General features: G+C 39.9%; 55 protein-coding genes. 15 read left to right on the forward strand and 40 right to left on the reverse strand.

The genetic code is table 11. The features are described 5' to 3' along the window. Positions 1-412: 412 nt before the first annotated feature. The 7 genes from DVW06_RS10570 to DVW06_RS10600 form a co-directional block, all read right to left on the reverse strand. Entirely contained in the window at positions 413-598 is a 186-nt protein-coding gene (locus DVW06_RS10570; protein ID WP_003127300.1) for a hypothetical protein, read from the reverse strand. Positions 599-690: 92 nt separating this feature from the next. Continuing rightward, entirely contained in the window at positions 691-2,787 is a 2,097-nt protein-coding gene (locus tag DVW06_RS10575; protein WP_238696179.1) for a glucosaminidase domain-containing protein, read from the reverse strand. A gap of 335 nt (positions 2,788-3,122) precedes the next feature. Beyond that, complete coding sequence (locus DVW06_RS10580; RefSeq protein WP_003127298.1) at positions 3,123-3,635, reverse strand: GNAT family N-acetyltransferase; 513 nt, start codon at positions 3,633-3,635, stop codon at positions 3,123-3,125. Between the two features lie 34 nt (positions 3,636-3,669). Beyond that, positions 3,670-4,605 carry a dihydroorotate oxidase gene (locus tag DVW06_RS10585; protein ID WP_029486858.1) on the reverse strand — a complete coding sequence of 312 codons (936 nt, stop codon included), beginning with the start codon at positions 4,603-4,605 and terminating at the stop codon, positions 3,670-3,672. Between the two features lie 188 nt (positions 4,606-4,793). Further along, the gene (locus DVW06_RS10590; RefSeq protein WP_003127295.1) at positions 4,794-5,144 is read right to left on the reverse strand and encodes a hypothetical protein; all 351 of its coding nucleotides are present in this window, start codon (positions 5,142-5,144) and stop codon (positions 4,794-4,796) included. Between the two features lie 354 nt (positions 5,145-5,498). Continuing rightward, on the reverse strand, positions 5,499-5,828 hold the full coding sequence (locus tag DVW06_RS10595; RefSeq protein ID WP_005472593.1) for a metal-sulfur cluster assembly factor: 330 nt from the start codon (positions 5,826-5,828) through the stop codon (positions 5,499-5,501). A gap of 82 nt (positions 5,829-5,910) precedes the next feature. Beyond that, positions 5,911-6,846, reverse strand: coding sequence for a YitT family protein (locus DVW06_RS10600; RefSeq protein WP_003127293.1), 936 nt, complete (start codon positions 6,844-6,846; stop codon positions 5,911-5,913). Positions 6,847-6,996: 150 nt separating this feature from the next. On the opposite strand from DVW06_RS10600, the gene DVW06_RS10605 reads away from it, so the two are divergent. Beyond that, positions 6,997-7,488 carry a YajQ family cyclic di-GMP-binding protein gene (locus tag DVW06_RS10605; RefSeq protein WP_003127292.1) on the forward strand — a complete coding sequence of 164 codons (492 nt, stop codon included), beginning with the start codon at positions 6,997-6,999 and terminating at the stop codon, positions 7,486-7,488. Positions 7,489-7,524: 36 nt separating this feature from the next. Here DVW06_RS10605 and DVW06_RS10610 read toward each other — a convergent pair whose 3' ends face one another. Next, the gene (locus DVW06_RS10610; RefSeq protein ID WP_137264626.1) at positions 7,525-9,912 is read right to left on the reverse strand and encodes an ATP-dependent DNA helicase; all 2,388 of its coding nucleotides are present in this window, start codon (positions 9,910-9,912) and stop codon (positions 7,525-7,527) included. Between the two features lie 283 nt (positions 9,913-10,195). Beyond that, complete coding sequence (locus tag DVW06_RS10615; RefSeq protein WP_003127290.1) at positions 10,196-10,732, reverse strand: hypothetical protein; 537 nt, start codon at positions 10,730-10,732, stop codon at positions 10,196-10,198. Between the two features lie 322 nt (positions 10,733-11,054). Here DVW06_RS10615 and DVW06_RS10620 point away from each other — a divergent pair, with 322 nt between their 5' ends. The 3 genes from DVW06_RS10620 to DVW06_RS10630 all read left to right on the forward strand — a co-directional run bounded on the left by DVW06_RS10620 (position 11,055) and on the right by DVW06_RS10630 (position 13,406). Then, positions 11,055-11,672 (forward strand): MBL fold metallo-hydrolase, encoded by a 618-nt coding sequence (locus DVW06_RS10620; RefSeq protein ID WP_003127289.1) that lies wholly within the window; start codon positions 11,055-11,057, stop codon positions 11,670-11,672. Positions 11,673-11,692: 20 nt separating this feature from the next. Continuing rightward, positions 11,693-12,397: a histidine phosphatase family protein gene (locus DVW06_RS10625; protein WP_005472589.1), complete on the forward strand. Its 705-nt coding sequence runs from the start codon at positions 11,693-11,695 to the stop codon at positions 12,395-12,397. A 175-nt stretch (positions 12,398-12,572) separates the two neighbouring features. Then, a complete protein-coding gene (locus tag DVW06_RS10630) occupies positions 12,573-13,406 on the forward strand; it encodes an undecaprenyl-diphosphate phosphatase (RefSeq protein WP_005472587.1) in 834 nt (277 codons plus the stop codon). A gap of 48 nt (positions 13,407-13,454) precedes the next feature. Here DVW06_RS10630 and DVW06_RS10635 read toward each other — a convergent pair whose 3' ends face one another. Both DVW06_RS10635 and DVW06_RS10640 read right to left on the reverse strand, forming a co-directional pair. Next, positions 13,455-14,078 (reverse strand): DUF47 domain-containing protein, encoded by a 624-nt coding sequence (locus DVW06_RS10635; RefSeq protein WP_003127286.1) that lies wholly within the window; start codon positions 14,076-14,078, stop codon positions 13,455-13,457. Positions 14,079-14,090: 12 nt separating this feature from the next. After that, on the reverse strand, positions 14,091-15,125 hold the full coding sequence (locus tag DVW06_RS10640; protein WP_003127284.1) for an inorganic phosphate transporter: 1,035 nt from the start codon (positions 15,123-15,125) through the stop codon (positions 14,091-14,093). A 255-nt stretch (positions 15,126-15,380) separates the two neighbouring features. On the opposite strand from DVW06_RS10640, the gene rpsT reads away from it, so the two are divergent. Continuing rightward, the gene (rpsT, locus tag DVW06_RS10645) at positions 15,381-15,635 is read left to right on the forward strand and encodes a 30S ribosomal protein S20 (protein ID WP_003127283.1); all 255 of its coding nucleotides are present in this window, start codon (positions 15,381-15,383) and stop codon (positions 15,633-15,635) included. Between the two features lie 44 nt (positions 15,636-15,679). Here rpsT and holA read toward each other — a convergent pair whose 3' ends face one another. From holA to DVW06_RS10660, 3 genes are read right to left on the reverse strand one after another with little or no spacing between them, the layout of a single operon-like run. After that, a complete protein-coding gene (gene holA / locus DVW06_RS10650) occupies positions 15,680-16,705 on the reverse strand; it encodes a DNA polymerase III subunit delta (RefSeq protein WP_003127282.1) in 1,026 nt (341 codons plus the stop codon). A 31-nt stretch (positions 16,706-16,736) separates the two neighbouring features. Next, positions 16,737-18,977: a DNA internalization-related competence protein ComEC/Rec2 gene (locus DVW06_RS10655; protein ID WP_137264627.1), complete on the reverse strand. Its 2,241-nt coding sequence runs from the start codon at positions 18,975-18,977 to the stop codon at positions 16,737-16,739. After that, complete coding sequence (locus DVW06_RS10660) at positions 18,949-19,503, reverse strand: ComE operon protein 2 (RefSeq protein ID WP_005472581.1); 555 nt, start codon at positions 19,501-19,503, stop codon at positions 18,949-18,951. Before DVW06_RS10660 ends, DVW06_RS10655 begins: the two co-directional genes overlap by 29 nt. A 692-nt stretch (positions 19,504-20,195) precedes the next feature. Here DVW06_RS10660 and gadC point away from each other — a divergent pair. Together gadC and DVW06_RS10670 are read left to right on the forward strand one after the other, a co-directional pair. After that, positions 20,196-21,710 carry a glutamate:gamma-aminobutyrate antiporter gene (gene gadC / locus DVW06_RS10665; RefSeq protein ID WP_005472579.1) on the forward strand — a complete coding sequence of 505 codons (1,515 nt, stop codon included), beginning with the start codon at positions 20,196-20,198 and terminating at the stop codon, positions 21,708-21,710. Positions 21,711-21,741: 31 nt separating this feature from the next. After that, positions 21,742-23,142, forward strand: a complete 1,401-nt coding sequence (locus tag DVW06_RS10670; protein WP_003127278.1) for a glutamate decarboxylase — start codon at positions 21,742-21,744, stop codon at positions 23,140-23,142. Positions 23,143-23,324: 182 nt separating this feature from the next. On the opposite strand, the gene DVW06_RS10675 is transcribed toward DVW06_RS10670, so the two are convergent. The 8 genes from DVW06_RS10675 to DVW06_RS10710 form a co-directional block, all read right to left on the reverse strand. Further along, positions 23,325-24,800 carry a hypothetical protein gene (locus DVW06_RS10675; RefSeq protein ID WP_003127277.1) on the reverse strand — a complete coding sequence of 492 codons (1,476 nt, stop codon included), beginning with the start codon at positions 24,798-24,800 and terminating at the stop codon, positions 23,325-23,327. Positions 24,801-25,344: 544 nt separating this feature from the next. Beyond that, positions 25,345-25,941: a helix-hairpin-helix domain-containing protein gene (locus tag DVW06_RS10680; RefSeq protein WP_003127275.1), complete on the reverse strand. Its 597-nt coding sequence runs from the start codon at positions 25,939-25,941 to the stop codon at positions 25,345-25,347. A 45-nt stretch (positions 25,942-25,986) separates the two neighbouring features. Next, positions 25,987-26,604 carry an HAD-IA family hydrolase gene (locus DVW06_RS10685; protein ID WP_003127274.1) on the reverse strand — a complete coding sequence of 206 codons (618 nt, stop codon included), beginning with the start codon at positions 26,602-26,604 and terminating at the stop codon, positions 25,987-25,989. 234 nt (positions 26,605-26,838) lie between these two features. Further along, positions 26,839-28,401 carry a TPM domain-containing protein gene (locus DVW06_RS10690; protein ID WP_137264628.1) on the reverse strand — a complete coding sequence of 521 codons (1,563 nt, stop codon included), beginning with the start codon at positions 28,399-28,401 and terminating at the stop codon, positions 26,839-26,841. A gap of 260 nt (positions 28,402-28,661) precedes the next feature. Next, positions 28,662-30,011, reverse strand: coding sequence for a PFL family protein (locus tag DVW06_RS10695; protein ID WP_003127270.1), 1,350 nt, complete (start codon positions 30,009-30,011; stop codon positions 28,662-28,664). 10 nt (positions 30,012-30,021) lie between these two features. Beyond that, complete coding sequence (locus DVW06_RS10700) at positions 30,022-30,288, reverse strand: ACT domain-containing protein (protein ID WP_003127269.1); 267 nt, start codon at positions 30,286-30,288, stop codon at positions 30,022-30,024. Between the two features lie 103 nt (positions 30,289-30,391). Next, the gene (locus DVW06_RS10705; RefSeq protein WP_021150912.1) at positions 30,392-31,057 is read right to left on the reverse strand and encodes a 2,3-bisphosphoglycerate-dependent phosphoglycerate mutase; all 666 of its coding nucleotides are present in this window, start codon (positions 31,055-31,057) and stop codon (positions 30,392-30,394) included. 224 nt (positions 31,058-31,281) lie between these two features. Further along, a complete protein-coding gene (locus DVW06_RS10710; RefSeq protein ID WP_021150913.1) occupies positions 31,282-31,926 on the reverse strand; it encodes a 3D domain-containing protein in 645 nt (214 codons plus the stop codon). A gap of 498 nt (positions 31,927-32,424) precedes the next feature. Between DVW06_RS10710 and DVW06_RS10715 the strand changes: the two genes are divergently transcribed. The 3 genes from DVW06_RS10715 to DVW06_RS10725 are packed head-to-tail and all read left to right on the forward strand — an operon-like array spanning position 32,425 to position 35,787. Then, on the forward strand, positions 32,425-33,903 hold the full coding sequence (locus DVW06_RS10715) for an ABC transporter substrate-binding protein/permease (protein WP_005472565.1): 1,479 nt from the start codon (positions 32,425-32,427) through the stop codon (positions 33,901-33,903). Beyond that, positions 33,896-34,618 (forward strand): amino acid ABC transporter ATP-binding protein, encoded by a 723-nt coding sequence (locus tag DVW06_RS10720; protein ID WP_003127265.1) that lies wholly within the window; start codon positions 33,896-33,898, stop codon positions 34,616-34,618. Before DVW06_RS10715 ends, DVW06_RS10720 begins: the two co-directional genes overlap by 8 nt. A 17-nt stretch (positions 34,619-34,635) precedes the next feature. Next, positions 34,636-35,787 carry a pyridoxal phosphate-dependent aminotransferase gene (locus DVW06_RS10725; RefSeq protein ID WP_137264629.1) on the forward strand — a complete coding sequence of 384 codons (1,152 nt, stop codon included), beginning with the start codon at positions 34,636-34,638 and terminating at the stop codon, positions 35,785-35,787. A 108-nt stretch (positions 35,788-35,895) separates the two neighbouring features. Here DVW06_RS10725 and DVW06_RS10730 read toward each other — a convergent pair whose 3' ends face one another. Both DVW06_RS10730 and DVW06_RS10735 read right to left on the reverse strand, forming a co-directional pair. Then, on the reverse strand, positions 35,896-36,606 hold the full coding sequence (locus DVW06_RS10730) for a DUF4811 domain-containing protein (protein ID WP_021150917.1): 711 nt from the start codon (positions 36,604-36,606) through the stop codon (positions 35,896-35,898). Then, entirely contained in the window at positions 36,603-38,081 is a 1,479-nt protein-coding gene (locus DVW06_RS10735) for an MDR family MFS transporter (protein WP_003127262.1), read from the reverse strand. Before DVW06_RS10735 ends, DVW06_RS10730 begins: the two co-directional genes overlap by 4 nt. 136 nt (positions 38,082-38,217) lie before the next feature. On the opposite strand from DVW06_RS10735, the gene DVW06_RS10740 reads away from it, so the two are divergent. The 4 genes from DVW06_RS10740 (at position 38,218) to spxB (ending at position 42,163) form a co-directional block, all read left to right on the forward strand. Beyond that, positions 38,218-38,685, forward strand: a complete 468-nt coding sequence (locus DVW06_RS10740; protein WP_003127260.1) for a MerR family transcriptional regulator — start codon at positions 38,218-38,220, stop codon at positions 38,683-38,685. 200 nt (positions 38,686-38,885) lie between these two features. Continuing rightward, entirely contained in the window at positions 38,886-39,113 is a 228-nt protein-coding gene (locus DVW06_RS10745; RefSeq protein ID WP_229073607.1) for an aldo/keto reductase, read from the forward strand. 374 nt (positions 39,114-39,487) lie between these two features. After that, the gene (locus DVW06_RS10750) at positions 39,488-40,180 is read left to right on the forward strand and encodes an N-acetylmannosamine-6-phosphate 2-epimerase (RefSeq protein WP_003127257.1); all 693 of its coding nucleotides are present in this window, start codon (positions 39,488-39,490) and stop codon (positions 40,178-40,180) included. Between the two features lie 255 nt (positions 40,181-40,435). Continuing rightward, entirely contained in the window at positions 40,436-42,163 is a 1,728-nt protein-coding gene (spxB, locus tag DVW06_RS10755; protein WP_034704788.1) for a pyruvate oxidase, read from the forward strand. 150 nt (positions 42,164-42,313) lie between these two features. Here spxB and DVW06_RS10760 read toward each other — a convergent pair whose 3' ends face one another. The 7 genes from DVW06_RS10760 to DVW06_RS10785 form a co-directional block, all read right to left on the reverse strand. Continuing rightward, positions 42,314-42,571, reverse strand: coding sequence for a TfoX/Sxy family protein (locus DVW06_RS10760; protein ID WP_003127255.1), 258 nt, complete (start codon positions 42,569-42,571; stop codon positions 42,314-42,316). 202 nt (positions 42,572-42,773) lie between these two features. Further along, positions 42,774-43,604 carry a class I SAM-dependent methyltransferase gene (locus DVW06_RS10765; RefSeq protein WP_005472554.1) on the reverse strand — a complete coding sequence of 277 codons (831 nt, stop codon included), beginning with the start codon at positions 43,602-43,604 and terminating at the stop codon, positions 42,774-42,776. Positions 43,605-43,989: 385 nt separating this feature from the next. Beyond that, positions 43,990-45,459, reverse strand: coding sequence for a ribosomal protection-like ABC-F family protein (abc-f, locus tag DVW06_RS10770; RefSeq protein ID WP_123866976.1), 1,470 nt, complete (start codon positions 45,457-45,459; stop codon positions 43,990-43,992). Between the two features lie 351 nt (positions 45,460-45,810). After that, complete coding sequence (locus tag DVW06_RS10775; protein WP_003127252.1) at positions 45,811-46,404, reverse strand: uracil-DNA glycosylase family protein; 594 nt, start codon at positions 46,402-46,404, stop codon at positions 45,811-45,813. A gap of 171 nt (positions 46,405-46,575) precedes the next feature. Further along, positions 46,576-46,704 carry a hypothetical protein gene (locus tag DVW06_RS17685; protein ID WP_005472549.1) on the reverse strand — a complete coding sequence of 43 codons (129 nt, stop codon included), beginning with the start codon at positions 46,702-46,704 and terminating at the stop codon, positions 46,576-46,578. A gap of 213 nt (positions 46,705-46,917) precedes the next feature. Then, on the reverse strand, positions 46,918-47,337 hold the full coding sequence (locus DVW06_RS10780; protein ID WP_029486889.1) for a DUF4430 domain-containing protein: 420 nt from the start codon (positions 47,335-47,337) through the stop codon (positions 46,918-46,920). A gap of 121 nt (positions 47,338-47,458) precedes the next feature. Beyond that, positions 47,459-49,942, reverse strand: coding sequence for a vitamin B12-dependent ribonucleotide reductase (locus DVW06_RS10785; RefSeq protein WP_005472545.1), 2,484 nt, complete (start codon positions 49,940-49,942; stop codon positions 47,459-47,461). Between the two features lie 139 nt (positions 49,943-50,081). Between DVW06_RS10785 and DVW06_RS10790 the strand changes: the two genes are divergently transcribed. Continuing rightward, the gene (locus DVW06_RS10790; RefSeq protein ID WP_003127248.1) at positions 50,082-50,612 is read left to right on the forward strand and encodes a hypothetical protein; all 531 of its coding nucleotides are present in this window, start codon (positions 50,082-50,084) and stop codon (positions 50,610-50,612) included. A 248-nt stretch (positions 50,613-50,860) separates the two neighbouring features. On the opposite strand, the gene DVW06_RS10795 is transcribed toward DVW06_RS10790, so the two are convergent. From DVW06_RS10795 to DVW06_RS10835, 9 genes are all read right to left on the reverse strand, one after another. Further along, complete coding sequence (locus DVW06_RS10795) at positions 50,861-51,193, reverse strand: GNAT family N-acetyltransferase (RefSeq protein ID WP_003127246.1); 333 nt, start codon at positions 51,191-51,193, stop codon at positions 50,861-50,863. Between the two features lie 165 nt (positions 51,194-51,358). Then, complete coding sequence (locus DVW06_RS10800) at positions 51,359-51,859, reverse strand: GNAT family N-acetyltransferase (RefSeq protein ID WP_137264630.1); 501 nt, start codon at positions 51,857-51,859, stop codon at positions 51,359-51,361. Between the two features lie 115 nt (positions 51,860-51,974). After that, the gene (locus DVW06_RS10805) at positions 51,975-52,397 is read right to left on the reverse strand and encodes an SRPBCC family protein (protein WP_003127244.1); all 423 of its coding nucleotides are present in this window, start codon (positions 52,395-52,397) and stop codon (positions 51,975-51,977) included. Positions 52,398-52,532: 135 nt separating this feature from the next. After that, positions 52,533-53,525, reverse strand: coding sequence for a serine hydrolase domain-containing protein (locus DVW06_RS10810; protein ID WP_137264631.1), 993 nt, complete (start codon positions 53,523-53,525; stop codon positions 52,533-52,535). Between the two features lie 242 nt (positions 53,526-53,767). Further along, positions 53,768-54,307: a DUF1697 domain-containing protein gene (locus tag DVW06_RS10815; RefSeq protein WP_003127242.1), complete on the reverse strand. Its 540-nt coding sequence runs from the start codon at positions 54,305-54,307 to the stop codon at positions 53,768-53,770. A gap of 142 nt (positions 54,308-54,449) precedes the next feature. Further along, positions 54,450-54,938, reverse strand: a complete 489-nt coding sequence (locus DVW06_RS10820) for a GNAT family N-acetyltransferase (RefSeq protein WP_003127241.1) — start codon at positions 54,936-54,938, stop codon at positions 54,450-54,452. 36 nt (positions 54,939-54,974) lie between these two features. Beyond that, positions 54,975-55,799 carry a prenyltransferase gene (locus DVW06_RS10825; RefSeq protein WP_003127239.1) on the reverse strand — a complete coding sequence of 275 codons (825 nt, stop codon included), beginning with the start codon at positions 55,797-55,799 and terminating at the stop codon, positions 54,975-54,977. A 408-nt stretch (positions 55,800-56,207) separates the two neighbouring features. Continuing rightward, a complete protein-coding gene (locus DVW06_RS10830) occupies positions 56,208-56,747 on the reverse strand; it encodes a flavodoxin domain-containing protein (protein WP_003127237.1) in 540 nt (179 codons plus the stop codon). After that, complete coding sequence (locus DVW06_RS10835; protein ID WP_238696180.1) at positions 56,734-57,201, reverse strand: MarR family winged helix-turn-helix transcriptional regulator; 468 nt, start codon at positions 57,199-57,201, stop codon at positions 56,734-56,736. Before DVW06_RS10835 ends, DVW06_RS10830 begins: the two co-directional genes overlap by 14 nt. Positions 57,202-57,671 lie beyond the last annotated feature (470 nt).

Consider the following 57,671-nt stretch of genomic DNA (forward strand, 5'->3'; position numbering starts at 1 on the left):
AAAGGTCTACTGCGCTGCGTTAGCAACTTTTAAATCATATCAGATCAACAAGTGAATGTCAACTCTTTTTTTAAAAGTTTTTTTCGAAAGTGTTTATTCAACAACTTCCTGTGCGTCATCAGCGACTCCATTAGAATAACAAATGAATTGTTATTTGTCAACAACTTTTTTCAATCTTTTTTGTTGCTGCATCAGCATCAAATTGATTTCTTAAATTTGCGACTTCGTTATAATATCATCTGTTTCCGTTTTGGTCAAGCCCTTTTTTCAAAAAGTTTTTTTGAAAGGTTTTGACTGTCGGCGTGTTTTGCCAACGTTCACTACTTTATCATTAAGCGTATGAAAGAGCAAGTGTTTTTCTGAAATACTTTCAATTATTTTTGAAAAAGAAAAACTGCCTAAAATAGGCAGTTTAATCAATGTCCCGAGTCCGAAAACGAATCTGATCGTTTTCATCACGTCTCAAGACTGTTTCTTCTTTCAAATAACTAAAGGATCTCTCCTTGAGCTCAGGATTTTCCAACATTTCTTCATATCCTGTGAATATGTCTTGGATATACTTTTTATAGGCTTTTTTCTTTTTGATACGTTTTTTCATTCGGCACCGTCCTTTACGTGCTCTATCTTAGCAATTGTGGCAGAAGTTGACAACCGAATTTTTACGATTCGCTAGAGTTTTTGGTCGAAATTTTATTTTGGGGCAATATAACTGACACTTTGCGAATAAGCAAGCTCATTGGGAATGATTCGATAAGAAATCGTTTTGCCATCAATAACGTTGCCCTCTGATATTAAAATGCCATCTTTGCCAACCGCTTCCACAAAGGCGACATGTCCATATTGTGTGCTAGAGCCAGCAGTGCCTGGGCTAAAACTGATCAGATAGCCTGCTTTTGGAGTAGCCGCCGTTTTATAGCCTAAACGTTTTGCGGTTGCTCCCCATTCTCCACCATTCCCCATATATTCATCCACACTGCCGCCCAATTGCTTGACCCGATTGTAAGCATACCAAGTACATTGTCCGACTGGATAAGAACCTGAGGTATTATAATTTACACCGTTATAATCAGGAAACACCAACAGCTGCCGATACTCTTTGGGAATCGCTTCTTTTGATTGTAGGACAACGCCGCTGTCAGCTTTGGCTTCATCATATTTCGTTAATTCATAGACAGCAATCAATGAATTCAGTTTATTGTTGTAGCTCGTATCCGTTGCATAACGCCCCTTTAAATATTCAGTCGCTTGCAGGTAGTTTTTTGCTTCAGAACGCCAAACCTTTTTGTAAAAATCAGCATTCCCACTAATTCCTGTCCGCAGTAAATGAACGTAATCCTTTAACGACTCCTTGTATCCTGTATAGGCACGAAAAGCAGCTTGGATCGTATAAAATTCTCCGGTCCCATTATCCTCAGCTGTCATCATAGAAACGGAACGACTACCGGAAGTTCCTTTGATTCCAAACAAATTATAATACGGAGGAGAAGCAAGGCCACTCTGACCAGATCCGCTTTCCAAAATTGCCTGTGCAATCATAACCGACGCATACACACCATAAGTTAAGCCTAGTTCCCGAGCATCTTCTGCAATTGCCGCAACAAATGCTTCTGTTTGCGGATTCTTGCGAAAATCATAGCTAGCCGCATACTTAGCGATTAGTGATTGTCCATGAGGTGTTACTTTTTGCGAGTCAGAAAAATGAACTACTACATCTGGTTTGTTTACCTGATCTTCTTGGATCAATTGTTTTGTTTCCGCAGTACTATTCTGTTTATCAGTAATAGTATAAATGCGTACGCCATTGTTTTCTGTCGCCGCTTTTTCTTCCTTGACTATTTGTTCCGCTTGGGGTTGATCTGCCATGATCAGTTTATCCTGTCCAAGGTAAATTGCTGCTTTGACTAATTGCTGACCGTCTTTCCAAAACAAAAGATCTCCAGGTACGGCTTTTTCAAGTGATGTTTGCTTTCCTACCCGGCTAAGCTGATCATAAGTTTCGATCCCTTTTATATCAAAAACGCCATGATAAACAGCAATAGGCAACGAAAGATTATTAAATCCAGTACCCTGCGCATCTTTTTCATATGGTTTGCCTAGTTGATTCAACGCTTCTGAAATCAGCGCTGCGGATCGTTCATTTGCTAACTGATTCAACAACGGCAAGATATAGCCATTCAAATTAGAATCAGTTGGGGTGGTAACCAATTTATCTGATAAATCAACTGTCTGGGAAGAATCTGCTATAGGCTGATTGGATGGCGGCAATTGGCTGACTGAAGAACCTGTGTTGGATGTCTTTGGTTCCGAAGAACTTTGGGTGGAATTTGCTGTCGTATCATTTGGCTTTGATGAATGACTGGTTCCTGATGGCCTTTCGGTAGTAGAAGACATACTAGGCGTTGTAGAATCCTTAGTTGAATCCGTTGTCGACGCACTGCTACTTGAGGAAGATGTCTCACTTTCAGACGTACTTGTACTTTCACTTGTTTCCTCAGTCGTTTCACTAGAAGACGATGATTCAGTAGAATGACTTTCATCAATGGATTCTTCTGTTTCCATACTTTGACTGCTTGATGCCGTTTCGAAAGAATCGGCCGTTCGGTCTTCAGATGGTTCTGAGGATTCATTTGATTCGTCTGAGATTGATGAGCCTGAATCGACTATTGCTGATTCTGCGTTATTCTCTAAGACAGTCAATGCTTCAACCGCAGGCACCCCTTGTCCAAGGGTGATCAATAGAGCCGCTAGCATTGCCAACGCCTTACGCATACTTTTTCTTTTTTTCATTGGATTCTCCTCCATTGTTTACTCAAATCAACTTTACCATATGCAAAATATTAAAATAAAGTGATAACTCTCTATTTTTATACATTTAATTAATTTCGTCTATTCGGAATAAAAATAAACAAAAAGATAGCAAGCCCTGCATAATAAAGCTACGCAAAACTTGCTATCTTTCTTTCCGTCATGATCAATCTTTCAAAAAACATCTTATTTATGAGCTAAACAAGCTGCCCAAATTCGACCTGAACCCGCTAAGGAAATTAAGGAATTAGTATGGCTCAGCCATTCCGCTTGTGGTCTGGCAATTACAGCAGATATTACTATATTCACCCAATCAATTAGATTAATTTCTGATAGGCCAGTCGTTCACCGTGTGGAATAGGGAAAACAACTTGCCCACGATATTGATAACCACAGGTTTCGATCACTTTCTGCATTCCAATATTTGCTTGATAGGTATCAATCCGTAAATCATGGATCCCTTTTGCTAACGCTTCTTCCTCTAGCGCTTTTAGTAAATGTGCACTCAATTGTTTGCCTCTAAAATGGTCACTGACTACGACACGATGGATTGATGCATAAGGCCCATCCCCTGACCAACTACCTTCGATTATCGCAGTATAAAGGGGATCGACCCCTTTGACTAAAGCGGCAGAAGCAGCAATTTGATCGTCATATAACAAGAGATAACTTTCTTGTTGATTGATATCTTCTTTGATTTTTTCACGAGTGGGACCATAGCCATTTTGCCATTGAGGTGAGCCTTGTTTTTTTAAGGATTGTATGCCCATCTCAAAGAGAGCCATCATTTCCGGCAAATCAGAGAGCGTCGCTTTTCTAAACTGGATCATGCCATTCCTCCTTCAGTAGCAATTTGCTAATCGGCTACAATGAGCGAAGTTTACCGCGGAATTCATCGATCGATGTGTAGCCTTTGGCAGTCATAATTTCTGTCAATTCTTTTTTCAGACGGGCAAAAATCGCTGGTCCCTCTTTTTGTAATTCCGTTCCGATTTGTAACATCGTCGCTCCGCATAACAAATGCTCAAATGCATCTTGTCCAGAACGAATGCCGCCAGTTCCGATTACATTGATTTCTGGTTTTAGTCGGGTTGCGAAAGCCCGAACATTGGCGAGTGCTGTTGGTTTGACATACTCGCCACCGATACCGCCAAAGCCTTCTTTAGGCTTGATCACTACTGCTTCTGTTTCTGGGTCTATATATAGACCATTACCAATACTATTGATAGAATTGATGTATGTTAAAGGGAATTTATTCAAAATTTCAGCCATTTGATCAAAGTGCGCCAGGTCAAAATAAGGCGGTAATTTCACGCCTAAAGGCTTCGTGAAGAAACTAAAAACTTGCTCTAAAATTTGTTCTGTCAATGGAAAATCATAAGCAACTTGTGGCTTTCCTGGGACATTCGGGCAAGAAAGATTCAACTCTGTGATACCACGAAAGTTGCTAGCTTCAATCTTTCTTAGAAGTTCAATATTTTCTTCAACACTCATGCCTGCAACAGAAAAGAAGAAAGGTGCTTCAGGAGCGATTGCTTCTTGTTTCTCTAAAGCAAAATTCAAATAATAGTCTAAGCCTTTATTTGGTAATCCCATTGAATTGATACTTCCTAAAGCGAGATCCACATATCTCGGTTCGGGATTTCCTTCTCGCGGTGCTAAAGTGGCACTTTTTGTAACAAAAGAACCGGCTTCTGATGCTGCAAGTTCCTCCAAATCCGTAGTGGTCATACAGTGAACGCCGGAAGCATTCATAAAGGGATTGTCGTAGGTGAATTCACCAAATTTAGTCGTTAACATTGTTCGTCTCCTTTCTTCATTGAAAATAGTTTACCTTTCTAGTTTGCAAAATGCAATTGCCGTTTTAGGTTTCGTCATTATTTTATTTGTAGCAATTCTCTATTCGCTGAGATCCTTGAAAAAAAGACAATCAGTCTTCATCAAATTACCGCTCAAAATTCTTTTACAATTTAGGTACGTACCCTCTTTTAGAGCCGCTCGATCAATTCTCTTTGCATTTTTCCTAGTGTGACTATTTTCTTTAGTATGCGAAAACGCCATTTTTTATTTTGGACTGTAAAACGCCAAACAACGTCTAACCCATTGAACCCTTGACTTAATTGCTCATTGACTAGATCTTTTCTGGTGTAAGCCATGTGATCAATGACTTTTGTTTGAAAAAAGTTCAAAAATAAAATGATTACTTGGCGATCATTCACAAGTAAAATCGTTTTGCTGCTTATACTTTCTATACTTTGTGATTCGGCAAAACCAATACTCATATCTCCTTCATTATAGGGAGCCGCTAGGCGAGAGAGTTTTTTCTTTGTTAATAGCATAGGCCGGATTCCTTTTCTTTAGTTATCGATCATTATTTTATCATTTTTTACAAAAATGGTCTCTGAAACGACAAGCAGTCGTCGCACGAAAATCGTTCATTTCGCTAAATTCAGACTCACTTTTCTTTTACTATAAAGCTTCCTGTTTAACAGAGGTATGGGGTCGCGTTTCCTTATTGAAAATGCAACAGATACTAATAAAAAATTGTTTAACTAAAAAACTCCTTTACTAACTTATCTTAAAAGTTAATAAAAGAGTTCCAAAATTTCTACGGATTATTTAGAGAATGAAATGTACTTATACATCCATACTATTTCAAACGACTTACGAAACTAACAGCCGCTGCATTGGAATCAGCGAATCCCCAACGCGATCCGTGCATAACGGCTCATTTTATCGGTCGTCCAAGCGGGATACCAGACTAATTTTACTTCTGGATTTTTGACTTCTGGAATGTCGCTTAATGCTTCATGAATTTGTTCGGTCAAAACGTCGGCTAATGGGCAACCCATAGTGGTCAATGTCATTTTAATAACTGTATCGCCTGTTTCCCCGTCAAATTCGATTTCATATATTAAACCAAGATTGACAATGTCAATCCCTAATTCTGGGTCAATAACTGTTTCTAACGCTGCTAAGACACGTTCTTTGATTGCTTCGCTTTCTGCTTCAGTATAAGGCATAGTCGAAACCTCCTTTGATGATCTGTTCAAATCATAACTTGTTTTAATCCCTTTGTAAATGACACTTTCGCTTTCGTTTTCCTTAGGGACGATTCTTTTTGTTAACTTTCAATTCTGGAAAGACTCCGGTTGTTTTGAATGTACGCTGTTCATCGTCTGTTGCAAAACGTCCTGTGATCGATTGAGTCGGAACAAAGTTGATAAATGCATTCTCATCCGCTTCTAAAACAGCTTGTTCCAAATCATAGATTTCATAACGAGTAACTACCATCATAATCATATTTCCAGGAACACCAGAATACCCTCCTACAGATGGCAACAATGTCATACCGCGAAACACATGTTTTGAAATATTCTTGCCGACAGATTCCGCTTTGGTGGTGATGATCAATGCCGTAACTTTTTGATGGCTTGTATGAAGCATATCCACCACATAACTCATAGCAAAAATGGAAATGATCGTGTACAAGGCGCTCTCCCATGAGAAAATAAACCCTGACAGCATAACAATAATGCCATTAAGCATAAACATATATTTGCCGACAGTCTTACCTGTCGTTTTTGATAAAATCAATGAGAGGATGTCCATTCCTCCCGTTGTGAAACCCATTTTTAACGAATAAGCGACTCCAACACCAAGTAATACGCCGCCAATCAACGAATTCACGAGGATATTGTTTGTGATTTCTCCTTGAGGCAAAATCATCGTTATTAAAGAGACCACTACAACGTTAATAAAACTCATCCAAGTGGAAGCTTTGCCTAGTTTGATAAAGCCTAAAATAAAGATTGGCACATTCAAAAGCAAAATAAAGAGACCGGTACTAAGATGCAAGCCGAATTGTTCCCACCCGACTGCTACGATCAACTGGGCAACACCATTCATCCCTGCAGAAAGTACTTTTGCAGGAATCAAAAAGAAATTCAACGCGATCGCTGCGGTCAATCCTGACAACAAAATAACCCCGATTTTTTTCAGTCTTTCCGACTGCTGATGTTTCGTCCATAATTTACTCACAATGCCATTTCTCCTTCACAAAAAATCTCCTTCCAAAGAATAGCAGTTTGTGTCTAAAATTGAAACTATTATTTGCAAAAATTTAGTTTCTCTCCCCTCTTTTTTCTGACTCATGGTAAAATCAAAGAAAAATAGAAAGGATGATCTTTTGTGGCAAAAGAAGCAAGTTTCGATGTTGTATCTGAAATCAATACAGAAGAAGTAAAAAATGCCATCCAACTAGCAGAAAAAGAATTAAAGAATCGATTTGACTTTAAAGGTTCGACAGTTGAAATTAAAATGGATGGCAATAAATTAACAATCGTGGGAGACGATGAATTCAAACTTGAACAAATCAAAGATGTGTTAAGCAGCAAACTCATCAAACGAAGTGTTCCGACAAAAAATATCCAATTCTCACAGACTGAACATGCACTTGGCGCCAAAGCCCGTCAGACTGCAGAATTGATCAACGGCATTGATAAAGAACAGGCGAAAAAAATTACGACCGCCATCAAAAATGCAAAATTGAAAGTTAAAACGCAGATTCAAGACAATCAGATTCGTGTCACTGGTAAAAGCCGTGACGATTTACAAGAAGTCATCCAGCTGCTGCGCAAGCTTGAATTACCGATCGATTTACAATTCACAAATTATCGTTGACTTCTCTCTGTACCGATCGCAAACCGCATGTACGGTCTACGATCGGTGCTGAGAGTCTTTTTGTTTTTGCCAGAAATGGTCCATTGCTTTGCTAATCTGCTCTGGTCGAAAGCAGGTTTGGGCGTGTTGCCAGTGTAATGGAAACAGTTGCTGGTAAGCCGTTGTATGAAAACGCTGATCCAGCAACAGGATCACGCCTTGATCCCTAGAATCACGAATGACACGTCCCGCTGCTTGCAGAACTTTGTTCATTCCAGGCAGCCGATAGGCATAGGCAAAACCAGCATGTTTTTTTTCTTCATAATAGTCCCGAATCAGTTCTTGTTCGTGATTGATTTGCGGCAATCCGACACCAACAATCGCCGTTCCGATCAGACGAGTTCCCTTCAAGTCGATGCCTTCCGAAAAAATTCCGCCCAATACGCAAAATCCTATCAACGAAGTTTTTTCTTCAGCGTCCGCCGTGTCGTATTTGAATTCCGCTAAAAAATTTTCTCGTTCCGTTTCATTCATAGCTGTATCCTGTACGAGCATCTTAATAGTCGGATACGCGTGATGAAATGCTTCTGCTACTTCGTCCAAATACTGGTAAGAAGGAAAGAAAACCATATAATTGCCTGACTTTGCGTGAACCATTCGATAAAGGGCATCTACGATCGCTGGCAGACTGGCTGTCCGTTGCCGGTAAGTCGTCTGGATGTAATTTGCGATCAGGATTTTTTGATTTGCAGGATCAAATGGACTTGGCAGTCTATAGCGTAATGCTTTTTCTCCGCCTCCCAGCACTTCCTGGTAATAATCAAGAGGCGTGAAACTGGCTGAAAACAACAAGCTGGCTTTTCCTTTGTCTAACACTTGCTGTAGAAAATGAGCCGGTTCAATGCAAAATTGACGAAGAGTCAGCTCATATCGAGTGACCTCTACTGTTGTTTCATAATGATCGTCATAGAATTCAGCAATTTTCAAAAAGTGATTCACTTCAAAATAACTTTGTAGCACCGCTTCCTGAGCCGTATGTTCAGGGTTAGCTGGCAGCCATTCTTTCATAAGCTCAGCTAGCTTTGCTAATTGCTTGTTCATCGTTTCATGGGGTTCTTTTTGATGATGGTACTCCCAATGATCCGTCTCAGCGATTTTTTCAATCGCAGAGAATTCTTTCTCCACTTTATTCAATGCTCGACGAAGTTTTTGTTGATCCATTGGCAATTGCTTTCTAAGATCTTTAAACGTGCTGCGACGAATCTCTGCTGAATACATCTCTTTTGAACGATTGACGAGATTATGGGCTTCATCGATCAAGAAAAAGTAATCTTCTTCTGGTTCCTCAAAAAAGCGTCGGAGATAAACAGTCGGGTCAAACAGATAGTTATAATCACCAATAATGACATCACAAAACACACTGACATCCAGCGAAAGTTCGAAGGGACAGACGGTATGCTTTTTTCCATACGTTTCAATCACTTCTCGTGTGATTTGATTTTCATGATGAAGCAGATCCCATAGCGCTTCATTGATTCGGTTATAATAGCCATTCGCATATGGGCAATGTTCCGGCGTACAATTCCGTTCATCTAAAAAGCAAATCTTATCCTTGGCAGTGAGGGTCACACTTTTTGTTTCACTGCCGTTATCCGCCAACTTGCTTAAAGCATCTTCAGCTACTTGGCGAGTGATCGTTTTTGCCGTCAAATAAAACAAACGATCGCCATCCCCTTCTCCTAATACTTTTAGTGCAGGAAAAAGAGTCGATATGGTTTTTCCAGTACCTGTTGGCGCTTCAGCAAACAATCGCTTGCCGTTTTTTAACGTCTTATAAGCGGCAGCAGCCAATTCCCGTTGCCCTTTTCGATACGTTTCGAAAGGAAATTTTAACAGTTGTAGTGAAGTATTTCTAACACGGCGCCAATTTTCCTGAAAAACCAGCCATTTATGATATTCATTGATCAAGTGGGTATAAAATTCAGTAAGTTCTTCCACTGTAAAATGGCGACGGACGCGGGTGATCAGCTGCTCCGTCGTCTGGTAATAGGTTAGTTGGACTTCAATTTCCGTCAACTTTTCTTCTTGAAGGTAAATATAAGCATAAACCATCCCTTGAGCAAAAAATAAATCGATTTGATCCTCAGGAAGATCTTCAAAGTAGGGTTCTGACGTTTTGATCTCATCGATTACCCAACATTGTTTCTCTTCGTCATAGAATAAGCCGTCTGCACGTCCTTCGATAGTTAACTTGTCCTTTTCGATCTCGCTTTCTATTTTGAAAAAGACTTCCTTTTGATAGGCATCGCCGGCTTCTTTTTGCAATCGTCGATGGATACGAGCGCCTTCTTGAGCAGTATGGTTACTGACTTTGCGACTATCGATATCACCACGGCGCAAAATAAATTCAACGATTTTTCGGACAGCAATTTTTCCTTTATACATGTGATCACCTTCTCGGAGCTATTATATCGGAAGCTTCACTGATTTTAAAGCGAACAAAAAAAGCCTGCAGGATTTGCAGTCTTTTTCACATTTTCTTAAAAAATGCCTACAATGGTTACAGCATATCAAAAACAACCTCTCTTCTTGCCTAATGATGTGTTTTAATTCTTGGCATCATCGCAATCGAAAGTTGTCTCAATCGACTTGTCACTTTCTTGTGGCATCTATTTCTCTTAAACTTCTTATACTGTTCTGATTTTCAGGCATTTCTCATTAGTATCCGTCACTGATCCACTTGAACTTCATAGCGCACATTGTTCTCATCGTAGGCACGATTGGTTGCTTCATCATACTGAAATTTTAATTCCAACCCATGGGCTCGTAAAAATAAATATTTTCCATCGATGGAAAACGAAGCCCCATGTAAGGTCGTCTCGTAGATTTCAAAGGGATCATCTTTTAAGCGAAGATTTGCGGAAGCAAAATTTTTTTCAAAGTCTGCTTGGATCGTTTCATTTCTTTTTTTGAGTGCCGAACCACTCAACGTTTCATCACTGCTACTTTCTGTCATAGGCAAGTATTGTTTGACGATGGTCAATTCTTCTCCTTGCAGATCATAGACACCTTGGCTTTGCGGAAATTGACTGCTTTCTTCTTGAATCAGCATCAAGTCGACATTCTCGGCATTTGTGGAGCTGAGCTTGGTCGCAGTAGCTGTCGTAGGTTCGCTCGTTTTGATTGCTTGATTTTCTTGCCCACAGCTTGCGAGTAACAAGCTGCAAAAGAATGAGCATAAAACTAGACATACTTTCTTATTCATGTTACTGCCTCCACTATTTCCATAATTAAGGTTTTTTAAATTAATTACAGTATAACAGTGTATTTTTTTTACGGAGGTTTCTTAGAAAATTTTTCGGGATAGTTTTTTAAAAACGACCCTATTTTTAATCAAACTGCCGTTTTTTGCAGATTTTTTTAATCTCATTTTCTCTTTGGTTTCTTCCACCAGCGCAAGAAGAGCCATTTTACGCTCTCTTGCTTTTTCCTAAATAAAGAGCAAAACTGTGAATCTTTAAAAAGCTTTTTTTGTTTCCTTGAATACTTTAGGCTATACTAAAAGAAGAAACAGAGGAGGTTAAAATATGAAAATCATTGGCTTAGTCACCGGCCCTGTTCAAGAGAATTGTTACTTGGTTTGGCAAGATGGGCATTTATTAATCATTGATCCGGGAGCAGAGGCTGAACGAATCATTGCTGAAATCGAAAAAACAGAAGCAAAGCCTAGTGCAATCTTATTGACCCATACTCATTATGACCATATCGGTGCAGTGGATCACTTAAGAGACTATTACAGTATCCCCGTTTATGTCAGTCCATTAGAACAAGATTGGTTAGGAGATCCTCTAAAAAATCTTTCTGGTCGCCATCCTGACTTAGGCGGTATTACTGCACGTCCTGCAGAGCATGAATTGGCGTTAAAAGATTATCAAATTGACGGCATCTCTTTTCGCGTTGTGGCAACTCCGGGACATTCCATTGGGAGTGTCAGCTTTATTTTTGATGATTTTGTCGTTTCAGGAGATGCCCTTTTTAAAGGCAGTATTGGACGTACGGATCTACCAACTGGTAATTTGGAACAATTATTAACGAGTATCCAATCTGAGTTGTTTATTCTGCCCAACCAATTAACTGTTTATCCAGGGCATGGTGAGCCAACGACGATTGAAAACGAAAAACGGACAAATCCATTTTTTAGATAAATGTAAAAGGAGGAAACGATATGGCAAGAACAGAATTATATGTCGTGCGACACGGTAAGACAATGTTCAATACATTACAGCGCGTTCAGGGATGGTGTGATACTCCATTGACCCGCACAGGTGAACAAGGAATCCATTATCTTGGGCTTGGTCTCCGGGAGATCGATTTTGTGGAAGCAGTATCCAGTGATAGTGGTCGTGCTATCGAAACCATGCGCTTGATCTTGGGCGAGCATTTACGTGGGCCTCAGATTCCTTATCATATTGATAAACGAATCAGAGAATGGTGTTTTGGGTCTTTAGAAGGGGCTTATGATGCAGAAATGTGGGGCGTCATTCCTCGTGTGTTGGATTTCCCTGATTATGATAATATGATTGCTAGCCATGTCAGCTTTGAGGCTGTTGCCAATGCGATTCATCGTGCGGACACAGCGAATTGGGCCGAATCCTTTGATGAATTGACTGAACGGGTCAAAACCGGCTTTGAAGACATCGCGTATCGGGTTGAGAAAAAAGGCGGCGGCAATGCGTTAGTTGTGTCCCATGGTCTAACGATCGCCTTCTTGCTGCATTTGATCAATAACGAAAACAACGTGCGTATGGACATCGATAATGGTTCGGTTACCCGACTGATTTATGAAAATGGTGAATTCACAATTGCGGAAGTGGGCAACACTGAATATATCAAGAAAGGACTTGCCCTTTCACAAGATCTCCTCGCTTGATTTTCTTGCAATAATGAATCAACAAAAGTAAGAGTAGTTTTTTGCTGAAAAGATCCTCGGCTTGACGATTTTTTCAGCAAGAAAAACTGCTCTTTTTTTAGGAAGTGTTTGGTATTTTTTCCTAGAACAGGTATACTATGTAATGTATTTCACCATACAAGAAAGGACTGAACAAATGTTTTTTGCGAATTTTATTAAAGCCATCCTTTTCGGGATCATTGAAGGCATTACCGAATGGCTTCCCATCAGTAGTACCGGTCACTTGATCCTTGCTGATGAATTTATTGGGTTGAAAGTAAGCCCGGAATTTATGGCGATGTTCAACGTCGTGATCCAGTTAGGAGCGATTCTGGCGGTTGTTTACCTCTATTTCCATAAATTAAACCCATTTTCACCCACTAAAAATGCATTGGAAAAGAGAGACACTTGGACACTCTGGTCGAAAGTGATCATTGCTGTCTTACCATCTGTCATCATTGGTTTGCCACTGGACGATTGGTTAGACGCTCACTTCTATAATTTCCTCTCTGTTTCGATCGTTCTGATCATCTACGGGATCGGCTTCATCGTCGTTGAGAAAAGAAACAAAAACAAAGAACCAAAATGTACCGATTTGAACAAGTTCACTTATAAAGCTGCACTAATTGTCGGGATGTTTCAAGTATTAGCATTGATTCCCGGAACATCACGCTCTGGCGCTACGATTCTTGGAGGAATCATGATTGGTGCCTCCCGCTTTGTCGCAACAGAATTTTCATTCTTCTTAGGTATCCCTACCATGTTCGGTGCAAGTGCCTTAAAAATATTTAAATTTCTGAAAGATGGAAATGCTTTTGACTTGCAAGGAACAGTTATCTTATTAACTGGAACGATCGTTTCCTTTATCGTTTCCGTGTTAGCCATCCGCTTCTTGATGAATTATATCAAACGAAACGATTTCACTTTCTTTGGTTGGTATCGTATCGTACTTGGTGCGGTTTTGATCGTTTACTGGTTAGTATCTTTATAATAAAAACACTGCGATGTCCTTTTGGACATCGCAGTGTTTTTAGCTAAATTAGGTATTTTTGATGACCATGCCGTCAATAATATCGACAGCACCTTCTGTGTCGTTGATGATTGTTTCAAAGCGGTCATAAATGTCTTTCCATTTAATGATTTCTAAGACATCTTTTTCATCGGTGAAAAGGGCCTTTTTCAATTTAGAGTACAAAAGGTCCGCTTCAGACTCGATACGATTGACATCATTGATCATTTGACGTAGCGTCTTTGAATTTTTGAATTTAGGAAACTCTTTTAATGCCGTCTGCACACCTTGTGTGGCCTGTTCGATCATGACAGCGAAATCAGCTGTTTCCGGACGTAATGACTTGATCACAAGATTTTCAAATAAATAAGTCAAGCCCATGATGCCATCTAAAATATCGTCCAAGCGTTCAGAAATGATCAAAATATCTTCTCGATCGATCGGTGTGATAAAAGAATCATATAATTCATTGGTCAATTCTGCGATCACTTGATCGCCTTCTTTTTCTAATGCGTGAATTTCTGCTGCTGCTTCAGTTAACGCTGCTTCTGAATAATCATTTATCAGAACTGAAAAACGTTTTGCCGCTAAATGACCATTGGTTGCCAGCTGCTCCATCGCTGCAAAATAATCAAAACTTTTTTTTCGTGCCATTCTTCTCTCTCCTTACAAAATCACAAGTAATACTTTTACCATTACATAGGCAATCAAGCCACAGCCTGGGAAAGTCAAGATCCAAGCATAAATCATTTCTTTCACGATGCGCCAGTCAACGCTGGAAAAGCGACGTGATGCGCCAACACCCATGATGGCAGTTGTTTTTGTATGTGTCGTCGAAACGGGAATCCCAAACACGGAAGATAAGAACAAGCAGATTGCCGCTGTTAAGTCAGCCGAAAAACCTTGATATTTATCCAGTTTGACCATGTCCATGCCGACAGATTTAATGATTTTCATCCCACCTACAGAGGTTCCGATTCCCATAGTAAGAGAACATAACGCCATTACCCACAAAGGGATCGTAAAGCCGTTGCCGCTTTTTTCTACAAGGTTATTGTAGTAAAGACCTAGCATAAAGACCCCCATAAACTTTTGACCGTCTTGTGCGCCATGCAAAAAAGCGTTTGCTCCAGCTGCGACCGCTTGCCCGATCGTAAAAACTTTATTTGCTTTACGACGAGAAGTTCCCCGGAAGAGCCAAACGATCAATTTGGTGATGATAAACCCACCAATGAACCCCATCAATGTTGAGACCACCAGCCCTATCAGTACTTTGACCCATTCTTGTCCGTTTACTGCATGTAATCCGCCCAGTGCCATTGCTGCTCCTGTAAGTCCAGCAATCAATGCATGGGATTCACTGGTTGGAATACCGAAGTACCAAGCCGCAACCGTCCAGACGACGATTGAAAAAAGTGCAGCAGCTAAAGCGATTTGTGCAACATGAAAGCCGCCAGCAGTATCAAAGCTGACAATGTTACTGATGGTTTCAGCAACTTGCGCATTGAAATACGTCATCACTAAGACCCCAAGGAAATTCATCACTACCGCCATTCCAATAGCGACATTTGGACGTAGGACCCTCGTAGAGACTGCGGTGGCAATTGCATTTGGAGCATCCGTCCACCCATTGACGAAAATAACGCCTAACGAGAGCACGATGGTTATAACTAAAGCCATATTCACATTTATACACCTCATTTAAAAATTCCGAAGTAATCATAGCATAGAAAGTGAACAAAGTGTAAACTTTTTGTAAGTATTCATTAAAAAATATGTAAAGGATTAAAATAATAATATAGAACAAGAAAAAATAGCTGGCAAAAGCACCTTTTTTTGTGTTAAGTAAAATTTCTTTACAACTTTTATTGCAAATGAAACTTGCATTAGGTATAATGACTAGTGTTGATTTATACGTTTCAAACGTATAAGAACTTATTTTTGGAGGTGAAATACATGCCAAACATTGAATCTGCAATCAAACGTGTTCGCACAAGCGAAGCGGCTAATGCTAAGAATTCATCTCAAGTAAGCACAATGCGCACAGCAATCAAAAAATTTGATCTAGCTGTTGAAGCTGGTGCTGATAACGTAGATGCGTTATATAAAGATGCTGTTAAAGCAATCGATATGGCTGAGACTAAAGGATTGATCCACAAGAACAAAGCTAGTCGTGACAAATCTCGTTTAAGTAAAAAAATTGCGAAATAAGCAAATTAAAGCCGAAGCAATCAAATGATTGCTTCGGCTTTCTTTTACCCTTGTCTTTTACCATGCTTTAAAACGAACAATTGAAACAGAAATTCTTTATCGATTTGACCACTTTTCACCAAATAATCATTCTCAATCAATTCATGATAAAGGGCTGCTAATTGCTTTTCATTGAACTTTCTTGCCTGCTGCATCGCTAACTTGACCCGATAGGGATGGATTTTTAGTGTCTCAGCAATATTTGCCTGTTGATAGCCGACCTTCATCAGAATCGACGCTTGTAAAAGCAAGCGTACTTGTCCAATCAAAATTGCATTGATTTTAATGGTCTCTTCCCCTTGTAACAACAAGTCATCATACAACCGCCAGGCATCCGCTACTTTTCCTTGTAACACATCATTAGTCAATTCAAAAACATTGTGTTCTAAGGTTTTAGGAATCAATTGCTGAACGATTTCTTTTGTGATCTTCGCATCTTTTCCTGCATACAAGCGTAATTTTTGCAACTCCTGCATCGCTTTTGATAAATGGAGATCAGTCAACCGCAGGAACAGTTCAAAAGCTTCTCTAGTCATTTCAATACCATCGTTTGTCAATGTCTGTTGCAAGTACCGACGAACATCCGCTTCTTTCATTGGTGCCACATCGATGATGATCCCTGCTTTTTTCAACTGCTTCGTGATTTTCTTTCGTTCATCCAGCTTATCATATTCGGCAAAAATCACCAAGACAGCCGTGTCCATTGGATTTTTTAAATACAGCAAAAAATCATCAAGGTCATGTTCTGGAACATTGGCTTTTTTTTCTGCTGTTAGAAAAAAAGGCCGCTCCACAAAGATCAATCGCTGATCACCGAAAAACGGCAACGATTGCGCTTCTTGAATCACCAAATCCAAAGGCTCTCTTTCCATATCAAAAGAAGCAAAATTCAAGTCATCTTTTGAAACTTCAAAACGCGTCAAAAATGCTTGACGTACTTGTTCTTGTAAAAATTTTTCTGTGCCTGTCACTAAATAGATAGGTTGCAGAGATTTCGTCCGAATCTCTTGCAACGCTTTTTGCAGTTCCATAGATTCCCCCGCTTTCTTTTCCATCCTATCATCATTCTAATCGATAGTCTAGCCATGTTTCTAGCTGTTGGACACGATGCCAATTTGACCAGCTGAAGCGGATCATCCCCTGCTGATCTGTTCTCAAGATGCTTCTTCCTTCCATCACTTCCAAAACTTCAGAATGTGGATGTCCATAGCGATTGTCTTTGCCACAAGAGATGATGCCGATTTTGGGTGAAAGGCTCTCGATAAAACGAGCAGAAGTGGAGGTACGACTGCCATGATGCCCTAGCTTTACCACTTCTGCCTGGAAATGAGGGTACAGTTGAATCAACTTTTCTTCCCCTTTTTGATCTAAATCACCGGTAAATAAAAAGCGCCATTTCTCAATTTCAGCCTTCAAAACTAAAGAATCTTCATTTTCACCTTGCCCAGACTCAGGAGCTAAAACAGTGATAGCAAGGTCGCGACCAATGGTTTCACCCACTTTTGTCCAGTGAACAGTTCCTTGCGGAAGCTGCTTGATTAACGCGGCAATCTGAGGATGGTGTTCACTTCCAGGAACTAGGTATATTTTTTTGACAGGGATTGCTGTCATTAATGCCAGTGCATCACCTAGATGGTCCGTGTCTCCATGAGTCAAAAAAAGCCCATCGATTTGCCTGACTCCCTCGCCTTTTAAAAATGGAATCAATGAGGCGTGTGCATTTTCTTGATACGCGCGTTGCTGCCACGCCTCTTTAGGAAAAGATAAACTGCCGCCGGTATCAATCACATACACTTCCCGGTTAAAGGCTGTTTGTAGGACAATACTATCACCTTGCCCAACATCGACAAATGTAACGGCAGCAGGGACAAAAAGACGCTGTAAAAGTAGCGGTAAAAACAAACTGACTAAGAAACAAAAAAAGAACTGATGTCGCTGATACAAAAATAAACCAAGAAGACTACAGAAAATAGCAAGTTCTATGGGAATCCTTCCAGTCGTGAGGGCAAATCTTCCAAGAAAAAAGACGATTTCCTCTATTCCATGCAAAAGTGTTTCACTCCAACTATCCAGATAGGGTATTTTTGGTATCAAAAGACTTACGGCAAAAAGAGCAAAACAGCTAGGTAAGATAAAACGTTGAAACAACGGAAGCAAAAGAAGAGTAAAAATCCCACCCAACAAAGGAAATTCATAGAATAAGTGCATCAGCAGCGGCGCTGCCAATAACGGCAAAAACTGAGAACGGATCACTGAGGAAACCTGTACGTTTCTTTGCATGAGCAATAAAAAAGTCATCAAAAAACATAGCTGCCCGGACGTTTGCAGAAAAACTTTTGGGTCGATCATAAGTGTTAGAAAAAGCACGATACCGTAACGATCACAGGCTGAAAGGTGACAGGAAAACAGTCGCAAAAGAACGGTCATCCCATAAGCGAGAACAGCTCGAATCACGCTGATAGAACCACCAAATAAAATGGCGGCTATCAGGATAATTGGCAAAAGAGGAAGCAGCATCTCCTCTCTGGTGAACTTTCCTCGTCTCAGACCTCGTTCTAACCAGTAGAAAAAGAAAGACACATGCAGTCCGGACACAGTAAAAAAGTGCAGCAAGCCACTGCTACTGAATAATTGACGGATCTCTTGAAACTCATGATCTTTATACCCAAATAACAATGCGTTTATATAAGATGCCAGCTTCTCAGGGAAAAACTGCTTCACGTGAGTCACTGCAGCTGCTCGCCACCTGTAGATCGAAGAAATCCCGGCAGTTTGTTTGCTTGCGAGAATCTCAGTAATCGTCAATGTGCCTAAGAAGTTCCTGCTAGCCAAATAAAATGAGTAATCAAAGGCATGTTTGTTTCGGATTGGCTCTGCTATCTTGAAATTTCCATGTACTCTTAGTGATTTCTGCCAATTTTGTCGGCTGAGCCATTGGTCTTTTTCGGAAAGAGAAGAAACTTGGTAACGCCCCATCACTTTACCTTCAGGCAGTTTCCCTTCAAATGTCACTAAATCACCATTAACTTTGATCGTATCAGAATAGATAAGAACCTCAGCAGTTAACGATCCTTCTTCCAACTGACGATTTTGAAAACTGACCATACGTCCCCCTATCAATACACTGCCAAGACAACAAAGTGCCAATAAAGCAACTTGTTTTTTTATCAGTAGTCCCAGAAGAAGATAACTTGCGATAATAAATAAAAGAACAGATTTCAAATAGAAACCTGTTACCCAGCAACCAATGATCACTCCAACAAAAAGGAAATGGTCACGGCATGTTTGTATGTGTAGCCCCATTCAAGGCACCAAAAGATAATTTTTCAAAATATGCTGGATCAAGTTCAACTTGGTGGACGGTAGCACCAACTTGTTGAATCAAATCTAGAGCATATTGATTATTGCGGTAGTCATTCAGATAATGAATTTTCTTGACGCCTGCCTGCAAAATCGCCTTCGTACAAGGCAAACATGGAAAGTGTGTCACATAAATCTCGGCATTGTCGGTTGAAACACCTAGCTTGGCGCATTGCAGTAATGCGTTCATTTCTGCATGGATCGTGCGGATACAATGTCCGTCAACCACATAGCAGCCTTCATCAATACAATGAACGTCTCCACTAACTGAGCCATTGTAGCCGCCGGCAATAATCCGTCGGTCCTTGACTAGTGTCGCCCCCACCTCTAACCGAGAGCATGTACTTCTAAGAGAAAGTAAAACAGCTTGAGCCATAAAATACTGGTCCCAAGGGATTCGTTTATTTCCTTCTATCGATCGGTTTTGAGAATTAACCCATTGATTCTTTTTATTCAGATCGCTTGTCATCTGCGTACCTCCTTTTTCTATTTTTCCGATTGCGAAATAATAGTACACAATTTTTTATAATATACTATACCCCCACTGATTAATCTAGGGGCTAATGAATTTTAGTGTCTTTTTCTCCATTCACTTCTGCTTGTTTTTCCTACTGCTACCGTCAGTCAAACAGTTCTCAAAATGACTCCACTACCTGCTGGGTATTGTTTTTGATTAAGGGACTGGGAATAAAACTGCTTGTTATTTTCTTTGATGCTACTAATATTTGATGCTATTAACGGATGGAACGAAAGATCCTCACTTTACTCTTCCCAGGTATAATAGTTTTTTCGCCTTTTCTCTCTTTCTTCTTCCGATTCCTCCCTTTCATTGAAACACTTGCCTAACGCAAATTTTTCATAAAACCTTTGTAGCAACACCATCTGCCTATTTCTAGTTTTTCAGGGGTACATAAAATAATACGCCTTTCGAGTGCTCTTGCTTTTTTTTAACAGCAAAATACACGCTTCTTTTTTATTTCCAGCTTTTTTTCTTTTTCACTTTTGTTTTCAGAAAAAACTTGGAAATTTTCTTACCCAAAAAGTTTTATACTTCGTTTTGTAAGAAAAGAGGTGGACACACAATGAACAGAAGCATACATCAGCTTTCTCCTCCGAGATAACAGCGCCAAAAAGATATTAGACTTAGAAAGAAGCGATTTGATGAACGAGAAAAAATTATCTTTATTTGGTTTTTTCGCACTAACAGCCTCGATGGTCCTGACTGTGTACGAGTACCCAACTTTTGCCACGTCACAACTTCATTTGGTTTTCTTCTTATTATTAGGAGGTATCCTCTGGTTTTTGCCTGTTGCACTCTGCGCGGCAGAAATGTCGACGGTAAAAGGCTGGCAGAACGGTGGGATATTTAGTTGGGTTAGTGAAACATTAGGCGAACGGTTTGGCTTTGCAGCGATCTTCTTTCAGTGGTTTCAGATTACTGTCGGGTTTGTTACGATGATTTACTTCATCTTAGGAGCACTTTCTTATGTGCTGAATTTTCCCGCCCTCAACAATGATCCATTGATGAAGTACATCGGTTTGCTGATTATTTTTTGGCTCTTAACGTTTTCTCAGTTAGGTGGAACCAAAAGAACAGCAAAAATTGCAAAAGCAGGATTTGTTATCGGGATCGTCATTCCCTCTATCCTCTTATTTGTGCTAGCAGCAGCTTATTTCATCGGTGGAAATCCTATTCAAATACCTCTGAGTGAAAAAGCATTTATCCCTGACTTTTCAAAAGTTTCTACTCTCGTGGTATTTGTTTCTTTTATTTTGGCTTATATGGGTGTGGAGGCCTCTGCTTCCCACATTAATGAACTAAAAAATCCGCAAAAAAATTATCCACTAGCAATGATTTTGCTAGTCATTCTTGCCATTGCATTAGACGCTATTGGCGGCTTCTCTGTTGCTGCGGTCATTCCGCAAAAAGAATTATCTCTCAGTGCCGGAGTGATTCAAACCTTTGAATCGTTGTTGCTTCACTTCAATCCGCATCTTGGTTGGCTAGTGAAGTTAATCGCACTAATGATTGCCTTTGGTGTCATGGGTGAGGTCAGCTCATGGGTCGTTGGCCCATCAAGAGGTATGTTTGCAGCGGCACAACGAGGATTACTGCCGACTTTTTTGCGAAAGCACAATAAACATGGCGTCCCTGTTCCGCTAATCATGATTCAAGGAATCATCGTTTCAATATGGGGTGCTGTTCTAACGTTTGGCGGCGGTGGAAACAACTTATCTTTCTTGGTAGCTATTTCGCTGACAGTAGTGATTTATTTGATTGGTTATTTGCTGTTTTTCTTGGGCTATTTTGTTCTGCTTTTTAAGAAAAAAGATCTTCCTCGTACCTATAATGTTCCAGGAAAAACAATCGGAAAAACAATAATCGCAGGATTAGGGCTCATCATGTCGCTGCTCGCATTATTCGTTTCGTTCTTCCCACCTTCTTCGATTCCTGCCAGTGAAGACAGAACTTACCAAGTCATCTTGTTGATTAGTTTCATCGTTACTTTATTGTTACCATTCATTCTCTATGAACTTCATGACAAACGTGGCAAAGAAGCTCAAATCGACGAACCGGTTCATATGAAAACAGGAGATGTGAACCCTGCCACTTATCCAAGCGCTCGAGGAGAACACCACATCGTTCAAAACGAGAAGTATACAATCAAACATTAACCGTATTTTTTATCTATTAGGAGGAATTATCATGTTATATGGAAAAGAAAACCGCGAAGAAGCAGACTATTTGGAACCAATTTTTGGAGCTGTTTGTGAAGGAGAAGATTTACCGAAATACAAACTAAATCCACAATCTGTTGAACCTAGAATGGCCTATCAGCTCGTACAAGATCAGCTACTTGATGAAGGAAATGCCCGTTTGAATTTAGCTACATTCTGTCAAACCTACATGGAACCGGAAGCAGTTAAGCTGATGACACAAACTCTAGAAAAAAATGCCATCGACAAATCCGAGTATCCACGAACAGCAGAAATTGAAAATCGCTGTGTGAATATCATTGCAGATTTGTGGCATGCAAGCAAAGAAGAAAAATTCATGGGCACTTCTACCATTGGTTCTTCAGAAGCCTGTATGTTAGGTGGGATGGCAATGAAATTTGCTTGGCGTAATCGGGCGGAAAAACTCGGTCTCGATCTAAATGCTCATAAACCTAATTTAGTGATTTCAAGCGGTTATCAAGTTTGTTGGGAAAAATTTTGTGTCTACTGGGATATCGAGATGAGAGAAGTCCCTATGGATGAAAACCATTTGTCGATCAATCTTGATAAAGTGATGGACTATGTTGATGAATATACGATCGGCATCGTTGGCATTCTAGGAATCACCTATACAGGACGCTATGACGACATTAAAGGATTGAATGAACTTGTTGAACAATACAACCAAACAACGGACTATAAAGTCTACATTCATGTGGATGCTGCTTCTGGTGGTCTCTATACCCCTTTTACTGAACCGGATCTCGTCTGGGACTTTCAATTACCAAATGTCATATCAATCAACACATCGGGTCATAAATACGGTCTCGTTTATCCGGGTGTGGGTTGGGTACTTTGGCGCGATCAATCTTACTTGCCTCAAGAACTTGTATTTAAAGTCAGCTATTTAGGCGGTGAGTTACCAACCATGGCCATCAACTTCTCCCATAGTGCTGCTCAGTTGATCGGACAATACTATAATTTTGTGCGCTATGGTTTTGATGGTTACAAAGCGATTCATGACAAGACCCATAAAGTTGCTCTTTATTTGGCAAAAGAAATCGAAAAAACCGATCTATTCGAAATGATCAATGATGGCGCTCAACTTCCGATCGTCTGCTACAAATTGAAAGACGATTCAAAACGGGAATGGACGTTGTATGACTTAGCAGACCGTTTACTCATGAAAGGTTGGCAAGTTCCAGCTTATCCATTACCAGCCAATTTAGACGACCAAATCATCCAACGATTGGTCATTCGTGCAGACTTTGGTATGAATATGGCCCACGATTATATTCAAGACATGAAAGAAGCTCTGCTGGCACTTGATCAGGCTCATCTGGTCTATCATAAAAAACAAGAAATCAAAACCTACGGCTTTACTCATTAAAAAGGCCAACACGTTCTAGCAAGAAACTTCCCCAAAATCATTAGAGCTCTCAACGTTACTTCTATTGCGGAACTGTCCCAAGTAGTGCCATTCGCTTGCACTACTTTAGTTCAAAGAGAGGGATTGCGCACGGCTGTGCGCAATCCCTCTCTTTGTATCAATAATTATCTTTTTCAGTCTTTTCAATTACTCTTTGTTGCAAAGATTTCCTCGACTCGTTGATATAGTGTCTGATTGATAGCTAAGATAACAGAGGAAACAGTGTTGAAAGTCACCGGATAAATTTTAGTATTTTTCGTTTGAAGTGTTTCTTGATAAAGAGAAGCATCACATAAAATCATTCGTTTGGTACAAAAAAAGACATCATCCACCACATCAGTTAATTGGTGATAGATCATATTGCTTATGGTAAAGTGCTCATCTAACATTTCTTCTAACTGTTGGCGATAATACAAGTATTTAAAATCAGAAGGTGCAACAATATACACTTCCAAATGTTCAGTTTTTTCAGCATCAGGAAGCAAACTTAGTAAAATCGTCAATTTACGAACCAGATTGTCATTCCATCGAATCATCTGCTGGTTTTGGTTTGCCCATAACCCAAGGCTCTCCATTATTTGATCAAACATTTCCCTCTCACTTGGGTAGAGAAAGAATAGACGATCCGTTTGAAAGATCTGCATGTCCCCCCAAGCGGAACGAAGAAACGGTAGTAACGCTTTTTCGAACAACAAATGATTTTTCTCGGAGATTCCTAATCGGTTTTGTAATAAATGCGTGAGTTCCAACATCTCCGGACAGCGATGAATGTGATTACGATAAACGACTTCAAAATCTCTTTGCAACAGCTCCAGATTATTGCACTGATACTTGCGTGAATTAAAAAGTGAATAGATGTAAAATTCTTCGTCCTCATTGCTACACAAAGAAACTACAAGTTCTTTAAGACCTTGCTGTAATAATTGAAATAGCGGTGTCTGTCGTGCCATCTCCTTGTCCCTTGATGCAAAACAAATAGGAGCTATTCGGCTTCTTGCTAATCCGATGTGGATCCCTAAATGAATGATTTGACGTTCGTCTTCAGGATAAGAACGCAGAAAAAAACGTTGTTCCACGAATTGGATCAGTTCTTCACAAGCCTGCTCAATAAAAGACTGATTTTTTTCAGGACGTTTTCCTAAATAGTTCATTACAGCCAATAGAAGATAGCGGAAGTCTTTCTCGGGGATCTCGACCTCCTCTTGCTCTTCATTTAAATAGCCCATTTCCTCAAAAAATCTCCATAAGTCTGTCCGAATGGTATAAACCTTGCTTAATGAAATAAACACCTCTTCCGATATTTTTTGCCAACTTCTCTCTCCAATCAAAAATTGATAGAGAACTTGTAAAAAATAGGATCCTTGATAAATGGTTTGAGTAAGCTCTGATAAGGAAGATCCGGCAGTAAAAACCACTTGATATGTATGCTTCTCGTGAGTGGCGGTAGCAATGCGTTCTTTTAGTAAAAGCAGAATTTTATCAATGTCATTGATAATGGTCGCAGGACAGACATCCAGCTGTTCGGCTAAACGGTCAATAAGCACGCTTTCCTTCTCATACAACTGCTCGCAAAGATAGACTTGACGAATCACGCATTTTTCTATATACCTTTCCAGCATAGGCTCGCTCCTTTCCCGAATTTATTACGTCCGTTATTATAAACTATCAGGAAATAGGAAGAAATGAAATTGATAGCATTCTGAGGAAAAGTTTAGGCAAAAAAATTGTTTTCAAAATTATTTTTAATTTTATCTTGGGAAAAATGAAGAATTTTTCATGTAATCGGTATAGCTTACCTTTAGCAAATCTTTTCCTGCTGAAATAAACAAATGGATTACACAGTGAGAAAAGGTCTACTTTGTATTCACACGATAAATTCCTTAGATCCCCTAGCATTCGATACAACATATAGTTGTATCGATTGACTCTTTTTGAGCAAAAGATTAATTTTTACAACCACCGGCCGCCTGCGACAGAGTGTGTTTTTGTTAGCATAATACGTCGCGATACTGACTTGTTTCACCCGATCGCTCTACTAAATAAAAATGACTTCTCTACTTACCTTATACCCCTTATACCCCTATACTCCCTATACCCCCTACAACAACGAAACAGAAAAGCCACTGAATCGCGAGCTTATTCTCTTATTCTTTCTCTTATTTTTCATCGCACCTTGATCAACCCCTCCAAAGCCTCATAAGTTTTAGGGCCAATACCAGAAACTTCTTTCACTTCTTCCACGGTTTTAAAAAAACCCTTTTCTTCACGGTAAGCGATGATTGCCTCTGCCTTTTTCGCGCCAATGCCTGGAAGCTCTTGTAACTGGCTGCTATCTGCTGTATTTAAATCGATCTGGTTCTGAGCAAGTGTTCCTTCTGCTCCGTTGTCAGCGTAAACTACCGGATCATCTAAATGAGGAACGATTACTAATTGTTGATCTGACAATTCTTGGGCAAAATTCATGACTTCTTCATTTCCTTCATCAGTGACCCCGCCCGCTAATTGGATCAGCTCATACAGTCGAGCTCCACTAGGTAAGGTGTAAATACCCGGATTTCGGATTTCTCCTTTGATATCTACAACGATCTGGTCCAATGACTCTTTCCTACTCTCTGATTCGAAAATTGGTGAAGATTCTTCTGCTTCGGGCCATTCTGGCTCATTCGGGGTAAAAAACAAACCAAATAGAAAAAGAATGACCAACAGCGCGCTCAAGGATAAATGCCAATATTTTTTCCCAAAATCCAACCACTTGTCCATAATGAATCACCTCAAAAAGAAGTACGCAAAAAAAGTCTTGATTGCTCAAGACTTGATAATTTCTTCGATTTCTTTCATGGAATGAACGACATGGTCTGCATCCAAATCAGTTAGCAATCCTTCAATATCATAGAACATCGTTTGCACCCCTGCCCCTCGTCCAGCCAGCACATCCATCGCACGATCACCGATCATTACAGTCGTTGTTTTGTCCAATTGATATTTTTCCACTAAATAATTCAAAGACGTTGGGTCCGGCTTGCGGGGAAAATTATTCTCCGGTCCCACGATCTCTACGATCAAATGGTCAAGATTTTCTTTCATTAAAAGTTCTTTCGTTGAAACAACGTCACGATGGGTCAAAATATAATTCTTTCCGCCATGGTCTACTACTGCTTGTAAAGCTTCTTTCGTTCCCGGAAATGAAACGGGTAGCCGCTCATCTAGTGCTTCATATGCTTTAAAACGAGCGCTAAAATCAATGAAATCCAATTGATATTTCTCAGCTACTTGTTTTGATGACGATGCTTTCAAGATGCGATAAATTTCTCTCGAATCGGGATCAAATCCAGCGTCTTTCAATGTTTTAAGAAACGCCTCTAACATGATTGGGTAACTGTCAAACAATGTGCCGTCAAAGTCCCAAATATACGAATGATACATGTACAACCCTCATTTTCTAAAAATAAGCTGAAATGTTTCCGTGAAAAAAATGTTTTTTCAGCAACTTTACAAAGTTTATCACAAAAGTCCGCCTTTGTCTTTAGATCAAAAGGCAAAGTGGTTGAGACAGAAGTGATTAGTTGCAAGAAATTACGGCTTATTACTGCAAAAGCGACCGCTTACCGTGCGTTCGAAAAAAGAGCTATGACAACCTTTTGTCACAGCCCTTAAAAATTACCAGCTTCCGGAAATTCCGCCCCCACTACTGGACCCACCGCCAAAGCCACCGAAATCACTATCCGAGCTTTTACTCTCTGCGATGACCTGTTCTTGTCGCGTGACATGATTGATGAGTAACAAATAAACTAAAGATTGATCCATAGTGGTTGGATTGTATTCACGACGAGCATTATTCAATAGTTCTGAACGATCTTCCCCCGAAAAATCACCTACTTGTTTTTGTAGATCTGGATGATTTTTATATACTTCATGGAGATCGATAGTAAACAAAGCATCCGTTTTAACAGAATCAATCAAGCTAGCTATTTCCTGAGAACTCGTCTGCACCATTTCAGGATACGTCTTTTCCTTCGTAAGCAGCATAGCCAAATAATCGTTGTTGAGACTACGCCGCTGAATTTCTTCTTCCGCCAACTGCTGAATCTCTTTTTTATACTGTGGAATCAAATAAGCATTTTCTGCAAGAATATCTCCAGTTAAATCATAATCTCGTAATTGTTCCTTGAGTTGCCGCTGCAATTGTGTTTCATAGGTTCGCAATGTGTCATGGCCTTGGGCTAACTCTTGCCCAAAGATCTTCAAATTTTTATGATCTTTCATATATTCTTGCACGAATTGATCGGCCAACTGCGGATTTTTCAATGCTTGTTGAATCATTTGGTTTCTAGCTGGTTGCGGACTGATTCTTTCAAACTCAGCTAATTGCCTCGGAATAACTTCACTAAGCAGGTACATTTTTAACGCCTTCAAACACTCTCCAGCAACAATATAGTGATTGAAGGTCTGATAATTCCTTCTTTTACTTGCCCATCTGTAAAAAGCCTTTTCATCAAACGCTGGATCCGAATGAATATGAGGAGGAATCACATTGGCTGCTTGAAAACTTTTCTTCGTTTGGCGCTTGCGCCAGCCTATCACTCCGCTAATAGCTGCAATAATCAATGCACTAACTGAACTAACAAGTTGCCAAAACAGCAACCAGAATTTCTTTGACTCTGCGGCTTCTCGGGCCTTTTTTTCTGCCAGTAGCTGTTGCCCATCCGCATAAATTTTGTTCAGACCAACCGTTTCGTCCGCTGTTTTCATTTCCTCATAGACGCGATCAGAAGCATTTAAAACAGCTTGATCATAGTCTTCATCACGCAAAAGAACTTTTGTATCTTCATCGATCAGGTCATCATCTGACAAATCAGAAAAAATATACGTTAAGCCATCCCCATAGCCTAAACGAAATTCCCGGTCCTCGATGGCAAACACAAAGACTAAGCCATTGTTATACGCGGATTGACCAAAACTGTATTCATCAAATAACTGATTGGTTACTGTCTCGATCGTTTGGCCGTCTAAGTTTTTAAGCGTGACAACAGCGTATTCTGGACTTCCTGGCAACGTTTGGAACCTCTCTTGGTTTAATTGATTGATTTTTGCGATTGTCTCTGCTGAGAGGACCCCTGCATTATCCTTCACAAAACTTTGACCAAATACTTTTTGGGGAACAAGTAGCACGAACATGACGATCACTACCAGTATGGAGCTGCCCACTACCCTCTTTTTCATTCTTGACACCCCTATCTGTATAAAATTACGTTAATTGTATATTATTTCCAGATGATCAGCATAGGGCTAAAGCCTTAGATCACAAAGAAGAAACTGCGAACTAAGTGCTACACTAAACAAAATGTCCGATTTTTTTACTAGCATCCCCTCCAAAATACCATTAGGTCTTTATGAGCGAATGTTCGAAAAGTAATCACCTTTTCGTCCAATCGAGAGCATTTGATTTTGTGTGTTCCTTATATCGCAGTTTCAGAAGATGATCAGTTTTTGAAAGAATGAATCGGCGCAGGAATTCGGCCGCCTCGCTGAATAAAGTCAGCAGATTTAGCTGGATTAACTTTCATAACAGGTGCTGTGCCTAGTAAACCACCAAATTCGATTCGGTCTCCTACTTGTTTTTCTTTAGCCGGAATGATACGTACCGCCGTTGTTTTATGGTTGATGACGCCGATTGCTGCTTCATCAGCAATCATCGCAGCAATCGTTTCTGCAGTAGTATCTCCAGGAATTGCGATCATGTCTAAGCCCACCGAGCAAATTGCTGTCATCGCTTCTAACTTTTCTAGATTCAACAAACCACTTTCAACTGCTTTGATCATGCCTGCATCTTCTGAAACCGGGATGAAAGCACCCGATAAACCACCAACATGATTGCAGGCCATGACGCCGCCTTTTTTGACGGCGTCGTTCAACAACGCCAATGCAGCCGTTGTCCCGTGAGTTCCAACGGATTCCAGACCCATTTCCTCCAAGATGAGCGCCACACTATCCCCTACAGCCGGAGTAGGTGCTAAAGAAAGATCGACGATCCCAAAAGGAACCCCTAAACGCTCGGAAGCTACCCGTCCTACGAGTTGCCCCATACGGGTTATTTTGAAAGCCGTTTTTTTGACTGTTTCTGCAACGACGTCAAAAGATTCTCCTTTGACTTTTTCAAGCGCACGCTTGACCACTCCAGGACCGCTGACGCCTACATTAATCTCGACATCTGCTTCTCCGACACCGTGAAAAGCACCGGCCATAAACGGGTTGTCTTCCACTGCGTTTGCAAAAACAACTAATTTCGCACATCCCATATCTGAAGCTTCAGCCGTTTGTTTGACTGTTTCCCCCATTAACCGAACAGCATCCATATTGATTCCAGCTTTGGTTGATCCAATATTGACCGAAGAACAGACAAAGTTCGTTGCTGCCAGCGCTTCTGGAATCGATTGGATCAATGCTAAATCACCGCCTTGATACCCTTTTTCAACCAGAGCACTGTAGCCACCGATGAAATTGACCCCTACTGTCTCAGCTGCCCGATCCAATGTTTTAGCTACCTTCACACAGTCTTGTGGCGTCGGTTGACTGGCTGCCACAACAATGGCAATCGGGGTAACAGAGATTCGCTTGTTGATGATTGGAATACCATATTCTGTTTCGATTTGTTCGCCAACTCGCACCAAGTTCTTGGCTTTTGTCGTAATTTTTTGATAGATTTTTTCGCACATCTGATCGATATCGGCATCGATACAGTCTAAAAGAGAGATTCCCATTGTAATGGTACGAATATCAAGATTTTCTTCTTCAACCATGCGAATGGTTTCTAGTATTTGATTGATTTCCATAGAAGCCCTCCTATAATTTATGCATGGTATCAAAAATTTCTTGGTTTTGAATACTGATTTTAACACCTAGTGTTTCGCCTTTGGTATGCAATTGCTCACGAATCGTTTCAAAATCTGCATTTGCCTCCATCGATAATAACATCATCATCGTAAAGTATTCTTCCATGATGGTTTGTGAAACATCGAGGATATTGATGTCTAACTCTGCCAATAGTTGGCTGACGCCTGCGATGATCCCTACCTTGTCTTTTCCAATAACGGTCAATACTGCTTTCATAAGAGCCCGCCTTTCATAAAATTTTTCTTATTATAGCATAAGAAAACCGCACTTTCGATGAAACTTCATACGAAAGCGCGGTTTTTAGTAATAATGTTCGTCTTTATCCCAGCCGTTCTTGTAAAACAGCTTGTGAATCAAAGGTATAAATGATTGGCTCTGCATTGGGGACATCGATTTTGTCGACTTCTTCTTCAGGTACATTCTCCAAATACTTCACTAAAGCCCGCAAACTATTGCCATGGCCTGTGATCAAGACATTTTTTCCTGATCGAATGAAGGGAACAACATCATCCGACCAAAAAGGGGTGATCCTTTCAACGACCATTCCTAGGTTTTCTCCTTTAGGAATCAAGCGTGGATCTAAGTCGTCATAACGACGATCAAAATGATTTTCTGAAACATACAGCGGCGGTTCATTATACCCTCGTCGCCACTTTTGGACTTGACCTTTTCCATAACGAGCAACCATTTCATCTTTATTGACACCGACTAACTGTCCGTAGTGTCTTTCATTCAACCGCCATGTCTTATAGGTAGGTACCCACAATTGAGCGCTTGCTTCCAAAACAGTGTTGCAGGTGATGATGGTTCGCTGAAGATAAGAAGCAAATGCTACATCAAAAGAAATACCCAATTCTTTGATTTTTTCTCCCGCTTGCCAAGCTTGTTCCCGACCCTTTGCTGTCAAGGCCACATCCAGCCAGCCCGTCCAATAGTTTTCAAAATTTGCTTCGCTTTCGCCATGCCGTATCAATACTACCTTCACTTGAACGCCTCCTCTTTGATTCATTATCTCAAGAAAAAAGCAAAATGTCTTGGGCAAAGTTCATAGAGGCATCCTTTTTTATCTGAGTATACAAAAAGGCTAGGCATAAGTTGAGCCAGACCCGATCTTTAAGGAACAACTGTCCTCTCGAAAATCTTTCTGACTGTTTTTACTTATGCCCTAGCCTCATACGTGCATGGGTCTGTTCTTAAAATTTGGAGAAATTAATCAAGAATCGTTACTTGAACGGTCCGACGGCCCCATTGTTCGCATTGTGCATTTGTTGGGAAATGCACGTCGATGATATTTCCCTTGATCGCACCACCGGTATCGCTGGCGATGGCTTCTCCATAACCTTCAACATAAAGTCTTGTGCCTAGAGGGATCACAGATGGGTCCACCGCAACTGCCATCGGATTTTCCAACAAGTTTTGGCCGGTAGCTGTCACAGTTCCGCCGCCTAAAACATCTGCTGGATCAGAACTATATGCTGTTGCTTCCATCGTCATCGTTGTTCCAGAATAGCTGCTTGCTGCAGATTCAGATTGGTTTTCGTTGGCAGATTGGTCTTCTGCTTGTGTTGTTTCTTTTGCAGGTTGTTCACTTGCTTGGTTATCTGATGATACTTTTTTGTCGGTGTCAATAATCAGAGTTGTACCATCGTAGATGATGTTAGGATCTTTCAGTTTGTTGTCTTTTGCAATTTGATCAATATGATCTAAATTACCAAAGTATTTTAAAGAAAGACCAGATAATGTGTCATCAGATTTCACCACATGTTTGATTTCGTCTGCGTTAGCAGTTGTACTTAGTGCAGCAAAACCAGCAATTGTGGCTGTAGTTAATACGAATGTTTTAATTGATTTCATAAATTTTATTTCCCTCGCTCTATGTAAGTTTTCGTCGTAACGACTTGATAAATAATAGCAAGATACGTTAAGTCCTTGGTAACAGTTCGATGACGAAATATTTCACTTTGATAAAAGAAATTAAATAACGTACCAAATAAAAAATAGAAATACTTAAAACCTTGCTAAATAAGGCTTTAATAGTAAACAGAAGATCGATTAACTGTTACAAGTTTCTTTTAAGCTAATCAAAAAAGCCGAATGAATCTTAAATATTTTCATAATTTCCGGAAATTTTCTGAAACAAATTTTCTTATATTACAAATTTGTAAAAAACAATTCAACCTGTAAACTTATAGAAAACACTGTTTTTTCTGAAAACTCAAATATATTTCGTGATTTTTCCAAGAAAGGGATTGACTTCCCACAAAGGTATGATACGATATTTCTAACGTTTGTTGTATTTTTATACATAATTCAAGCTATTATTGTATTTTAAAACAAAAAAGGAGTAATTGAATGAAAAAGATGTGTAAATGGTTCGCTTCAACAATGATACTGATCGTCCTGTTCTTTTGTGTTACCACAAAACTGGTACACGCTGAAACAACAGATCCCGTCTATGAAAAAATAAAACAAAATGGTGCATTGATCGTTGGCTTATCTGCGGATTATGCCCCCTATGAATTTCATACCACGATTGATGGCAAAGACGAAATTGTCGGCTTTGATCTATCAATTGCCAAAAAAATCGCTGATGATCTAGGTGTCGATCTTAAAATTGAAGAATTAGGTTTCGATGCGCTGTTAGGAGCATTAAAAACTGGAAAAATCGATCTTGTCATTTCGGGGATGGCTGCTACCGATGAACGTAAAAAGGAAGTCAACTTTTCTGACACTTATATGGAAGTCCAACAAAAAGTGATTGTTCGAAAAGAAGATCAGAACCGGTTTCAATCAACAGCAGATTTCAACGGTGTAGCTGTCGGTGCTCAAAAACAAACCACACAAGAAGAATTAGCTAAGAATGAGTTGTCCGGCTCACTTGTAACCTCTTTGCAAAAAGTTCCGGATCTGATCACAAATTTAAACTCAAAAAAAGTGGATGCTGTTGTGATGGAAGGTCCTGTGGCGGAAGCCTATGTTCAATCAAATGATAACTTAGCAATTGCCGACGATGTGGTCTTTGAGAAAGGTACGAAAGAAACAGCAATTGCTATTTCAAAAGAGGCGCCGCTGCTCCTGGAAAAAATCAATGCTTCCATCAAGACGATTGTCGATAACGATCTATTGAGTCAATATCAAGATGAAGCCTATGCTCTAATGTTCAATGAAGAAACAGGAGCACCTGAAGAAGGCTTCTTTAGCAAATATCTGCCCTTTTATCTCTCAGGAGCCGGTTATACTATTTTTTTAGCCTTTGTCGGTGTACTCTTTGGCTCGATTGCTGGTAGTCTACTGGCATTTATGAAACTTTCTGCGTCAAAAATTTTGCGTTGGATTGCGATTGTTTATATTGAATACGTGAGAGGTACCCCGCTCTTAGTACAGATCTTTATCGTTTATTTTGGGACTGGCGTACTAGGTCTGGATTTATCCAAATTAACGGCAGGTTGTATCGCTCTTGCACTTAATAGTGCCGCCTATGTGGCTGAAATCATTCGTGCGGGGATCAATGCGGTCAACAAAGGTCAGTTGGAGGCAGCCCGTTCATTAGGAATGAATCAAGTTCAAGCGATGCGCTTCATTATTTTTCCGCAAGCCATCAAGAACATTTTACCTGCTCTCGGCAATGAATTTGTGACAGTCATCAAAGAGTCTTCTGTTGTCTCTGTCATTGGTGTCTCCGAATTGATCTTCCAAACAGGGGTCGTCCAAGGTGCCAGTTTCAAACCTTTCCTACCATACGTGATTGTTTCCTTGATTTATTTTGTCTTGACTTTTGCTCTTTCACGATTACTAGGAGTTGCAGAAAGGAGAATGAAAACAAGTGATTAGCGTAAAAAAACTTTTAAAAAATTTTGGTGCGACAGAAGTTCTGAAAGAGATCGATCTTGAAATCTCCGCGGGTGAAGTCGTTGTGATCATTGGACCTTCTGGAAGTGGCAAAAGTACTTTTCTGCGTTGTTTGAATCTTTTAGAACAACCTACCAGTGGTCAAATCGAATTTGAAGGAAACGATCTTTTGGCTAAAGAGATTGTGATCGATCAAATTCGTCAAAAAATGGGTATGGTATTCCAAAACTTTAATCTGTTTCCTCATAAAACAGTTTTGGAGAACATCACCATCAGCCCCATAAAAGTAAAAAAACAAGATCAAGAGACCGCTGAGAAAAAAGCCTACGCACTTTTGGAACAAGTTGGATTAGCAGACAAAGCGACTAGCTATCCTGCAAGTTTATCTGGTGGGCAACAACAGCGAGTAGCTATTGCTCGTGCGTTGGCTATGGATCCAGATGTGATGCTTTTTGATGAACCGACTTCTGCACTTGATCCGGAGATGGTTGGTGAAGTATTAGCGGTGATGCAGGCACTTGCCGAGAAAGGCATGACGATGGTCGTTGTGACTCATGAGATGGGCTTTGCCAAGCAAGTAGCGGATCGCGTGATCTTTATGGCTGACGGTGTCATTCAAGAACAAGGAACACCTGAAGCGATCTTTGACCATCCGCAAAATAGCCGCACACAAGATTTTTTAAGAAAAGTACTATAAAAAATGGAGATGAACCTATGAAACAGTCGATGATTGCACAACGATTTCAAACACCCGAAGAAAATTTACTAATGGACATTGCAACGATTGCCAAGAAAACACCAAATTTGATAGATCTGTCCATCGGCGATCCTGATTTGATTACTGATCTGTCGATCATTGCTGCCGCTTTTACGGACGTCAAAAATGGACATACAAAATACACGGCTTCTGATGGTAGTTCCGATTTTATTCAAGCTGTTGTCGATTTTTATCAGAACCATTATGGATTGACTTTCGCCAACGATCAAGTACGGGCCTCAGTTGGTGCGTTACATGGCATGTATCTTGCCTTGTGCGCGATCTTGGATCCTGGAGATGAAGTAATTATCCATGAGCCTTACTTTTCTCCTTATAAGCAGCAAGTTGAAATGGCTGGCGGAAGCCCGGTTTTCATCCCTACCTTTGAAAAAGATGGTTTTCAGATCGCTATTGATGTATTAAAAGCAGCGATTACCGACAAAACAAAAGCCATTATCATTAATTCTCCCAACAATCCCACTGGTGCTGTCTTTTCGCCGAGAACTTTTAAAGCAATTGCTGAAGTTGCCGAAGAAAATGATTTGTTGATCTTGTCAGATGAAGTGTACGAAGCCTTTTGTTTTATGGAAGAGTTTGTTCCTATGGCCACTTTTGCGCCTGAGCGGACGATTACTTTTAGCAGTTTTTCAAAAGCTTTTGCTATGACTGGCTGGCGGATTGGTTACATGATCGCTCCTTTATCCATCAATCAGACAGCCAAGTTGATTAATGAAAGTATTGCTTATTCTGCTCCTACCCCCTCACAACGAGCGGGAATCTATGCGTTGAATCACTACGACGAACTTGTTCCAGCAGTCGTGGAAACCTTCAAAAAACGGCTAAGTTACATTCAGCAACGAGTCGCTACTATTCCTTTTCTTTCTTTGTCTCCTGTCAAAGGAAGTATGTATGCCTTCATCAACATAGAAAAAACTGGCTTGGATTCTGTTACTTTCGTTGAAAAACTTTTAAAAGATACTAGCGTGCTAATGATTCCCGGTAAAGCTTTTGGTGAGACGACTGGTGATCATTATGTCCGTTTAGCTGCTACGCAATCAATGCCAATGCTAAAAGAAGCCTTTGATCGCATTGAGCAGTTCACTTTTTAATCAACAAAAAATCCCTCTGCAACTAGAGTGATTGAACCATTCGCCAAAAGTTAGCCATAAAAGCTAACTTTTGGGAGTGATTCACTCTCTTGGAGCAGAGGGATTTTTTTATTCTTTTTTTGCTTCTTGAATCAGTTTTGCTATTGCTTCTTTTTGAAATTCTGCAGTGAATTGACTGATTTTTGCTTTTTGTTCCGCAGCATCCATTGTTGGGTCAGCCATCAAAGCGGCTTGCATCTTCTCTTGAACAAAAGTTTGTGCTTCTGTTTTCATCGCTTCTTGTTGGTTTTCAACAAGACTGGCTAGTTTTTTCGCTTGATCAACAGTTAAGAGAGTCCAAGAATCTGGAAGAGAGAACGTATTCTTTTCACGAATAAACTCTTCATCATTCCCAGCTATTCCAAACAAGAAACGATAAAAATCATTTTTATACGTCCAACGGGTCGTTTTCGTTTCTTTTTGTGCCGATTTGGCATCTTCGACGACATGATTCGTCACATGGTCCATTCTTGTTTGTTTTGGTTTCTTTTGCGACTCATCTGTGCGGTACAAATAGATTTTCTCAGTTCCATCACCCAAAGGTTGATACAACAGCATTGGCAACTGATCATTGTCACTGCTTGAAACTAACGGCTGTGTAGTCGTTGTGGTGGTTTTTTCCATTCCAAAATGTGCGGATAGATTGGCCATCATTGCTGTTAAGCTTAAGACAAAAACCAAACCAAAGAGAAGTGAAATAACAGTTTGGACTTTATTTTTGGCAAAAACATTTAATAACGCAAAGGCAATTACACTGATGACGACAATCACTAACATCATTTGCCGTCACCTCCTTTAAGAACAGTCAACTGAGGCTCTTTTTTCTTCAATGCAAAGGCAATCAAAAAGCCTAAAAAGCCAAAGACAACAGCGACATAAAAAGCAGCATGATAACCAGAAAGCGTTGCTTCGATCGCTTTTTCTTTGTAAGCAAGCGGTGTTGCCTTCAACAAGCCCTCACTTGGAAGATTTCCTTTGGTTACATTTGATAAGACACTGATCAAAATCGCCGTTCCAATTGAGCTGGCAACTTGACGGAAAGTATTATTAACTGCTGTACCATGACTGATCAAGTTTCCTGGCAAAGCATTCATACCAGAAGTAGTAACTGGCATCATAACCATGGAAATCCCAAACATACGAATCGCATAAAGAATGACGATATGCAAAATCGGTGTGTCTTTTGTTAAAAAGGCAAAAGGCAATGTTGCAGCAGTCAAAATGAACATACCGGTAATAGCTAAACGCTTTGCCCCATACTTATCAAAAATTGCCCCAGTGATCGGCATCATCGCCCCCATTACCAGTGCCCCAGGTAAAAGCATCAAACCAGAATGAAAGGCAGATTCTCCCCGAATATTTTGGATATATAAAGGCAAGACCATTTCTGCGCCCACCAAGGCCATATTGGTCACACCTGAAAGAATGGCCGCTAATGTGAATGTTTTCGATGAAAAGACGCGTAATTCCAAAAATGGATGCTCGATGTGCAATTGTCGCCAAGCAAAAAAGGCGATAAACAAGACCCCAACTACTAAGAAACTAATGACCTCCACGCTTCCCCAGCCCTTGTCTCCGACACTGGAAAAACCATACAACAATGTTCCGAAACCGATGGTTGAAAGAATGGCAGAAAAAATATCAATTTTCGGATGAGACAGCTCGATAACACTCTTCATCAAGAAGACAGCTAAGATCAATACTAAAATAACGATTGGAATGACCATTCCAAACAAATAGCGCCAAGTATAGTGGTCAATGATCCAGCCGGATAGTGTTGGGCCTAAAGCTGGTGCCAACCCAATAACGATCCCCGACATTCCCATTGCAGAACCGCGTTTTTCTGGCGGAAAGATCGATAACATGATATTTTGCAACAACGGCATGGAGATACCAACACCGGCAGCTTGAATCAAACGACCTAATAGTAAGATCGAAAAATTAGGTGCTGCAAAACAAGCAATTGTACCAATTAAGAAAATCGTCATGGCAGTTAAATACAAATTTTTCGAATTGAATTTATTAATCAGCCAAGCGGTAATTGGAATCATGATCCCATTAACAAGCAAGAATCCGGTCGTCAACCATTGAACATCAGAAGCCGTAATATCGAAGGCATTCATCAAGGTTGGAAAGGCAGTCGTCAGTAATGTTTGATTCAATACTGTACAAAACGTACCGATCAGCAAAACGACAACCAATAAAGAACGATTGTACGGTTTACCGTATATATCTAAAGGACGATTATTTGTCATATTTCACACTCTTTTCACAAAATTTTTCAACAGCACTATACACTTTAAAACTTTCCCACTTATTTGTCAACCTACTTGACACAAAAGTAAAACAAGTTACAATATAAACAAATACCTTTACAAGAATGGAGAAAGCATGTCTCAAACCTTTCGTAAATTATTAGAAAATGACAATTTGCTGGTAGGGATCAGCGAGCTTAGCCGAATGTGTGAAATCTCTCCGCGTCAATTGCGTTACTGGGAACAAAAAGGCCTTATCCAATCCGTTCCTCAAGAAGAAAATGCGCCACGTAAATATCGACTGCCCACGGTGATCAAAGTTGAGTTGATCAAACGTTTCCTTGATGAAGGCTTTACTTTAACAAAAGCGGTAGAAAAAGCAGAGGAAAAAATAAAAACTGCGCACCATATACGTAAAGTTTTTACAGGGGCACTCCAGAATTTGGAAGTAATCAATGACCGATTTACTATTATCAGCCTAGGACCCATCAAGGATTCAAACCAATTGCTGCACATTATCCATGATGATGAATCGAATCAGCTTGACTACGAATTATTACCGGAAAACCAGCCATTGGACATTGATAAATACCGTAATCTCTGAGAAAACAAACAATAGTTAAAAAAGGACTGCTGCACGCCCTTCGTCTTTCGGGAATGCAGCAATCCTTACTCTTGCCATTGCTCGTCATAGTACTTGATTTTGTTATCTAAACGATTCAAAGTCCCTTTTAGTTCCTCAAAACGTTGCCGCAAATTTTCTCATTCTTCGACTAATAAATGTTTGCGGGCCCCTTTCGTTCTTTGGCTAAAAAATATCATGTATCAGTACCGCAGCTAGCGATTCGCTATTGTCTCCAACTAGATCTCCTTCCTTTACCAAAAACAGTATCCATGGAACATATGAAGAACAACGCCGATGTTGCTTTTACAATTTCAGAAGAAGATCTGACTCGCTTAAAAGAAATCACTATGAATGATTATGGCTCTAATAATGAAATTCCTGTTTTCAAACGAGCCGCTACAAAATAATTGCAACTGAAAAGTGCTTTCCCAGAATCATTTCTGTCTCAGTGCAGAATCTGAATTCTGGGAAAGCTTTTTTGATGAGAAAAAGCCCTAAACTTATTTTGTTTCTTGCTTGAAGTGTTCCTTTTGAGAATGAGCGGCGGTTTTCAGTAAAACGAGAAGGATCTTCACAGCCCTCGCAGTCATTGGCCGTTTGACTGCTTCCGAGAGAAATCATTTACAAAAGCCATTTTTCCATGCTATAGTCCCTTTGAAGAAGTCAAAGGTAGAAGCCGCTTTGAATAGCTGACTTAATTGAAAAATTAACAAAATTGACAAAATCAACTTAGTAGCATTCGTAGCGCTAGCTACCAAATCGAGAAAAGGAGTCTGTATCCATGAACAAAACAGAATTTTTACAAGCAATATCTGGTGGCTTGATCGTTTCTTGTCAAGCTCTTCCAGGGGAACCCTTTTATACCGAAGAAGGCGGCGTGATCCCTCTTTTTGCGGTGGCAGCTCAAGAAGCAGGTGCGGTCGGAATTCGTGCCAACTCTGTACGAGACATCCAGCAAATCAAAGAAAAAGTGTCCTTGCCAATCATCGGTATCATAAAAAGAGACTACCTACCTGAAGAACCGTTCATCACTGCTACGATGCGCGAAGTAGATGAATTAGTTGCAACCGGTGTCGAAGTCATTGCGCTGGATTGTACTTTGCGAAAAAGGCACGATGGTCTAACCATCAATGCATTTATCAAAAAAATCAAAGAAAAGTATCCTGACCAGCTGCTGATGGCAGATATTGCGACTTTTGAAGAAGGCCGCAATGCTTACCAAGCTGGGGTCGATTTTGTTGGCACAACATTAGCGGGTTATACCAAAGACCGTGAGCCAACAGATGGACCCGATCTCGAACTGATCCAACAACTTGTTGCTGAACAGTTGCCCGTCATCGCTGAAGGAAGAATTCATTCTCCTGAACAAGCCAAACAAGTTCAGCGTCTAGGGGTTGCAGGTATCGTTGTAGGCGGTGCGATTACCCGCCCCAAAGAAATCGCGGCTCGTTTTATCACAGAATTATCCAATTAGTTTCATAAAGAATCGCATACTTCTAGGGCTTTTAGCGAACAAGCCTCTGATGACTGAATAAGGGTACCATGATTTTAGATGCATCTGACACAGGTGCATCTTTTTTTGCAGGTTTTCTATTCTTTGTACTATTTTTCCTCTGTTGAATTTGATTGCTGATAACCGGGAGTTTCCCTTGTGAGTCGAGTCACATTTTTTGTTGTCTTTTTTAGAATACTTTATACTGAAAGAAAGAGGAGAAAGTGAGTGAAGAAAATGACAAAAATCAATGCAGGTGTCGCCATGGTAAAAGTCTTTGAGGCTTGGGGGATCGATCACATTTATGGCATTCCCGGCGGTTCATTTAATTCCACAATGGATGCACTATACCAAGAACGCGAATCCGTTCGCTATATCCAAGTTCGCCATGAAGAAGCAGGCGCTCTCGCCGCCGCTGCTGATGCCAAACTAACTGGTAAAGTCGGGGCTGTCTTTGGTTCAGCAGGCCCTGGAGCTACCCACCTAATCAATGGATTGTATGATGCTCAAATGGATAATGTGCCCGTAGTAGCATTACTCGGTCAAGTGGCATCAAGTTCAATGAATTACAATGATTTCCAAGAAATGAATGAAAATCCGATGTTTGCGGATGTCAGCATCTACAATCGAACGGTCATGTCCCCTGAAAGTCTACCACACGTGGTAGATGAAGCTATCAAGGCTGCCTATAAATTTCGGGGCGTCGCTGTCGTGACGATTCCCGTTGATTTTGGCTTTAAAGAGATTGAAGCCCAAGAGATCGCCACAGCCAAAAACTATAAAACTGGGGTCATCCTACCTAATGAAGCAGACTTAAAAGCTGCCCTCCCCTATTTTGAACAAGCAAAAAAACCCGTTCTTTATATTGGACAAGGGGTATTCGGCGGATTTTCAGCGATCAAAGAATTTTCCGAGTTCTTTTCAATGCCAGTTGCGGCTTCTGTTTTGGCGAAAGGAATCGTTCCTGATATGTATAAGAATTTTCTTGGCTTTGCCGGAAGAGTTGCCACAAAACCTGCGAACGAAGCACTAGCCGAAGCGGATCTGATTGTCTTCGTGGGGAGCGATTTTCCATTTGGTCGTCGTTTCTTTAATCCGAAAGCCAATTTTGTTCAAGTTGACATTGACTCCTCGAAATTTGGACGTCGGCACAACACAGATGTCTCGGTGTTAGGCGATGGGATCACTGCGTTGAATCAATGGGTCACCCTAGGAACCGAGCGACCAGCAGACCAATGGCTGGCAGCAAATCAAGAAAACATTGTTCGCTGGCATGCTTGGCGCCATCACTTTGACACCAATCAACAAGCTCCTCTTCGTCCAGAACCGATCTTCAAAGAAATTAACCGCATTGCCGAGCCGAATGCGATTTTCGTCAGTGATGTCGGAAATGTGACGATCAACAGTATTCGACATTTAGACATGACAGGAGAACAGCGTTTTACCACTTCTGGCTGGTTCGCTACGATGGGGAACGGTGTTCCAGGAGGAATTGCCGCCCAATTGAGTTTCCCCGATCGCCAAGTCTTTACATTGAGTGGGGATGGCGGTTTCGCCATGCAAATGCAGGATATTTTGACCCAAGTCAAATACCAATTACCAATCGTCAATATCGTCTTCTCTAATGATTCTTTTGGATTTATTGAAGCAGAACAAGAGGATACCGAACAAAAGAAATTTGGAGTCTTTCTAGAAGGCGCAGACTTTGGGAAAGTTGGGGAAGCACTTGGTGCAAAAGGATATACCATCACTCGTTACGAAGACCTAACACCTGCTTTTGATGCAGCAAAAACCAGCAACGGCCCTGTAGTTATTGATATCAAGATCGAAAATGCTCGTCCACTTCCTGTAGAGGAATTGAAATTGGATCCAGAAAAATTTTCGGCAGCTGAAATCGCCGCCTTTAAAGAAAAATACCAAGTCCAAGAAATGCCTACTTTGAGAGAACTGCTTAAAGGTAATTAGCATAAAGCTATGCCCTAAAAAACAAAAAAGATCGAACAATCAATCAGACACTTCCAATGTTTTTCACGGAAGTTGTCAGGCATTGTATGGTCCTTCTTTTTTGTGTTTTAGATCACAAATCTGATTGGTTTGACTCCTTTTGCAAATCAATCAAGAAACAGTCTGGAAAAACGTTCGCAATTCTTGCTTTCTCGCAGCTGAAATCTGCGTTTTAGGAATTCCTTGTATTGCTCCCTCAATCCCATAGAGCATGTGTAGACAAGCCCCGGGATCCCGCTGGGTACGAATACGCATAAAAATGGTTTCTGCTGTTGCAGACTTCATTTTCTCCACCGAATCGATGCCAATCGCATGCAAGTGTTCGGCAAGAACCTTTCCTACATTCGGTATTTTTTGTAATTCTTCCATGATACGCCTCCTCTCAACGATGTTTCTGCAGTTTTATATTTATTGAACAAATCTTGTTTGATTGTTACCCTATATTCCTTCACAAATCTGCATTAATTTGATGGGCAGAAAAAGGAAGCTTCATCAGAAACAATAAGACTTTTTTCATTTTATCCCTCCTCTTCATTTTAGCGAATTGTCCCCTAAAATGTAACCCTACCGTTTACTTCTTTAGCAACATCGCGATTGTTTCACTCTCTTTCGTATAGCTTTCGCCACAAACGTTGCTATAAAGCTGATACTCTTTAAATCCAACCGCAGCCAGTTCGGCAGCCAATGAGTGCTCTGTAAAACAACTAGTCCACACATTGTAAGTTATCTGATCCTCTTGAGTGATCACCATTGTTTGATCTAGCCAGACAAAGTTGGGATATTTACTGGTCTTATTCAATGCAAGATAGGAGTTCTCGCTCCAAAAGCCAGCTCCTTCTGAGTACTCCCATGATTGCTGCACTACAGTCTGATCATATTTCGTTGCACTAAAGACATCTAGCAAGAATTTTCCGCCAGGCTTCAACCAGCGATAAATGTTTGCTGTCAGCAGATGTCGATCGTTTGCAGATAATGCACCAAAGTCGCAATAGATCATCACGATCAAATCAAAAGTTTCTGTCAATTCCATCTCAAGGTAGTCTTGTTTTAGGTAGGAAATAGGCAACTGTTTTTTTCGTGCAGACTCTTTTGCATAGTCGATCGATCGCTTTGAGAAATCTACCCCTGTTACTTGATAGCCAGATTCAGCAAACAATTCTGAATAGAGCCCTGGTCCACACCCTAGATCAAGAAGGCTTGGATAATCTGCTGGTGGGACTTTTTGACAGATCCAGCTAGCAGATTTTTTGATAAAGGACCGATTTCGACTGGCCCCATCTATACTCGGATCCAAATGATTTTCTAGCATTTTCTGAGAAATATAGTCATCTGTCCAGAATGGGGTATCGGTTTGTTGATAGATTTTTGGCTGTTTAATGAAGTCTTTCATTTTGTTTCGCATTTTTCTGCTCCTTTGATTGATTATTTGTGTAACTGAATAGTTTTCTTTGGTCCTCCTTTTGCGTGATTACTATAAAAGAATAAAAAAAAGCGATGGTTACCCATCGCTTCCGTGAAAAGAGAAGTTAGAGTAAGATAAAATCAATAGCTAGGCAACTTAAATAAACCTACAAAAGCGGTTATTTTTAGCCTGTTCAATTGATTTTATTTACTCTTTTCCAGTCATACCTATAGCACTGATTGTGTACTATCAGCTATGCCGAACTTCATCACCTGTTCATTCAATTATGACTATACTTTACCACATTAAAGCAGTTGCAGCAAACCCTTTCACGATTTTGCGTTCAACGTTACGAGCATATGCGATTAAGAAAATGGCCATACGTTTAAGTGATTTTTTTAAGTTTTTGATCGACGACTTGATAGACCTCATTAGCAACTTGATCAACAAATAATTGATCATGAGAAGTAAATATAACTGTTCCAAGATAATCCCTCATTAGTTTTTCCAGGGCTACAATCGTAGGAAGATCAATAAAATTAGTTGGTTCATCTAAAATGAGAACATTTGCTGGTTTAACAAAAAGTAGCGCAATTTGAACTCGTGTCGCTTCTCCTCCGCTCAATTTTTTTACGGGCTTTAAAATTTCTGTTTGATAAAAACCAAGGTTATGCAAAATACTTCTGACAAATGATTCAGAATAATCGGTTTGTTTCATTAAATAAACAAGAATTGATTCCGATTCAGTCATTTTATAGGACAATTGTTGGTAACTAGCAAAAACTACCTTAGGAGATAAGACAATTCCTTTACCATCATTTAAAATATGATTCAATAAAGTCGTTTTTCCACAACCATTTGCACCTACAATCGCGATACGCTTTCCTAATCCAAATTGAAAATCACAATCATCAAACAAAACTCTCTGTTCATATTGAATTGAAACGTTGTGTCCTTTTATCGGATAAGGATTATGAATTTCTATGCCTTTTGGTGCTGCAAAAATAATTTGTCTCGGCTCAGTCAATGAATGATGCTCACCTAAATGATCCAAACGGCTTTTCATTGCCTTTGCTGTTTTATGAAGATTCTTTTGAATTGTATCCTTTTGTTTGGATGATGCCAATCGATCAGGACGACTATTTTTCTGCTGCATTTTTTTAGAGACTTTACTAATCTTTTCAGCTTGCTGAAGTTTACTTTCAATCGCCGCTTCCAAGCGCTTCTTTTCTTTCAAGTGACTTTCAAACGCATGTTTTTGATGCAGTAATTCCATTTTCTTTTGCTGTTTATACGCATCAAAGTTTCCGTGATATTCCCGTACACACCCCTGATCAATTTCCCAAATTTTCGTTGCTAATTGGTTCAAGAAAACCCGATCATGACTGACAAAAAGCAATGTACCATAGTAATGCCTCAACTCCTCAATAAGCAATGAAATACTTTTCTGATCCAGATGGGTGGTAGGTTCATCCAACAAAAGACCCATTTCATAGTTCGATAGTGTTCGAACCAATCGTGTCTTTGCGGCTTCCCCACCGCTCCAGCTATCCATTGAATGTTTTGGTAACGAAAAGCGGCTCATGATTTCCCAGTCAACGGATGAAAAATCGTAAGAATCCTCGATCCCTCCAATTTGGGCAAAATAATTAAAGGTCGTGGTTGTCTGAATCGTGCCACTATCGGGCTGGATTTCTCCAGTAATTAATTTTAACAGTGTTGACTTTCCTTCACCATTTCTACCAATGATCCCGATTCGTTCTCCATGATAGGCGGATAACGCCTCAATTGACAAGACTTCTTTAGCGCCATATTGTTTTTTGATCTGTTTGAATTGGACTGTTAATGTTTCCATGAATGATCTCCCTCTCTCGTCTAGGAAAAAGGAAAACACAAAAAAGGCATAGCCTGGCGCTATCCCTTCATAAATAATTGGAAAAGTAGACACTCATCCCTTGAAATCGCGATCACCTAGACTTTTGAATAGTATTAAATTAACGATTCAAAAGATCGATCCACAATTTCATTGCCGCTGTCATGACTTTTCCTCCTTCAGTAAATGATTTCCTTAAGTATAGCAGATCCGAAAATACTTGTACAGAAAGGTTCGCATGAGTTCGCTGGAAGTCCCTTACACCAGTGTGTCCTATAATTTCAGCGGAAGATCTGTCATCCTGCGAGCTCATGGGATCGTCTGCTAATCAAATCATTCCTTCGTAATCACTTGATACATTTTCGCGATATCCTCGGCTGCCATCGTGACTTTAGATTTTTCGATCAATACATTCTTCCCTGTCATAATATAAGAAGGCAATAAGCGGATCTTTCCATAGTAGATTTCGTTCTGGCGTATTTTATATGTTGCAACGGAGGGAATCGCATTCTTTTTTTGCTGCTTTTTGGCGATTTGATTGAAGGCTTTTTTGGCGACATCCCCCATTAGCATAATCACTTCAATACTTGGAAATAACGACAACTCTTTTTCTAATAGCGGTAGATTTTCAGTGATAGTTTGTGTTTCAATTGTCGTCGTGTGTTTTGGCGTTTTGATCGCATTGGTCAAATAAATCCCTAAATCCAATAAGTCATGGGCAGAATCTACATAGATCCCAGCTTGTTGAAACAACGGCAACGTCGTAGAAAGATAAGCGCCATCTGTTGCCCCATAAAAATCATCTGTTGGATCTAGGGGAACGACTTCATTGATCAATACTGCTTTAATGGTTTTCGGATCGACTTCAATATCATTCAAAAAGATACTTTTTTCTGCTCCAGCCATCAATGCCTCTTTCACATTCATTTTCTCACTCCGTTCCTATTCTCTTTTCCTTAATCATACAAAAGGAAAGCGGCGAAGTCGAGGAGTACTTTGTGTTGAGAAAATCAGTCGGTACCCCTCTCTAAAAGAGACAAAAAACTGCGTAAGGAGGATTTCCTTACGCAGTTATACTCAATGAGTCGTGCTCATTTATTACTTATTGTAAATCTTTGGTCCTTTACGCATATTCTTGCGATCATTTTTTGGTGTGTCCATTTGTTTCGATCGGCCACCACCTTGTTTCTTTTTGATCAGTTCAAGCATTTTTTCTTTTTGGTTCACTATTTCCACCTCGTTTTCCCAGACCCTCTCTTATCTGATAAAACAAATCACTTTGATAAAAGAATTTAGCATCCTGATTAAATCTACTTGGATTTTGACCGTTTGTCAATCGTTGATTGCACAATCCCACAAATTTCACAATATAACATTCAATTCATTATTCAGAACGTTCGTCGGTTGAAAAACTTATGTCACACCTCGCGAACGTGTGAGTCAGAATGCTTGTAAATTAAAAGTGATGGTATCATCTTTTTTCAAAAGCAGATTTTGGGCACCTTTATCACTCATTTCATTATTGACTGTATAGACCCAAAATACATTGTTCTTTTGATCTTGACTCATTCCATCGATCGAAGTGATAAAGCCATCTTTTTCTTCAATCGTAAAGTTTTCTTTCATTACTTTCAGTAGTGATTCATTTTCTTGAAAAGCAACTTCTTTTGAGGTGACTTCCTCACCTTTATTCGTGATAACAATCGTAGCTATTAATTGTTTCTGATCAACAGAACGTTCTGTGCTTTCTACACTTTGTGCATTTTGGGTATTTTCTGAAGATGTACGCGTATTTCCTTGACAGCCACTAGTGACAAATAATCCGCCTAACAACACGATTACGACTAACAATTTTTTCATTTATTTATTCCTTCCCGACATACGTCATTAAAATCTACTCTTTTATCCATCGAAAAACATACTAAATATTTACTGAAACACAGGTATATCTCTTATCTCTTCAATCACTAATGATCTATTTTTACAAACCACATTTCAATTGAATTTTACAATTGGTACATGTACTACAACCGCCAATTTCTTCTATTGTTCCTTCATGACAGATGGGACAAATGTCACCAGAAATCACTGGTTCATTCGTTTGGGTGGTAAATTGATCTTCTGCTGGTTCTACTTGAGTGTTTATTTCATTGTCGATTGCTTCCAAAGTCAATACTTGTGAGTCACGGCTGCCATCCACGTATACAGTACCGCCTTTGGCACCACCATCGTAGAGATCCATATAGACTTTTGCCACCTGACTTACAGAATACCCTTTCGGTGCATTGACAGTTTTTGAAATCGAACTATCCACCCAGCGTTGAATCGCACATTGAACACCAACATGTTCTTCTGGGGACAGTTCCATTGCTGAAATGAAGAAGTCTGGCAGCTGATCTTTGTCTTGTTCCGGATGATTCGCAAGATATTCTTCAACGATTGCTGCATTGATCTCAATAAATTTGCCTAATCTGCCACTTCTAAAATAGGAGAAGGAGTAGTAAGGCTCTAATCCTGTTGACACACCGGTCATCGTTCCCGTCGATCCTGTTGGTGCGACAGTCAAAAGATGTGAGTTGCGAATCCCAAATTGCATCACCCCTTCACGAATATGGGCTGGCATTTTTTTCATATACCCTGTGTCAATAAACTTCTCTCGTAATGCTTGTGTCTCTTGATCATCTTTCCCAATCAAAAATGGAAAACTGCCCTTTTCTTTTGCTAAATCAATGGAGGCTTCATAGGCGGTGATAGCAATCGTCTCAAAAATCTGATCGACTAATTGATTGCCTTCTGCTGAACCATAAGTTTTCTCACAATAGATCAGTAGATCGGCTAAGCCCATGATGCCAAGTCCAACACGTCTTTCACCTTTCGCTTGGCGCTCATTTTTATCAAAGAAGTAAGGGGTCGCATCAATGACATTGTCTTGAAAACGAACCGCGGTTTTAACCGTTTCTCTTAATTTAGCAAAATCAACTGTCCCCGTTTGATGATCGGCCATGTTTGCCAAATTGACTGCTGCTAGATTACATACAGCATAAGGTGTTAACGGCTGTTCACCACAAGGATTCGTCGCAACCACTTTTTGCCCATAGGCTGTAGCATTGGTCATTTTATTGGCATTATCGATAAAGAAGATACCCGGTTCAGCTGAGTACGTGGCACAAAAAGTGATCAAATTCCACAATTCACGAGCCCTGATCCTTTGATAGGTTTTTACTTTATGACCGGCGGCTTCCCATTCTCGCACATCTCCGACTTCTGCCCACTTTGCATCGTATTCCGCCATTTCTTCTTCGGAATAATTATCGATATCTGGGAAACGCAGCGCATACCAATCGTCTTTCTTTACTGCATCCATGAATTCTTCTGTCAAACAAACAGAAATATTCGCTCCAGTCAGGAAGTCGCTTTTTTTAACCGTATAACTTCCTCCATGCCGTAGCTTTTCTTTTGCTGTCTTGATCATTTCATTTTGCTCGGTATCTGATGATTCTGGAAGCTGAGCAATATGGGTATACATTTTTTCTTCCATTTTTGACAAAGGATCAAAATGAAGTTTTTCATTGATTAACTGTTTGATAGTGTCATTTTTCAATGTTTTGTTTAACTGCAGCAATACTGCAGGATTCTGGATTTTAGAAATAATGAACGCCAAAATGTCTGGATGCCAGTCAGCCATCATGATCATCTGTGCGCCGCGACGACTTCCCCCTTGCTCGACCAGATTCGTCAAATTGGCTAAGTCATTCAACCAAGAGACGGCACCAGAGGATCGCCCGCTGACACCATGGACCACACAAGCTTTTGGCCGTAAGGTTGAACCATTAGTACCAACTCCTCCGCCCCGACTCATAATCTCCATCACTTCTTGTCTGTGTACAGCGATTCCTTTACGAGAGTCGTGAATGAAAGGCATCACAAAGCAATTGAAATAGGTAACTTGAGAATTAGTACCAGCGCCATAAAGTACTCGACCTGCCGGAATCAGATTTTGTTCGGCAATCTGCTGATAAAACTGCTCAAGAAACAACTCCTGCTCTAACTCTTTATCGGAAATCCCTCTAGCGACTCGGCGAGCGATTTGTTCGAAATAAAGTTCCAGTGGTTTTTCGATCTCATTTTTCCGTCGTTTGACAAGACCATTAACTTGTTCAGCAGTATTTTCTATAGCTGAGCGATACTCTTCTTCAACCTCTATGGAGACCATGTCGTCATCAATAGACTTTACCCATCCGATGCCTCGAGCAGGATATTGAGGATCTTCTTTTGTGGTTAAAATAACCAAATCACCCTTATCTAATGTTTGGTGGTTTTGATCCTTGAAAGAATAGCGATCGAGCATGATCAAGCGAGAAATTCCTTCAAATGTGTTCGTCATCTCAGTAGTGATTGCTGAGACTTCTGGGAACATATGAATGTCCTCGTTTAGCTTGCTTATCGTTTGTTTACTGTATTTCATTTTTTGTGCCACCTTCCCATACTCAACATATTGTGTCCGGAATTCATTATCACACTACATAATGTGTTTTTCAATCTTGAAATTTATTTTTTTTCATGTATAATGAGAATGATTATCAATTAGAAAGACGGCGATTTCGATGTTCCAGCCTCATAGCCATATATTTTCTGTTCAAAAAATTTCTCTATTAGCACTCCTTACTGCGTCTTGTATCGTTGGACGCTTATTTTTTGTCTGGATCCCCAACGTTCAGCCCATGAGTGCTATTTTATTTTTATTAGCCCTGGCAGGCAGTTTGTCTGATGCTTTGATCGTTGCTTTATTGAGTTTGCTTGGTACAAATATCTATTTAGGGATGGGGCCTTGGACGATCAGCCAATTTGTAGCACTGGCTGCTATGATTACTTTTTTTCATCTGGGAGGAAAAATATCTCTCATAAAGCAAAGCCGCTTAATCCAAGCACTTCTAGCGTTCATTTGTGGTATTCTATACGGTTTGATCGTTTCTATGATGGAAGTCTGGCTTTATCAGTTTCCTTCTTTTACAGCCTATTATCTTCAAGGCTTCGTATTTGATTTGTTTCATGCTAGCGGAAACTTCCTGTTTTATTTGATCTTATTCCCCGTATTTGAGCGAATGATGCCCGCATTAAATAAATGGAGAAAATAGAAAAGCGTAATCTTTGCTCGAACCATCACCAAATTAGGAGCACTTACCAACTCTTTTGTCAAAGAAACGTGAAGCGGATTCGTCAAAAAAAATCTTTTTACCAAGTTAGCCTAGGCTTCTTAACAAGGTAAAAAGATTTTTATTGTTTGAAGAGAACTTTCTGATTCACTGTTCCTGTTTTATCCTATTTTTCTGTTGTGGGTAGTCAAGGCGATGCAACTGATAGAGTGCGTCTTCTTCCGTTTTGACTAACGAAAAAAAAGTTTTTCTAAAAGTTTTATCGAAGCTAGATTTCCAGACGCTACCTCTGCTTTTACTGATTGAACACCTTGATCAAACAGCCACTGTATCGTCGCTTGAATCACTTCTGAGCCGTATCCTTTTTGAGACTCATGAGGATGGATCGTGTAACCGATCCAGAAAAAATCTGCTTCATTTTTTAAATAGATATCACCGATCAGCCGTTCATCTAAAGTGTGCACAACTGCTAAATTTTTGCCTTCAGAAAAACTTTTTGTATGCAGCAGTTCTTTGATATACGCAGCTTTTTCCTGTTTTTGAAACCTTGGTACTTCATCCACTCTAAATCATTTCTATAGGTCATAACTGTTGGGATATCTTCGATCCTAAAATCACGGATAAAACAACGTGGTGTGCAAAAATACATGATACCCCTCCTCATTGCATCTTGACCCTTATCTCAAGTAGAGAGTCAACTGACGTTTTGCTTATTGAAAATAGACTCGCTAGTTCCTTGATCTTGGGTGAACAAAAATTTTTTCGTAAGAAAGAACCTTGACTTTCTTTTGATTCATTTGAGCAATGGTTTCTTTAGTGGGCCGAAAACCTAACGATCGCCAAAATTTACCCGCTGGTTGATTATTCAATAAAACGGCCAAGGCTAGTTTCGTCATCCCTTCAGAAAGAAGAATTTCTTCTAATTTATGAACGATTGCTTTCCCGTGTCCTTGCCTCTTTTCATTGATCAGCAATAATCCAATATAAGCGGTTTGCTCTTCTGGATAGTCAACTAAGTAGTCAATGATCGCCACCGGCTTTGTATCCTTTCTAACTAAAAAAAAGCGTTCATTTTCTTTCTTTACTGATTCAGGCTTATCTACCATATCTTGTTTTAATAACTGCAAGGAAGCCACATCATCCGTTAAAGAAAAGTACGGCTGATTATTTAAATAGATGGAAACAGCTTCCTGTTCATTTGCGTCAGTCACTCTCTCGAAAGTAAACATTGGTCAACTCCTTTAAAACTTTTTCTTTTGTGATTGTCTCAAGTCATTTTCTTGTCTGTTCTATGCTTGATGTGCTGCAGTCTGCTGCGGTTGGCAGCCAGCAACGAAATACATTTCAATGGGATTTTTCCGTAACTTCTTTCTCTCTTTTTAGGATTGCTGTCAAATCTGCGAGATATTTCTCCTGTTGCTTCTTCAAATATCTTTTAGCAAATGGTTTCAAATAAAACTTCTTCAGCGTTACCTCTTCCGTAAAGATCATATCTGTCTGAGCACCTGATTTGGTGAATTTTCCTTGCCAACGCCCTCGCATATTTGTGTTTTCCATCGTAAATGAATACAACGTGAAAGGCTCTTTGTCGATAATCGTAAATGTTGTGGGATACCCGCTTTTTGTGTATTCGATAAACTGCCTTTCATTGATCACCTCAATTTTACTTAAATCACTTCGCCAGGAATAGTCCTGAAGATTGGTGACAATTTGCCATATCTTTTGGATATCCTGATCAATACTGGCACGAATCGTTGCCTTGACCATAGAGTTCCTCCGTTATCGTTAATTTGTGTTGGTATCTGTCCAAGAAATGCTCATTCGTTCAACGTTCTTTTAAGAAGATTCTCATGGAACGCAGTCGCCGCTCCTTTCCATTCGTCCCTTCAATAAGTGAAGGGCTCAGACTATTTCTGTCAGGACAAATGGCTTCACATACGTTTCTACAAAGTCGACCCGATCAAGGACCGTAGGTTTGAAATACGCGGTTACAGCAATAACCAGTTTGTTTTTCGAATCAACGTAAATGACATTGCCGCTATTGCCAATTGCTGAATAGACATTCTGCTTTGGGTCTAGTATCCACCATAAATACCCATAGTGCATCTGCTGAAATTGGATTAGAGCTGGCTGCGTTGGTGTACTCATTTCTGCGATCCATTCAGCAGAGACAATTTGTTTTCCTTTGTGTCGGCCTTGGTTCAAGCAGAGTTCGCCAATTTTCGCCATATCGCTGGCTGACAAGCACAAACCATAACCAGCTGTACCAACACCCAATGGATCACAAAACCAAACCGGCTCCTTTGGCTCTTTTCCGATAGTGAACTGCTTGTGTTCTGCTGCTGTTTCGGCATGGTAATTGTGATGTCGACTAACGCCGATGGGTTCAAATAAATAGCTGTTTGCAAAATCAACCGTGGTCATTTTTGTTGCTTGGCATAATAAACCAGTCAAAATATGCAGACAAACTGTTCGATAATCAAATTGATTCGTCAACCCTTTTCTTCCACCCAAAAAGTTTAAAGAAGCTTTCGTCCAATCTTGGCTAGTACAGACTTTTGTCCAAGGATCTCCTTTTCCTTTATAAGGTGCCTGCATGGTGAGTAAGTGTTTGATGGTCACGTCATAGATCGTTTTTTCGCCTCGTTTCACGCTATAATCAGGAAAATAATCAAGGACTTTATCTTCAATACTATAAATTTTTCCCTGATCGATGGCGATTCCGATCAACAACGATACTACGCTTTTTGTCGCCGACATCACATGGCAAGTATCATTTCTCTGATAATGATTCCATTCATCTGAATAGACTTCTTCGTGGTTCTTGTAAGCAACAATTTGACAAATATTTGGCTGGGTACTCGTAATCAACTCATGCAATTCTGCTTTTTTCATCATCATTCTCCTTTCAAGAATAAGCATAAATCCATTAAAAATAGATTACAAGGCTCCTTCTTCGGAGAATTAAAATTTTCAGAATAGTTTTGCATTCAATTGATTTCTTCCATGCTTTGAAAAAAGCGACACTCAAAGTCAATTTATGACCAATAAAACCCAGTAATTAGAGAACACTACCTAAACCTTTCACAATGAGTTTAAGAGCGGAATCAGCCAATAATTGACAGGACTTTCTTTGATCACATGTCAACAATTTTTCTTACAGTATTGGCTGTTCGGATGGTCAGTTGATCCTTTACCTTTGGCTTTGCGGTCTTTGCCCACCAATTTGTTTTTTGATGTTCTTTGCGAATAAAGGACCAAAAGACAATGTCTTTATAAGGATACACTCTTTCAAAGTCCGCTTTTGGTTCACCAATCTCAGTCAGTAAAACTTCAAAAGACAATGGCTTCATCATAAATATGACGTTGTCATAAATTTCTTTGTTCTCATCTCCCCACCATTCAGGAGCATTTGCTAATAATTCTTTTAGTTCGGCTTGTAAAATCACATGAATGGGAATGTCTAACTCAAAGCCGAGCTTGATCCTTGTTCTCATTTTATTGGCTAAAATCTGTGGGTCCTCTCTGTTACTGGAAAAGATAACATTGCCACTGTTTAGATAAGTGACAACATCTGTAAATTCGTCTTTCTTTAATTCTTCTTTTAATTCAGACATACTCAACTTATTTTTCCCGCCGACATTGATTCCCCTTAATAAAGCAACATATCGATCCATTCTTCTGACTCCTTTACCAGGTTCACTTTCGTTTCTGCACCAAGAACACTTTTAAAGAAAAGTTCTTTTCGTCTCTAGTCCGCTTCAACACACCTATTTACTTCTTAGATAAAAAGCATAGTTTTCGTAACTGCCTTGCTTTTCAACATTCATTCTGAAAGATCTTTGAAATAAAGCCCAGTTCCTTCATCCAATTCAAAGCCGTTTTTTCCAACACAGCGATTGAAACTTGATTTTCTGGCACTGGATCTGCAATGATTCGACGAGCCTGTTCATGGCTCATGATATGGATGACGAGTGCTTTGATCAACATATTTCCAAATCCTTTTTTGAGATACGTCTCTTCCCCAATGAAATAATCAATGCCAAATGTTCCAGCCGGCTCATGTTCCCATGGGTACCCTTTAACGGTCTTTTCACACACGTAATATTGGCAGAATCCGATGGGCTTATCATCAAGAAGGACGATAAAATGATGGATATAATCAAATTCTCCTGTTTCATTTCTGATTTCCGTCAACCAATCTTCTGCCGAACCAAGCCATTTCTTGATATACTCTTTTCTTAACCAGCGATCGACTAGTTCGATCTCATTGGTCAATGGACGAAGTGTCAAACAAGTTTCTGTCATTTTCTTGCCTCCTGTTCTGCTGAATTGCCAAAAATGCTATGCTAAGTTGGTTAATATTTCTTGATAACGTTTCGTTGCTAATTGACTGGCCTGTCCCTTTTTACAAAAATTCATCTTTCCTAACTTCGGCACAACACGTTCTACAATGACTTTGCCCTCTACTAATTTTGTTTCAAATTGGTGTAACGCTTCCAAAAAGCGCTCATCTCGTTTCGCATAAGGGTAAAAGGATAAAACATACAGATAATAAAAGAGATTATATCCCCTAAAAGGATATTCCGTCTGCATGAACAGCGTGCCAATGCCATAATGACAAGGACTGATTGGCTTTTTCAGTCTCCAATGCGTCAACAGAAACTCGATCGCAGGATGGATAACCGCTTGATTCTTTCCGAATGGACTATAGCGAAAGGCATCTAATAACGTTAAAGTCGTCATCGGTGTAGAATGCTCCGTTTCAGGTCCTCGACCAAAGCTATACTTGTTGCATTTCCAACCCCGATCTTCTTGCTGTGTGGAAATAAAATAGTCGAAGGTCTTAAGAAGCCGTTGATCTTCCGCATAACCGAGAACACACAGGTTCCTTAGGGCTAACGCCGTATGGCAAGGATACAGCCCACCAGATGGGGAAGTTTTGAAACGACCATCTTCTCTCCAAGTGCTGAAAATCAGCTCCGCTGTTTCTGTTAGGATCGCATCCTGGGGAGACACTCCCAGTTCAAGTAAGTACATTGGACTTTCTAACGTGGTAAACGGAGCCCCTTTCAATAATTTTCGGTCCTCAGTCGTCCAGTAATCGGCGCCATTGTCGTATCGATGTGCGATAATCTCTTCTATGTCTTCCAAATAAAGTTTATCCATAGCCTTCTCCTCTGCCTAAATTAGACTGCAAGCAAATATAAACTGGATTTCCTGTAAAAAAACTTAGTAGCACGTCTCTAGCAACTCTCCTTGTTTCTCTGGTCAATCCTGTTCGAAGAAAACCCGATAAGCATCCGTTTTGCAGGATTTTTGTTATTTTTTCAACCGAATGTCTTGAACGGTGAGTGAAAAACTATCGCATTGATTTTCCTCAAGTTTACTATTTCCCTGTTTGAAAGTAAAATGGAGAATGAATCAATCATCTACTTCAGAAGTTACCAATTTTGATTAAATTGGTTTGCCTTTGAAAACAAAAAGACGACTCTTTTGCAGAGACGTCTTTAACAATCCATTCAATCCATATGTAAGATGAATCATCCACCTCATTAAGTGTATGACTTTATCAGTTTAACTTTCCTTCTCAACTAACTTTCTTACATAAGCTACCAACGGTTCAATAGCGGTTCTATCACTAAAATCGACCGTCTGTCCATATGTTTCGATCAATGCTTTGTTTTCCGAAGTAAGTTCAGCATCAGGTACTTTTTTTAACGAGTTTATTATCACTTTTAACAGCAGTTTATTTGCCATGCTTAATTGTGTATAATCGATTCCGCCTCGAAAATGAAAAATACCTTCGGGAATGCTTTTTAATTTTTGAAGACTCTTATCTAAATCAGCATAATCCGTACCGACGGGATCGCTCAGACCAACTGTAAATACAACCAGATGATCGAAAAGGTTTCGTTTCAGTAAATCAACACCAGTGATTTTCCCAGCATAAATAGGACCGCCAAAAATGACAAATGAATATTTACGCAATTCTACGTCTTTGACTTTTTTCCCGTCGATAAGTGCTGCGTTCAACTCTTCTGCAATCCATCTGGCATATTTTTCTGTCATCCCATGTTTAGAAAAGTATACAACCGCTAGGTTATCCTTCATCATGATCCATCTCCTTGATTATGCGTTCCAGATTCTCTATCATTTTTAGTGTGACTTGAGAAGCAATTGCCAATTCATTGTCTGTTATTCCTGTAAAAACTTTATCTCGAAAATCTTGACTTTCTTTTTCACTTTGTTTTGCCAATTGTTGTCCTTTTTTTGTTATAAAAACTTCTTTGACTCGCTTATCTTGGGCACTTTGACTAACTGATACAAGTCCTTCTTTTTCCATTGTGTCGAGCATCTTGGCAATATTTTGTCTTGATGTATTCATCGTACTCGCTAATTCATTGACACTAGGTACACTCACTTTAGAAAGTTCTCTAAGATTCATTAGTAAAAACCATTGTTTCGTGGTTAATCCAGTGACAGATTTGTCTCCTGCAAATTGGAGTTTGTTCGCTAGAATAAATGTTCCACCAAATAATAGATGTCTAGGATTTTCTGGGGCCTCCATCAGCATTTCCCTTTCACAATAGGTAATAGGTTACCTATATTATATGCAACCTATTGCTTATTATCAAGATTAAGTTGTCGCGTTTAGTTTATTACATTAAAATGCGCCTTCTTCTCGTAATCGCTAGCTTTTGTTCATCTACTTAAAAAGAACGACTCAGGATATTTCCTGAGTCGTTCTGATATTTGTTTAATCTTACTTGGTCAACAAGACCACACATTCCACATGGCTTGAGAGGACAGAATGAATGTCATTCGAACCTGCCCGTTCTCGGAAACATATCTACTGCGTTTTTGGGGCTATCGGTAGACGGGAACATATCTACCAATCGTACTGTCTGCGCAAAGGAGCTGTGACATAAGTCCCTAGAAAAAGTCGTATGAAATTACGAAAAATCGTTCTTTTCATGCGATTTATTGGATAAAAGAAAAGGAGCACCGGTTGCCGCTAAAATAAAAATACTTTTCTAT

Origin of the sequence: Enterococcus sp. ARL09-542, assembly GCF_005234805.1 — a bacterium.
GTDB lineage: Bacteria > Bacillota > Bacilli > Lactobacillales > Enterococcaceae > Enterococcus_D > Enterococcus_D gallinarum.

Excerpts from the sequence above, each read along its gene's own strand:
- DVW06_RS10805 (WP_003127244.1), bottom strand. The coding sequence starts at position 52,397 with ATGGTCAAGGCAACGATTCGTGCCAGTATTGATCAGGATATCCAAAAG.
- DVW06_RS10750 (WP_003127257.1), top strand. The coding sequence starts at position 39,488 with ATGAACAAAACAGAATTTTTACAAGCAATATCTGGTGGCTTGATCGTT.
- DVW06_RS10775 (WP_003127252.1), bottom strand. The coding sequence starts at position 46,404 with ATGAATGTGAAAGAGGCATTGATGGCTGGAGCAGAAAAAAGTATCTTT.
- DVW06_RS10570 (WP_003127300.1), bottom strand. The coding sequence starts at position 598 with ATGAAAAAACGTATCAAAAAGAAAAAAGCCTATAAAAAGTATATCCAA.
- DVW06_RS10580 (WP_003127298.1), bottom strand. The coding sequence starts at position 3,635 with ATGATCCAGTTTAGAAAAGCGACGCTCTCTGATTTGCCGGAAATGATG.
- DVW06_RS10670 (WP_003127278.1), top strand. The coding sequence starts at position 21,742 with ATGTTATATGGAAAAGAAAACCGCGAAGAAGCAGACTATTTGGAACCA.
- holA (WP_003127282.1), bottom strand. The coding sequence starts at position 16,705 with ATGGAACTGCAAAAAGCGTTGCAAGAGATTCGGACGAAATCTCTGCAA.
- DVW06_RS10730 (WP_021150917.1), bottom strand. The coding sequence starts at position 36,606 with ATGATGTTAGTGATTGTCGTCATCAGTGTAATTGCCTTTGCGTTATTA.
- DVW06_RS10620 (WP_003127289.1), top strand. The coding sequence starts at position 11,055 with ATGAAAATCATTGGCTTAGTCACCGGCCCTGTTCAAGAGAATTGTTAC.
- DVW06_RS10740 (WP_003127260.1), top strand. The coding sequence starts at position 38,218 with ATGTCTCAAACCTTTCGTAAATTATTAGAAAATGACAATTTGCTGGTA.
- DVW06_RS10590 (WP_003127295.1), bottom strand. The coding sequence starts at position 5,144 with ATGCTATTAACAAAGAAAAAACTCTCTCGCCTAGCGGCTCCCTATAAT.
- DVW06_RS10615 (WP_003127290.1), bottom strand. The coding sequence starts at position 10,732 with ATGAATAAGAAAGTATGTCTAGTTTTATGCTCATTCTTTTGCAGCTTG.
- DVW06_RS10685 (WP_003127274.1), bottom strand. The coding sequence starts at position 26,604 with ATGTATCATTCGTATATTTGGGACTTTGACGGCACATTGTTTGACAGT.
- DVW06_RS10815 (WP_003127242.1), bottom strand. The coding sequence starts at position 54,307 with ATGGATCGATATGTTGCTTTATTAAGGGGAATCAATGTCGGCGGGAAA.
- DVW06_RS10785 (WP_005472545.1), bottom strand. The coding sequence starts at position 49,942 with ATGAAATACAGTAAACAAACGATAAGCAAGCTAAACGAGGACATTCAT.
- DVW06_RS10835 (WP_238696180.1), bottom strand. The coding sequence starts at position 57,201 with ATGGAGGCCCCAGAAAATCCTAGACATCTATTATTTGGTGGAACATTT.
- abc-f (WP_123866976.1), bottom strand. The coding sequence starts at position 45,459 with ATGGAAACATTAACAGTCCAATTCAAACAGATCAAAAAACAATATGGC.
- DVW06_RS10595 (WP_005472593.1), bottom strand. The coding sequence starts at position 5,828 with ATGCCTTATACTGAAGCAGAAAGCGAAGCAATCAAAGAACGTGTCTTA.
- DVW06_RS10695 (WP_003127270.1), bottom strand. The coding sequence starts at position 30,011 with ATGGAAATCAATCAAATACTAGAAACCATTCGCATGGTTGAAGAAGAA.
- DVW06_RS10725 (WP_137264629.1), top strand. The coding sequence starts at position 34,636 with ATGAAACAGTCGATGATTGCACAACGATTTCAAACACCCGAAGAAAAT.
- DVW06_RS10810 (WP_137264631.1), bottom strand. The coding sequence starts at position 53,525 with ATGAAAAAAGCAGAATTGCATGAGTTGATTACGAGTACCCAGCCAAAT.
- rpsT (WP_003127283.1), top strand. The coding sequence starts at position 15,381 with ATGCCAAACATTGAATCTGCAATCAAACGTGTTCGCACAAGCGAAGCG.
- DVW06_RS10825 (WP_003127239.1), bottom strand. The coding sequence starts at position 55,799 with ATGGATAAACTTTATTTGGAAGACATAGAAGAGATTATCGCACATCGA.
- DVW06_RS10575 (WP_238696179.1), bottom strand. The coding sequence starts at position 2,787 with ATGAAAAAAAGAAAAAGTATGCGTAAGGCGTTGGCAATGCTAGCGGCT.
- DVW06_RS10710 (WP_021150913.1), bottom strand. The coding sequence starts at position 31,926 with ATGAAATCAATTAAAACATTCGTATTAACTACAGCCACAATTGCTGGT.
- DVW06_RS10700 (WP_003127269.1), bottom strand. The coding sequence starts at position 30,288 with ATGAAAGCAGTATTGACCGTTATTGGAAAAGACAAGGTAGGGATCATC.
- gadC (WP_005472579.1), top strand. The coding sequence starts at position 20,196 with ATGAACGAGAAAAAATTATCTTTATTTGGTTTTTTCGCACTAACAGCC.
- DVW06_RS10680 (WP_003127275.1), bottom strand. The coding sequence starts at position 25,941 with ATGGACAAGTGGTTGGATTTTGGGAAAAAATATTGGCATTTATCCTTG.
- DVW06_RS10800 (WP_137264630.1), bottom strand. The coding sequence starts at position 51,859 with ATGTTTACTTTCGAGAGAGTGACTGACGCAAATGAACAGGAAGCTGTT.
- DVW06_RS10765 (WP_005472554.1), bottom strand. The coding sequence starts at position 43,604 with ATGCGAAACAAAATGAAAGACTTCATTAAACAGCCAAAAATCTATCAA.
- DVW06_RS10630 (WP_005472587.1), top strand. The coding sequence starts at position 12,573 with ATGTTTTTTGCGAATTTTATTAAAGCCATCCTTTTCGGGATCATTGAA.
- DVW06_RS10790 (WP_003127248.1), top strand. The coding sequence starts at position 50,082 with ATGTTCCAGCCTCATAGCCATATATTTTCTGTTCAAAAAATTTCTCTA.
- DVW06_RS10690 (WP_137264628.1), bottom strand. The coding sequence starts at position 28,401 with ATGAAAAAGAGGGTAGTGGGCAGCTCCATACTGGTAGTGATCGTCATG.
- DVW06_RS10585 (WP_029486858.1), bottom strand. The coding sequence starts at position 4,605 with ATGTTAACGACTAAATTTGGTGAATTCACCTACGACAATCCCTTTATG.
- DVW06_RS10675 (WP_003127277.1), bottom strand. The coding sequence starts at position 24,800 with ATGCTGGAAAGGTATATAGAAAAATGCGTGATTCGTCAAGTCTATCTT.
- DVW06_RS10820 (WP_003127241.1), bottom strand. The coding sequence starts at position 54,938 with ATGACAGAAACTTGTTTGACACTTCGTCCATTGACCAATGAGATCGAA.
- DVW06_RS10660 (WP_005472581.1), bottom strand. The coding sequence starts at position 19,503 with ATGACAAGCGATCTGAATAAAAAGAATCAATGGGTTAATTCTCAAAAC.
- DVW06_RS10830 (WP_003127237.1), bottom strand. The coding sequence starts at position 56,747 with ATGATGAAGGATAACCTAGCGGTTGTATACTTTTCTAAACATGGGATG.
- DVW06_RS10760 (WP_003127255.1), bottom strand. The coding sequence starts at position 42,571 with ATGGAAGAATTACAAAAAATACCGAATGTAGGAAAGGTTCTTGCCGAA.
- DVW06_RS10610 (WP_137264626.1), bottom strand. The coding sequence starts at position 9,912 with ATGTATAAAGGAAAAATTGCTGTCCGAAAAATCGTTGAATTTATTTTG.
- spxB (WP_034704788.1), top strand. The coding sequence starts at position 40,436 with ATGACAAAAATCAATGCAGGTGTCGCCATGGTAAAAGTCTTTGAGGCT.
- DVW06_RS10640 (WP_003127284.1), bottom strand. The coding sequence starts at position 15,125 with ATGAGGTGTATAAATGTGAATATGGCTTTAGTTATAACCATCGTGCTC.
- DVW06_RS10715 (WP_005472565.1), top strand. The coding sequence starts at position 32,425 with ATGAAAAAGATGTGTAAATGGTTCGCTTCAACAATGATACTGATCGTC.
- DVW06_RS10635 (WP_003127286.1), bottom strand. The coding sequence starts at position 14,078 with ATGGCACGAAAAAAAAGTTTTGATTATTTTGCAGCGATGGAGCAGCTG.
- DVW06_RS10735 (WP_003127262.1), bottom strand. The coding sequence starts at position 38,081 with ATGACAAATAATCGTCCTTTAGATATATACGGTAAACCGTACAATCGT.
- DVW06_RS10655 (WP_137264627.1), bottom strand. The coding sequence starts at position 18,977 with ATGGGGCTACACATACAAACATGCCGTGACCATTTCCTTTTTGTTGGA.
- DVW06_RS10625 (WP_005472589.1), top strand. The coding sequence starts at position 11,693 with ATGGCAAGAACAGAATTATATGTCGTGCGACACGGTAAGACAATGTTC.
- DVW06_RS10780 (WP_029486889.1), bottom strand. The coding sequence starts at position 47,337 with ATGAAAAAATTGTTAGTCGTAATCGTGTTGTTAGGCGGATTATTTGTC.